We start from the raw sequence: 55741 nt of genomic DNA, 5'->3' as shown, positions 1-55741 counted from the left end.
TTCCGGTAAGATCAAGTCAATCACTGACTTCGGTATCTTCATCGGTCTGGATGGTGGCATTGACGGTCTGGTTCACTTGTCTGACATTTCTTGGAACGTTCCTGGCGAAGAAGCCGTGCGTAGCTATAAGAAAGGCGATGAAGTTGAAGCCGTTGTATTGGCAGTTGATCCTGAGCGTGAGCGCATCTCCTTGGGCATCAAGCAAATGGAACAAGACCCGTTCTCCAACTTCGTTGCAGCCCACACTAAAGGCAGCGTAGTCAAAGGTACTGTGGTTGAAGTTACCCCGAAATCTGCCAAGATTGATCTGGGTGAAGGCATCGAAGGTATCCTGCGTGCTTCCGAACTGTCCCGCGACCGCGTGGAAGATGCACGTACCCTGTTGAAAGAAGGCGACAAAATTGAAGCCAAATTCATGGGCGTTGACCGCAAAACCCGTTCCATCAACCTGTCTATCAAGGCCAAGGATGATGACGATGAAGCACGTGTGATGCGTGAGTACACCGGACGTTCCGGCGGTGCTTCCACTTCACTGGGCGACATCTTTAAGGAACAAATGGGCGAATAATATCCGCCTTCAGGACGACAAACAGGCCAAGGATGGTCTATAGTTTTTGGTATTGCGGGTCATAAAGCCCGCGATACTTTCAAAAATCCGAAGCTGCAACAACGATTAATGAATGCCCCATCGCTTGTTCAGGAGTGGAAAGGATGACCAAATCTGAAATCATTGATATTCTGTCGCGCAAACAAAGCCACCTCAGTAGCCGGGATGTAGAATCGTCCGTCAAGCTATTGTTGGACAAGATGAGCGACACCCTGTCGGATGGCGGACGTATTGAAGTCCGTGGTTTCGGCAGTTTTTCGCTGCATCACCGTTCTGCGCGGAAGGGGCGTAATCCCAAAACAGGGGATCAGGTGGAATTGCCACCTAAACACGTCCCGCATTTTAAGCCGGGCAAGGAATTGCGCGAGCGGGTGAACGAATCACGGGAGCAATATCCGATTCAGGATTAGCTTTAGGTGTGTTTCGTTATCCAAATGAACTAAGGGGGGCGCGTTGCCTCCCTTTTTATGTCTGAAAGGTTATGCAAGAAATACTGTTCTTATTACTACCGCTGGCCTTTTACTCAGGTTGGCAGGCTGCACGTAAACGCTACAAAGAGCGCCAAGAAAAGCGTAAGCAAATTTCCGTGCATTTTGTGCGCGGTATTAACTACTTGCTGAGCGAACAGCCGGATAAGGCGTTGGACGTATTCCTTAATTACCCAGAAATTGACGAATACACTGCCGATACATTTTTGCTGTTGGGCAACTTATTTCGTAACCGGGGGGAAGTCACCCGTGCGTTGCGGGTACACCAAAACCTGGTGGCACGTCCTGATTTAAGTAAAACCCAACGTACTTCTGCGATGCTGGCCTTGGGCGAAGACTTTTTCTCCGCCGGAATGTTGGATCGGGCAGAAAGTGTGTTCAGCGAATTACTCAAAGATGATCCTAAAAGTTCGGATGCTTGCGAGCCATTGCGCAACATTTACGAGCAATTGCATGAGTGGGACAAAGCTATCGAAATCAGCCAATGCGCCCAACAACGTGGAAAGACTGACCACAGCCGTTTGATTGCCCACTATTACTGTGAGCTGGCAACGCAGGAATTACAGAAAAACAATTTGTTCCGCGTGGAAGAAACCATCAAACAAGCCGCTAAAGTTCATCCCGGCTCTTCGCGCATACAGGTATTGAGAGGCGATTTGGCATTCGCACGCGGGCAACGCAAAGAGGCATTAGCGACGTACCAGAAGGCTATCCTTCAGGATACACGCCTGATGGGAATGCTATTTAGCCAATTAATCAATAACTTCCCCGAGAAAGATGAACTGGAAAGTCTATACCTGTTTACCCAGCAGGCTTTCGCAAAAACACAGGATGTGCGCTTGTTTGCCTACCTGCTGCAATTGGCGCGTAAGCTCGGTAAATTGACGGATATGCACACGCAAGTGGAAGAGCATTTGCTGAAAGGCAAACCGACGCTCAACACCTTGGCTTATTCCACTGAAGTGCTGTCTTCCTTGTGGAAAGACCAAGGGGCTTGTGAAATCACCCAGATACAAACCGCCTTGCAGCGCTTGGCGGCGAATCAGCCAGAGTTCCAGTGCAGCCATTGCGGGTATAAAATGCACGACTATTTATGGCGCTGCCCGGCCTGCCATCAGTGGGATACGGTCAGCAATGTTTAACTTTTTTCGGGATCGCGTATGTCTAGCCGTTTGATTATTGCCCTTGATTTTGGGACTGCCGAACAGGCACTTGCGTTTGTGGAACCGCTTGCCCCTGCACAATGCAAACTTAAGGTGGGCTTTGAGTTGTTTGTCGCTGCGGGGCCTGAATTTGTACGCCAACTGGTGCAGCGCGGGTTTGACGTATTCCTTGACCTGAAATTCCACGACATCCCCAATACCGTGGCATCGGCGTGTAAAGCGGCAGCAGGGCTGGGCGTGTGGATGATCAACGTCCATGCCGTGGGTGGGGCTAAAATGATGGCAGCAGCACGGGAAGCCTTGCAGGACGTTGCCAATCCCCCAAAATTGATTGCCGTTACCGTGCTGACCTCAATGGATAAGGCGCAATTGCAAAGTACAGGTGTGGCAGCAGAGCCAATGCAGCAGGTGCAACATCTGGCGCAATTGGCAGCAAGCAGTGGCTTGGATGGGGTCGTCTGTTCTGCGCAAGAAGCTGCGATGCTACGGGCAGCGTTGGGGCAAGATTTCCTGTTAGTAACGCCGGGTATCCGTCCTGCAGGCAGTGACCAAGGCGACCAATCGCGGGTAATGACGCCGGTTCAAGCGCGGGAAGCAGGTGTCAGTTACGTGGTGGTGGGCAGGCCGATTACCCAAGCACCTAATCCACTGGCAGTTATTGCACAGATCAACGCTAACTTAGGCTTTTAATAAACTTTGTGCTTCTTGTTGCATGGAGCCGCGTGAGAAAATCAGTTTCCAGCGGCTTCCACCCGCTTGCCGCCACAGCAGTGCAGCACGCACACCCGCTAGCAACAAAGCACGGATTTTCGCGGCATTATCGGGGTTGGAAAGGTGGCCTTGGTCGCCTTTGATCATGATGCGGGGGCCGAGTTTACTGATGGTGTTACTGTAGATTTCCCCCAAGCGAGCGATCATATTGGGGTGCGTCATGGCAAAGAAATCAAGCTGTTGCTGGGCGCTCTCAATGCTGCCTAACAATTTACCGAAAGTATCCTGATCGTTCGCTAGCTTCTTTTCCAAGTACAACAGGTTGACTGCGTAGCGGGTGGCTTCGATGTTTTTGGGTTTACCATCCGGGGCAAGGTTGCCAGAACCCAACTGGTGCATCAACACACGCAGCCCGGTTTTTAGGTTGCCTACACCGCCGTACAGGGCTTCGGGGGAACTGCTATCTTCGGTTAAGATGCTGTTGATGCAACTGTCCAGCAGTTCGTTGTCCACGTTTCCGCGCGTGGCGATCTGGAGAACACCTTCCACGCATTGGAATAGGGCAGCAAGGGCGATAGTACGGTTTCGGGTATTGGCTTCCACAGGGGTATCTTTACTCGGATAATCATTTTAAATACACAGCCTTGGATATAAGGGCAGGCTGCGACAATTCAAGTCAGCGGGCAAATTCAGGACAATCCGTTGCCATGCTGTCAATGATACCGCCACCGAGGCAGGTTTCTCCCTGATAAAACACAATCGACTGACCGGGGGTAATGGCGCGTTGGGCTTGCGGGAAACACACTTCACAATCCCCGCCATCGCGTATGATTACCTGACAACTTTCTTCCACCTGACGGTAGCGCACTTTGGCTTTGCATTCAAATGCTTGTGCGGGTGCAGCGCCTGCAACCCAATGCAATTGCGAAGCCAATAGGAAATGTTTCATCAACAATTCGTGCTGATGGCCTTGGGTGACAATCAGACGGTTGTTGGGCATATCCTTATCAACCACGAACCACGGTGACTCTGCTGCATCTTTACGCCCGCCGATGCCTAAGCCTTGACGCTGACCGAGGGTGTAATACATCAGGCCATAATGCTGCCCAATCACCTCGCCTTGCGGGGTAACGATGTCACCGGGCTGGGCAGGCAGGAAACGTTGCAGGAAGTCGCGAAACTTACGTTCGCCGATGAAACAAATACCCGTGCTGTCTTTTTTGCGTGCGGTGGTAAAACCCGCTTCATCTGCGATTTCACGCACTCGGCTTTTTTCCAACTCGCCAACCGGAAACAGGCTGCGTTGCAATTGGTGTTGTTGCAGGGTGTAAAGGAAATAGGTTTGGTCTTTGTTAGCGTCCACGCCTTTGAGCATCCGTACCGTGCCATCGGGGTCGCGGGCAATGCGGGCGTAATGCCCCGTGGCGATGTAGTCAGCGCCCAGTTCCAGTGCGAAATCGAGGAAGGCTTTGAACTTGATTTCCTTATTGCACATGATGTCCGGGTTGGGGGTGCGCCCGGCACGATATTCGTCGAGGAAATAAGTAAACACCCGATCCCAATATTCGGAAGCGAAATTCATGGTATGCAACTTGATGCCCAACTGGTCGGAAACCGCTTGGGCATCGGCAAGGTCAACGGCGGCGGAACAGTAGTTTTCCGTGTCGTCTTCCTCCCAGTTTTTCATGAATAGCCCTTCCACGCGATAGCCTTGCTGAAGCAAGAGAAGGGCGGCAACTGAGGAATCTACCCCGCCGGACATACCGACAATGACACGTGGTTTGTTCATGTCAGTCATTGGACAGGAAATATTGCAAACTGTCGAGGGAATGGCGCACTCCGGCGTCATACATATCCAACGAACGCCCCACCAATTCACTGCGCCAAACATGCGGCTGCTGGTTGTGGATTTGTTCACGGGTCAGCCAGTGTACCGCGATAATGTCTGAGTCGATCTGGTAGCCGGGGACAGGTTCTAGGAGCGTGCCGGTAAACGTGAAGCGCAGGTACACACGGTCAGGGTCTTCGCGCTGCATGTGGAAAATTCCCAGCAGGGCAGTTGGCTCGAAACGCCAGCCAGTTTCTTCCAAGGTTTCGCGGCGCACGGCGTCCAGCAAACTTTCCCCGTGCTCCATGTGCCCGGCGGGCTGGTTGATGGTCAATTGCCCATAATGCATTTCTTCCACCATGAGAAAACGTCCATCACGTTCAATGACACTGGCGACGGTGACGCGGGGTTTCCAAACCATTGTGATTATCCTCTGGGACGAAACGGGGTATTCTACCCAATATTTGTGTGGTTGGGGTAGAATCCCGTTTTGCCCTCTTACCCGGTCAACGACATGCAGCCAGATAACGTGACGCCTTTGCAGTGGTTTTTCGCCTGCCCCCAATTTATTGAGCCATTGCTCGCCAACGAGCTGAGCCATTGCGGTGCGCAACAGGTGAAAATCGGTCATGCCGGTGTGCAAGCGATAGGTGATTTGGCTTTCGGCTACCGGGCGATGTTGTGGAGCCGTTTGGCTTCCCGCGCTACTTTGCAATTGGCGGAAGGTTTCGGCAAAGACCAAGAAGAATTACGCACCCTCATTAATACCATCCCTTGGCAAGAACACCTCCGCGCTGATGGTACACTAAAAGTACGTTTCTTTGGCCTCAACGATGACATCCGCAACACCCAGTTCGGTGCGCAATGGGTGAAAGACCAGATTGCGGATTACTTTACGGCGCGTGACGGTATCCGCCCCAGCGTCAGCAATGAGCCGGATATTGTGGTGGTGGTTAACCTGCACAAAGGCAATGCCAGCATCGGCATCGAACTCAACCAGCAAAGCCTGCATCAACGTGGCTACCGGCAAGCGGATAGCCACGCACCGATCCGCGAAAATTTGGCGGCAGCAGTGTTGATCCGTAGCGGATGGCCTGAAATGGTCGCCAGTAACGCGCAAAGTATTGCCCTGTTCGACCCGCTGTGCGGCGCAGGCACATTGTTGATCGAAGGTGCATTGATGGCGCTGGACATTGCCCCCGGCCTGTTGCGCGAACATACGGTTGCAGAACGTTGGTTAGGTCACGATACCGGATTGTGGGATACCCTACTGGAAGAAGCCAAACAACGCCAAGCCACCGGATTAGCCAACGAAACGCGTTTCGCTTTTTGGGGTAACGACCCTAACCCTGCGGAAATGATCGCAGCGCGTGCAGACTGGCGTTCTATTGACTTGCCTGCCGCACGTTGGACGCAATGCGACCTCAACACCATGCCGGAAGCTTCCCCGGCTGCAACAGGCTTAGTCATCAGCAGCCCGCCGTATGCAGAAGGCGACACTTCAGTTGCCCTACGCCCGCTTTACAATGCACTGGGAAATTGGATGGCGAGTTTACCCAGCGGCTATCGCGGTGCACTATTTGCCGATGCACAAGCCCCCGTGCCACTGACTAACCTGTTCTACAGCAAAGAATACCGCCTGCTGAATGGCGAAACCGAATGCAAACTCTATACGTTCGAGCATCTGCGCCAAAAAGAATGCCCCACTGTACTGATTTCTGACGATCTCGCCAACCGTATCAGCAAAAACCTGCGTAAGTTAAAGCCATTTATCAAGTCGGGGCAGAGTAATGCCTATCGCGTATACGACGCTGACATCCCCGAATACTCGATTGCCGTTGACCGTTACGCTGACTGGTTGCACGTACAGGAATACGCGCCACCCAGAACAATTGACGAGAAAAACGCCAAACTGCGGTTGGAACAGGCGTTAATGACCTTGCCGGAAGTGCTGGACGTTGATCCTCGCCACATCGTCCTGAAACAGCGCAAACAGCAGAAAGGCAAAAGCCAGTATGAAAAACAGGGCAGGGCGGAACAAGCGCTGACTATCACCGAAAACGGCGTGCATTTTAAGGTTAACCTGACGGATTACCTCGATACTGGGTTATTCCTTGATCACCGCCCAATGCGCTATTGGCTGCAACAGCATTCACGCGAGAAAAAAGTGCTGAACCTGTTTTGCTACACGGGCACTGCCAGCGTCCATGCAGCCGTTGGCGGTGCGAGCAGGGTGGATAGCGTGGATATGTCCGCCACCTATCTGGAGTGGGCGCAAGCCAATTTCGCCCTCAACGGTTTCCGTCATGACCCTTACCGGCGCTACCGTTTCATCCAAGCCAATGTGCTGGATTGGCTGTACGACTGCGACGAATTTTACGACCTGATCTTCCTTGATCCACCCACGTTCAGCAATTCCAAGCGGATGCAGGACACCTTTGATGTGCAACGTGACCATGTGGGGTTGATTGATGATGCCATGCGGGTACTCGCTGCAGATGGGACGCTAGTATTTTCCAACAACTTCCGCAAGTTCAAACTTGACCCAGCCGTAACGGAAAAATATCAGGTGCAGGACTACCGGATACAGTCCTTACCGCCCGATTTTGAGCGTGATCCAAAGATTCACGGCTGTTGGTTGATCAAACACAAGTAAGGAAATCAACCTATTGGGGATTTTTCTGCTTCTTTCTCAGATAACGGGGAAGAAGTGGGAGGTTTGTACAAATACAATTTATTTTTAATAACGTATTTAAGTAAATAAAAATATTTACTTTATTAACAATAAGTTATACTAAAAATAGTTAGACGTGTTTATACGTTCTTAGTTAATCATTCAGGGAACACTACCCATGAGCAATGTCGTCAAACTGCGTGACGTAGGAAGCTACAACACGATTGAAGTCGAAGAAGTCCCATCCGAATTTCCGGTTCCCCATGCTGGCTGCTATTACGGCATTGCTGGACGTTTTGCCCAAGAAGCCTGCGAAAAGTCTGAAGCCGATCCGATTGGTGTGCTGACCCATTTGTTGACATGGGCAGGCGCTTATTTCGGCAATAAAGCCGTATTGCGTTTGGGGGATGTGGAAGCACCGCCGCGTTTATTCAGCGTAACCGCGAGTTCTGCCGGTGGCGGGAAGGGGACAGCCGCCGCTCCGGTCAGGAAACTGATGTTGGAATACGTGAATGTGCAACTGCGTAAAATCGGCTTGCCGCCAGCATCGTACCGCGATGGCCCGATGTCCAGCGGGGAAGGGCTAGCGTGGGCTGTCCGTGATCCCGCCGATACGGAAGATGAGGATGGCAACGCCACAGACAAGGGTGTCAGCGATAAGCGCCTGATGATTCTGGAAGAGGAGTTTGCCGCCGTCTTGCAAGCTGCACGCCGTGAAGGCAATACCGTTTCCGCCGCGATCCGCCGTTTTTGGGATTCGGGTAACTTTTCCCCGATGACCAAAAGTAACCGCGTTACCGTCACCGATGCACACGTTTGCTTTGTTGCCCACATTACCTACGAGGAGCTGATAAAACGGCTGGAGCAAAGCGAATACGCCAGCGCATTAGCGAGCCGCATCTTATGGGTATGCGTGCGCCGTCCTAAGATCGTGGCGATTCCCGAAAGCATTCCAGTGGCGAAAATGTTGCATTACGCCGATGCCATTGCCAAAGCCATCCAGTTTTCTGCCGAAACCAATGAACTGAGCCTCACCGCAGAATCCTTGGAACTGTGGGGAACACTGGCGATTTCCTTGGCGAAGGCCAATTCCCCGATGTCTGAGCGTGCACGTGTCCAAGTGTTACGGATAGCCTGCGTGTTTGCCTTGCTGGACTGTACCGATCAAGTTACGCCGCAACATTTACGTGCAGCAGCACACGTCTGGGATTATTGCCTCGGCAGCGTTGCTTACATCTTTGAAGGTGAACAGAACGAAGAGGCCAACAAGATTCTGGTTGCACTGCGTAAACACGGTGGGATGACCACAACGCAGATCAGGGTGAATGTGTTCCAGCAAAACATTAAGTCAGCAGCGATGAATACCTTACTCAAGTCACTGGAAACACAGGGAAGGATCAAGCGTACTGTACGCCAACGTGCTGATGGGAGAAATGGTAAGCCTGCGACGGTGTTTGAACTTGTTAATATCTAAAATACGTTTACATATGTAGCATATAAATCATACTATCTATATGATTAACAAGTAATTAATACTAATTACGTTTATACGTTATTAAAAATAAATTTGAATCGTTCAAAAATTTACCTTTGACAGAGCATTGCCCATATTGTTGGCTATACTTTGGATAGTGTGTATTTGAGTGTTACCCCCTACATTGAGGTGTATTTTATGGACGACATATCCCTTTCATTGAGGGGTTTCGAGAATCCCCCTAAGCTACTGCGCAAACAACTGGTGAAAATGTTGGTCGCTATGACATTGGCTACCTTACCGGGCATTGCGTCGGCGATTATTCCACCACCGTCCGTCTGTGCAATCAGATTGCCTGCCAAACAAGTTGTGGATGAGTATTTTGCTGAGAATGCTAAGCTGAAGCAGCTTGCCGAGGCGGATTCCAGCAGTGAAGTACTGCAACGCGATTTGAGCGTGAGTTACATCAAGATCGGCGACATGCACAAGCTCAAAGGGGAGCCTGACAATGCGTTACAAGCCTACAAGAGCTCCGTGACAATCAGCGAAAAGCTTTTAGATGCAGCACCAACGCAGCCTGAACGTTTACGTGATTTGCCCATGGGTTATGAACGGATTGGTGATTTCTACCTAGAACAGAAGGATACCCGCGAAGCACTGGTATGGTATGAGCGTTCGTTTGGTATCACTGAGCGCTTGCAAGCATTGTTGCCGGAAGATGTTGGTGTGCAAAGGGAATTATCCGTGAGCTACAACAAAATGGGCAATTTGTATGCTACTCTCGGTGAATTAAAACCTGCGATAGACATTTACCTCAAAGCATTACCCATTAGCGAGAAGCTATTGGAACGCAACCCTAACAATATCGGCCTATTGCGTGATTTATCAGTAAATTACAATATGTTGGGAGATTTGTATTCAGGTATTGGTGACGTTCAAAATGAACAAAAGTGGCATCAAAGTGCACTGGCATTTAACCAAAACCTGCTAGGGCTTGATCAAGAGCGGAAAGCCGAGTACTTGGTAAGGTCATTGAAAATATTGCAAAAACTACAGGCGAGAGTCCCTCTTTCGGCAACCCAAGCTAACCTGCTTAAATCCATTGATGCGCAATTCCCAAATGGCATACCGCCAGCGCTTTGTGCGATAAGGTAGGAAGTCTCCAACTCCCCTCTACCAATGGAAGAGGGGAGTAAGGGCTTATTTCTGCGGCAACTGCACGCGGATGTTTAATTCGCGTAATTGCTTGGCGCTGACTTCCGCTGGGGCGTCGGTCAGTGGGCAAGCGGCAGTCTGGGTTTTCGGGAATGCCATTACGTCGCGGATTGACTGGCTACCCGTCATCAGCATGATCAAGCGGTCAAGGCCGAAGGCTAAACCACCGTGCGGTGGGCAACCGTATTTCAGCGCATTCAGCAAGAAGCCGAATTTCTCTTGGGCTTCTTCGTCGGAAATCCCCAACAGTTTGAACACAGATTTCTGCATTTCCATGTTGTGGATACGCACTGAACCGCCGCCGAGTTCCGTACCATTCAGTACCATGTCGTAAGCGATGGAAATGGCTTCTCCCGGATTCGCCAGCAGTTCTTCCGGCGTGCCCTTAGGCGCAGTGAATGGGTGATGCAGGGCAACCCAGCGTTTGTCTTTTTCGTCCCACTCGAACATCGGGAAGTCAACCACCCATAATGCTGCCCATTCGCTTTGCGCCAAACCACGGTCGTGACCGAGCTTCACACGCAATGCGCCGATGGCATCGTTGACCACACGGGATTTGTCCGCACCGAAGAAAATCAGGTCGCCGGTTTGTGCGCCGGTGCGTTCCATGATTCCAGTGACGGTTTCATCCGGCAGGAATTTCAGGATAGGGGATTGCAAGCCTTCGCGTCCGGCAGCAGCGTCATTGACCTTGATGTAGGCCAAACCTTTCGCGCCATAACGCCCAACAAAAGCGGTGTAATCGTCAATTTCTTTGCGTGACAGTTCATTCCCGTTTGGCAAGCGCAGGGCTACCACACGGCTATCCGGGTCTTTCGCTGGAGCAGAGAATACCTTGAATTCGACGTTTGCCATCAAATCGCTAACTTCGACGAATTCCAGCGGAATGCGCATGTCTGGCTTGTCAGAACCGAAGCGGTGCATAGCTTCAGCGTAAGGCATACGTGGGAACGGGTTTGGCAGTTCAACCCCCAGCGTTTCCTTAAAATTCGCCCGCATCATTTCTTCCATCAAGCTCATGATGGCATTGTCATCCATGAAGGAGGTTTCAATATCCAACTGGGTGAATTCAGGCTGGCGGTCGGCACGTAAGTCTTCGTCACGGAAGCAACGCGCAAACTGGTAGTAACGATCCATGCCGGACATCATCAGCAACTGTTTGAACAATTGCGGAGACTGGGGCAGGGCGAAGAACGAACCCGGATGCGTGCGGCTAGGCACGAGGTAATCGCGTGCACCTTCTGGGGTGGCTTTGGTCAGCATCGGGGTTTCGATGTCGAGAAAGCCATTGTCTTCGAGGAAACGGCGCAGGAAACCTGTGACTTTCGCACGGGTTTGCAGACGCTTTTGCATTTCTGGGCGGCGCAAGTCGATATAGCGGTAAGTCAGGCGCGTTTCTTCGCCAACGTTGTCTTCATCCAACTGGAACGGCGGGGTTTCAGCCGCGTTCAATACATTCAGTTCAAGGCCAAGGATTTCGATTTGCCCACTGCGCAGGTTGGCATTTTCGGTTCCGGCTGGACGGCGGCGAACTTTGCCGACGACTTGCAGCACGTATTCATTACGGGCGCGTTCTGCGGTTTTAAAGACTTCGGCGCGGTCTGGGTCAAACACGACCTGCACCAAACCTTCCCGGTCACGCAAGTCGATAAAAATGACACCACCGTGGTCACGGCGACGGTTTACCCATCCACACAAAGTAACTTGCTGATCCAGCAGGGCTTCATCCACCTGCCCGCAATAATGGCTACGCATCGTATATTCCTGAAAATCCAATGTGATTTGTGATTATAAAGGCGGGAATGTTAAGCCTTGGCAGGCTTGTGTGCAAGCTGGAATCAGCTATAGGGCAGGGCGGCGGAAGGCTTTTTTAGGCCGTTTCCGCCGCTGACAGAATTACAATGTGGAGAATACCGCACCAACAGAATACATATTGGCTTTGAGGTCGCCGCCTACGTGTTCGTATTCACCACGGACGCCCCAGTTATCGTCGATTTTGTAAGTAGCACCCGCACCTAGCAAAATGTCAGTACCATTTAGCGTACTGTCACCTTTCCAAGCGATTGCCCCAGCTTTACCGAATGCCTTGATGTTATCCGCTACGGGCATGGAATAGAGGCCGGAAGCGCTCAGACCTGTTACCTTGACATCATTGGCTTTGACCATGCTGTGGTAAGCACCTTCAACAGCAATGTCGGAAGTGACATTATACCCACCATACATTTTCCAGTTGGAACCTTTGCAGCCCGATGTGCTACCACAATCAGCATCAGTTTTTCCCAAGCTCACACCACCGTAAACTGTGCCGCCACCTTCTGAAGTATCGGAAGAACCGAACAGGTCATCTGCCATAACCGCAGATGTTGAGAATGCTGCTAGTGCTGCGAGCAGAAATTGCTTTTTCATAGCCCGTTACCCTCATTTATTGTTGTAATTAAACCACTAAGCCAATTTTATTCCTGTGTATTCACATCAGCAATGGGTAGGCGTGGATTTCCGATAAGTGGCGTAGGGTATGACATTGCCCGGTGTAAAAACCGGGCAAACAGGGCAGGGGAGTCATGGTTGGCAGGCAGGGCAGGCTCCAGTGCCGCAAGCCGGAGAAGGCGCTGCATCAGTGCTGGCGACATTCTTCTTGCTGCCATTTTTAAAGTCGGTTTCGTACCAACCAGCGCCACTCAAACGGAAGGCCGCCGCCGTCACTTGCTTGCTTAATGCGGGTTGGTTGCAAGCAGGGCATTCGGTTAACGGCGCATCCGCCATTTTTTGTAAGGCTTCCAGTTCATGACCACACGAACCACATTGATAAGCGTAAATAGGCATAGAAAACCATCTCCTGAAAACAAGGAAAACTGAGTATTAGGACATGATAATAAGGATGTGATTGCCTGAATTCAATGAATCACGTTACATTGTCGCTTTTTATGGAAATGGGAGACGGCAGAAACGATGCGCAATGTATTGATTACGGGTTGCTCCAGCGGGATTGGCTATTGTGTGGCGAAAGGGCTGCGGGCACGTGGCTACCAAGTGTTTGCGTCTGCCCGCAAGCAAGAAGATGTAGAACGGCTGGAAAGCGAAGGGTTCAAGACCCTACAGCTTGACCTTGCCGACCCTGAAAGCGTGCAGGATGCCGTCTATGAGTTAATGTTACGCACTAACAGTGAGTTATACGCAGTTTTTCACAACGGGGCTTACGGGCAAGCAGGGGCGCTGGAAGACCTATCCCGCGAAGCAATGGAAAAGCAGTTTGCTGCCAACGTGTTTGGTTGGCATCAATTGACCGTCATGTTGATGCCAATTTTGCGTCAGCGCAATGAAGGGCGGATCATCTACAACAGTTCTTTACTGGGTTTCGTCGCTTTGCCGTTTCGTGGGGCTTACAATGCCAGCAAGTATGCGGTTGAAGGGATGGCGGACACCTTGCGGTTGGAATTGCAGGATACTGACATTAAAGTGTGCCTGATCGAACCAGGGCCGATTGAAAGCCGTTTCCGCGCCAATGCCCTGCAAGCACTCAAGGAACAGGTCAAGATTGACCAAAGCCCGCATCGCCAGAAATACCAAGGAGCAATACAACGCTTGGAAAAAGTAGGGCCTGCCGTCCCGTTTACGCTTCCGCCAGAAGCTGTGCTGGAAAAAGTGATCCAAGCATTGGAAAGCCCGCATCCTAAAGCGCGTTACCGGGTAACTGCTCCCAGTCACTTTCTGTGGGTGTTGAAGCGCTTGCTGCCAACCCTGTGGTTGGATAAAGTGTTACTGAAAGTATCAGGCAAAGAAAATCAATAGGTTGTAACGAATGAATGATGAATTCTTAGAATATCTGTTTTTCACCCCGAGCATTGCCGACAAGTTTATCGAAGTGCTGAAAGGGCACAATCTGGACTATACCCAGCAAACCGAACCCGTGCAAAACGCCATTGTCCTGCAAATCTCGGAAGGGGTAGATGAGGAACTATGGGACGAGTTGGATGAACTTTACGACGAACTCAGTATGGAAGACCAAGCCTTGCTGGAGCAGGGGTTTGAGGATGACGATTCCAAAAGCACCGCAGGTATCTACCTACAATTGCTCGGCGGCAAACAGACCATCGCACAAGTCAACCCCGATGTCATGAACCGTATGCTGAGTGTTATCAGTATGGATGAACTCAATGATTTCGTGGACATTATCGTGCGTAGTGTAGAGACGCCAGACGATTCACCAATCTGCAAACGCTAATCCGCCCAGAATTCTGTTTTGCACTGGCGGCATAGATAGCGTTTCTTCTGGGTAAACCATTTGATTAGGCGTGAGCGGCGTGTCCTGATAACCGCCGCTTTACTAGCGCATACGGGGCAGCAGAGTGCGGCAGCACTTGCCCTTTGTTGTAGGGCGTACCCCTGATGCAAATATGTGACAAAATAGCCTGCTGATTCCATGACAAACCACCTTCCGACATTGTTGTTCAATAACGTCCTTGTTCCTAAAGCAGAGTATAGATGCTCAAATACGAAATTGTTTGTTATTTACACAAATGTTTCTACTACCACTATAATTACATTTCACTTATATTATGTCAAATTGACATAATATGCATTATGCGAAATCAAGCAACGGCGCAAGCGCCGGGAATGGGGGCTACTCTATTGGCTTTGGAATCTCGAAACATGGATAACCGAAACTATCCTACCCCTTGGGATGGCTGGACATTCTGGGAAAACTTTCTAATCGACCCCCAAGGCAACCGCTACAGCCCCGAAATGGTCAGAGCCTCCCTTTTTGCCGCCCAACTTGCCCACGAACTGACAGGCTCACCCCTCCAGATACTCAGCCTACGGAACGAGCTAAAGAAACGCCTAAATACCCCTGCACCTGAAATAACCATTAAATGGAACGGTCAAGAAACGACCATAAAACCGCCTTTCTGGATGGCTAACTTTTCAGCATAATGCGCAAGTTTTGAACGCTTGCGGAGACCGGAAACAGCCATGGAAAGCGCCTAATAATTGCGCGGTTTCATACTGAAAGTCTCACCTATGAGACAAAGTGCCCATGTTATAAGGTACGGGCACGACACCCCCCGGCAGCTTTCCCCCCCCTTCCCTTCGCGCTGGGGCGCTACGGTTAGGGGGTACGCTTTGGGGAGTGTCAGCAGGCCGGAAACATGGCCTTGTACTTGATTACTGTAACCGCTTTCAAGATGCGGGCTTTGCCCGCGCCCAGTCTTCGCCAGACGGTCAGAGGGTGGGGCGCTATGCTTCCCACTACCCTATGGTGTTTGTTGTTGTCGTGCGTGTTGGGGTTCTGGTGCGCTTCCCGTTGGTCGCGTGTGATAGTGTGCCAACAAGTACCGTTTGACGGATTCTTGCGAATCCGACAAGCGATACTTGACGCGGTGAAGGCTTGGGGGACTGCCGCGCTACGCTTGCCCGGTTTTCAGGGCGGAAAGGCTTGGCTTTGTTCGGCTTTGGTTCCCGCGCTTCGTTTTGCTGTTGTGCTGCCCTTGGTGTTTGGTTCTTGAGGGGTTGCAGTGGTGAACGTGTTGGGGCGAACTCCGAAGACTTGCGGGGGGACTGTGACCGAAGGGCTACGCCCTTGCGCCATCCCAAACTTGCAGCCCTTGCGGGCTTAAGAGGTTGACCTTTGTAGCGTGTAGTATCATGTATCACTACTACATACTACTACACGCTACAGGTTGCTACAGATCACCGCCGACCATTACGGAAAGAGGCCGAGAACATGGCATCAAGGACAGCAGGCCGAGCCACTGGCGGGCGATCATCGGCAACAGCATCAGCGTACACCTCAGCGGACGACACACCAGCCCGCAACATTGCCCGATCTGCCAAGCGATCAGCAACGGACGTATGACCGAACAACATGATACACACGTCACGGACTTTGTAAGGCTGTTTCAGCGCCGACGCAATGACCCATAAGAACTGCCCAATAACAAACCAGCAATAGCGCCGTTTAACTTCCATCCACATGATTTTGCACCTCTTGATTAGTGTAACAACATTCAAACGCGGGTATATCCCCGTGATAGCATGACCTCTTCAATTTCTGCCAAGGCAACGGCGCGTGTTTTGCCCCACCCCTTGCACTCTTCCACCCACTTATCCACGGCGGCAGGCATACGACCACGACCAGACCATAGAACACCCTCATAGTCATAGCGAAGGGGGAAACACTTCCCGCCATGCTCAGCAACAAACGGGAAACCGGAAGGAGTGAACCATTTAAGCCCCGGAACCTCTGCTTTGATTTCTGTAACATCATTCAACATCACGGAGTTGATTGTTGTAACGGGATTCAAGACAAGGATGGGAGCAGGAGCGGGAGCCATTGAACGGAAAAACTCAGCAACGTTACCGGCCCGATACGCATCAACCAACTGTTCCACCGTAGCAACGAGCGCCAAGGGAACGCGGACAGGCTTGGAGGGTTCCGCCTTTTGTGGTCACCCTGCCCCGCTACGTTTGCCGCCGTGACCCATCGGAAGGCCGGAAAACTCAAGCTGGACGGCTTTGACTGGCTTGGGGGCTTTGGGCTTTGGGGATGATTCACACCCGGATTGCAACCCTACCAGATCAGCAACGCCGCCAAAGGTGGAGGCCGGGAGTTTTTGCTTTTTCATGTTGTTTACCTCTTGAATTACGTTACAAGATTCATCTTACAGTAACTTGTCTTACAGTAACTTGAATCCTGTTACAACAATCAAGAGACGAACGGCAAAAACCGGATTGTAGGACAATCTAAAGAAAAAACAGGGATTTTTAAGGCAGATCAGCCCCAGCGCCGAGCTGTCGCCCGGTTTTATTGTCAACATCCGGGAAGGATGGGAGAAAGTACAACCACCAAACCAAGGCAACAGAACCCGCCACCAATAAGCCAGCAACGAAGGAAACCCCAGCAACAAGATAAACGGCTTGCAGGAAATCGGCAGAGAAAGACACATTAGCGATACATTGACCCATAATAAACACCTCAAGGTTTAGCAGCGAAGGGGTTAGCCATTTGATTAGCACCCTCAAGCCCAGCAGTAACCGTAAGTTCTGCCGGATTCTGCAAAGGTTGCGGCGCTTCCTTGGGAACTTGGGAAGGCTTGCAAAAAGCGGCGGCAACTTCCCGCCCCGAGTAATAAATACTTGCTGCACAACGGTCATAAACGACAACAGCCAGACCAAAGCGGGCAGCGTTGTTTTCCTTCACGTCCACGTAATTACCTGATGGACTGGTAAAACGTATTTCATACGTTTGTTGCCCAAACCAATTACCCCAGCCGCGAAACTCAATGTCAGACCATTGAAGGAACGCTAAACGAGGAGGGAGCGGAGCAGATAACCCACCAAGACTATTATGGACAGCCAAACCAGAATTTTTATAACCGTTTGCAGGATTAGGAGCAGCAGCCAACGGAGCGGAGGGAGGAACCAACGGCGAAGAAACCGGAACAGAGCTTGCAGACTGGCTTTTAACAAAGTCAGGAGCGGGAACAACAGCGAGAACAACGAAGAGAAGAAGAAGGAGAAGGAGCAAGCCCAAAACCTTACCGTTTTTAAGAAGGCTACTCCCTGCCGTGGTATCGGTAGCTTTACCCGTGGCAGTAGATTTGTAAAGTTTAAAAACATACGGCTTTATACTCTTACGGGTGACAGAATAAAAATCTGATGGCCTACCATTGGTATCTACAGGGTGAAACCCCTCAATATAGCGACCTTTAAAAAACGAACCTAAAACAGCCAAGTTTTTATGCTTATAACCGCCCTCAGCAGCACCCCTTACAACAGGGTGTACTTTTTGAATATGGGGAGTAGTTACAACAAAATCCAAATTCTTGTGGCGATGTTTTTCAAAAGCCAATGCCAAAGTTTCAAAGGTTCCAGCTTGGGTTGCAGCATCCAGACCATTAGGAAAATTAAACTTATTTAAAGCGCTTTCCCGCATCGAACGCGGGTATATCTCTTGGATTTCGTCCAGCAGCAAAAACGCACCATTAGGAACCCAGTGAAACCACTTGCGCACCATATCCATAGTTTCACTTGACGACGTATCAAGCCAAGTGAGCCGGAACGATTCAGGAACCTTTAAGCCCTGCCCTTCCAAAACATCCCTTATATTATCCTCAGAATCCAACCCGCGAACGTTGGTTATAACGTGGCGACCTTCTAAAACGGCGGGTACAAAGTCATCCTGAACCGCACCAGATGTTTTATAAGAGCCGGGGAAACCGTGGTGAATTTTAATTGACATAGTTAAGACATAAAGGACGCAAAGCCAACAATAGAAGACATGGCAGCTATTGCCCATCTAGTAACGTAGGCAGTTACAATTAAGTGAATAAAATCCGGGATACGGAACCATAAAAGCATTGAAATTATTTGACTGTCGAAATTGGTAAAAAGGCTATCAATGTATTGCGTAACCTGTAAATCTAAAAGAATTTGCTTGGCTACGCCCCACATAAAAACAGCGGTGCTTAATTTTAATGTCCAGTAACCGACAATAATACCCGACATTAAATGCCCTAGTAATTGCTGAAACTTGGCAATTAAACCGCCGAAATTAAAAAACCAATCAAGCCAGTCAACTAGAGAGGCGATAGAAGACAGTAAGATTTCCATTTATTTCTTACCTCCTAAAATAATTAAACCAGCAATTAAAAAGCCCAAGCCATAAACGAACAACGGGATAATGCTTAACTGTTCTTCGTAATCAGCAAAACATATATTAAATGTATGGCTTTGATACAAAGGCAGATTACGCCAGCACGGAAGATGGGCAGAGCCAGAAACAGCGGGAGGATGCAAGATATTAGTAAGGTCAGCTTTCATCTGGACTCTTAGCGCGTCCATTTGGTCTTGAAGTTCCTTAACCTTTAAGTTATTAGCATTGTCATAAGCTGTATTATCGTAAGGGGTAACAGTTTTTGCAAACTTGCCAGTATCCGCACCGGGAGTCATCTTATTATTGATAGAATCAAGCCGGGATTCAATGCCGCCAGTATCAACGTTCACATCCCCGCCACCACCACCACCCGCGTTTTTAACACCATCTGAATTCAGGATTTGCCCCAAAAGCGTATTAGTTTGCCCTAGCTGGCCTGTAATGGAACCTTTTAAACCATCCACAGAGGTTTTAACACCATCAACGGATTCTTTCACCCCGCTGGTATTGGACTGAATACCGCTTAATAACCCGGTTTGTTCATCCTGTTTACCGGAAGTGGAACAGCCAGCGCCCGTTTCAGGGTTGCATTTTGCGGTTGGGTCATCTGGTGGGGTTTCCTTACAATGGCAATAAGGGGTTCCTACCAAATCGCCATCGGTTGAATTGCACTGGTTAATGTCAGCACCAGCAGCACCGCAGCCAGATTCACAAGCGGCCATAATTGGCGGGCAAGGATCAGGCTTTACGGCCTCACAGGTCAGACCGTCATAGGATAGGGAGCCATTGGAGCAGGTACACGTAAAATCGGACGGATCACCGGGAGACGTTGGAGCAGAACCAGTGGGGCATTCAACAGTATTCGAGCCAAGGCAGGCTTGCTTAAATTCATCCCCTTGGGGTATCCAATTGCCTTGTTCATCCCGACCAGACAAAGAACAATTAGGATCAGAACTAGGCGCATCAGTGCGCACCATCTGAACATGAAAGCCCTTAACGCCGCATTCACCTTCAGGGGCATCATAATAACCAGTACCCAGCGCCCAGCATTTTACCCCTGTATCCTCAGTGACGGAGCAATTCCAGCGGCTTGCATCATCAAGGGCAGCAGCACGACGAGCGCCCACGGCGGTCATTGCATCAGCGCAATCGTAAACAGTTTTTATGTGGCCTGTAACAAGGCTAGAAGAAGCAACGGCAAGGCTAGAATCGAACACCCACAGAAACGCCAACAAGCCAAGCAAGCGAGAGAAGAACACCAAAACAGAGCGTAAGCATAACATTTTCCTTTGCGTCCTTGAATGTTGTAACAGCTTTCAAGTTCCCGCCGCCATTCCGCAGGCTCCACCGCGCCGGGAACTTGAAAGCCGTCACCCCGTAGAGCGACGGCAAACCCGAAGGTTTAAACCTTGTGGATCAATTTCATGATCAAGGAAATGACGATCAGGGCAGCAACAGCAGCCAGAACATACCCTCCAACGGTCAAGGCGTTAGTTTGGGCAGTGGTGACACTGGACTGGATGTCAGTCATGTAGTCAGCGTTTGCGGCAGTAACCAGACCAGTAGCACCAGCAAAAACGCCAAAAACTTTAGCGCCGTATTTTTTCATGACATTCATGGGTTTCATGAGTTATCTCCTTAATTGATTAAACAAACATTATCTGGCTTTTCGTAATTGCGCAGCGACAAGGCCAAAGCCAAGACCTATCACCCAAAACAGGAGAACCGAGCCAAACATATAAGCGAGTAAGGACGGGTCAACCGTGTTTAAACCTAGTGGATCAGGAGCAACGGGACACGTTGATAATGTCCCGTAAGCATTATTTTCAGGCATGGTGCAGTAAACGTTACCCTGCCCAACATGGTAGGAGCCAGAAGCGGCAGAACATGCAGCTTCTGGCGTACCCTTGCATTCGGTGGATGCAAAGCCGCTAGCAAGATTAGGCGTGTAATAAAAGAAAAGGTAGCCATCTTGCGCAGCCATGATTAGCCACCAACCAAAGGCGATTTAACGCCAGACGCGGAGCCGGAAGAAGAGCCGGAAGGCTTAGTATGGTTATAAACTTGCGGGTGATTGCCTTGCAATGCCCAGAAAATAACGCCCCTGCCCTTTTCGGGAACCATATAGCCGACAGGTACAGAGATAATCTTACCAATCAAAGAATTATATTCTTGAAATAAGTCTTCGTCTTTGAGCGACAAATTAACCATTTCCGAGCGTATGGAATCATCGCGGGAAACGATGTTACACATAAGCTGCAATTGCACCTTTGCCGGAAATTCTTCACCCGTCTTTGTGTTGACAGTGGAATCCTTGAAATTGACGCGGATCAGCAAACCAGTAAAAACCAGTTGTGGAGCGGTAAAATTAAAAACTGACATATCCATGATATTGAACCTCTATTTAAGCTGCATGTAAATAATGAACGTGGCGTAATTCTTCCCACGATGTAACCGGAGTTGCTTCAAGCACTTTCTGGCGAAGTTGAACGACATTACCGCGTGATATGTCGGCATCAGAAAGGCCAGCATTGTGCAAATGCTTTAAATTCCGATACCACGTAGCTTTATTGGTAATGTCCCGCGATTTTTGCCAGCCTTCGGATTTAATCAAGCACCAGAGACTAAAAGCCGCCTTAGCTTGGGTTTCCTTGGGTGTGCCGTTTGGCTTAACATCAACGACTTTTAAAAGCCGTGCATATATATCATTTTCAGACATGATCTCTGCACCTCCAATCATTCGTGCAAAATAAGATTGCCACTCTTGTTTAAGAGTATCTGGCTTTACTTCGTGCCATTTGCACCCCGAACGCTCACGCCAGTATTGAGCGCCGAGTTTTAGTTCAAGCCGTAAAAGGCTATTTGCCAATTCCAACTTTTCCAAACTGTAAATAACGGTAGGTGTATCAATCTTTGATTTAGCCACCTGTACCATTTTATTGACCAGTTCCGCGCCTTTTGCGTAGGCTTTGCCGGAACGTAACCGCGACTTATGCGACCAGTAGACAGAATCCCCGGCTTGCTGGCTCACCCGGTAGCGCCCGCCCTCACAATCCCGCAGGATGGTTAAGGCTTGCCGGACAGCAGGGAGAGAACCTAGATACAGGTTTTCGGTAACATCAACGCGGGTTACTGACCAATCCACCACGGCGCAACCATTGGGCAGGTCAATGCCTGTATGTTGCGAGATAAACGAGATCATGCGGATAGCGCACCCGGTAAGATCAAGCGCCGCAGCAGCGCCGCAAGAAAACACATTGTCACCGTCACCCAGAACGCGGGCGGGTGAACCTTGAATGCGGATACTTGAGGCTGTGACCTGAAAGGCCAATTGATGGGAATCACTGCGAACGCTATCCCATGCGGCGGTTTCCCACTCTATGCCGCCATGCATATCAATCAACATTAGGGGTTCACCTGTTTCGCTCACCCCTACGGTAGACTTTCCGGCAGCAACACGCAGAACGCGGGCTTGCCGATCCTGCCACTTGCGCACGTCCTCAAAATCAAGGTTATCAGTGGGCAGCTTGAGGGATAGCCAGTCAATGAGCATAAAGCCCCCTTAGAACTGCATAATACAATTCAGTACGGGCGAATAGCGGTTTGCAAGTCATGCCTTGGGATGGGGGAAGGTTACGGAACGTAATCACGACGCCCGCCCTTGCCGTTCTAACTCACGGCTGACACTGGCAACGATTGCCGAGTAATCCGGTTTTTGTGCCAGCGCCAAATACTTGACGCGGGATTCTTCCAACTGGCGAAACTCGGCCTCTTGCCGTGCCTGATCCAGTTGCATTTGCCGCAGCATGTTTTGCTGTTGTTGTTGCTGGATTTGACCAACCATAAGCGCGTTCAGGTCAAGGGTATTTTCTTGTTGGGATACCTTGCCGGGTGTTTGCATCAGCAATCCATAGGAAACAACACCAATGATAATGCCCAGTAACAGGCCGATCAGAAAAGGGCTGAAACTATCCATTAGAAAGCCCCCGCAGTTTGTCTACGTGGAAATTTCCATATTGCGGAAGAGTTTGGAGCCAACCACGGAAGATCAGACCACCACGGGGCAGACTGTTGCGAAACTTTCCGGGATTCGACAATCTGGTTATCCGGGCGGTCTGAGAGGACGGAGGCCGGGACTTCTTCGAGGTAGGAGGGGAAACGGGAAAAAGCGGCTGATACTCCCTTTAAAGCCGACCAGCCGTAAAAGTTTGCCAATTCACGGGAAACGAAACCCCGCAATTGTTCTACACCCTCTGCGCCGTGGTGGGGCTGCCATGCTTCGCGGTAATAGCGTTCACGGGCGGTAGCGCTTGGGTAGGTCAAAAGGATTTTGCGTGCTAGATGCGTTAGCAGTATGCTTTGATTAGGGTTAGTTCTTACAGCTTGCATATTGTCCCCCGACAATGTGGATTAACCTTACCCCGGTAATGCCCGGAAGGGTTGGGGAGGTAGCTAGCCTCCCCGTGCCGGGGGATTTAGGCTACATCAGTAGACCTAATGCAAACTATAGACTACGGACGTAGACCATTCAAGGGGTAAGCCATGAAAACAGAACAATTGCTAGACGCGGCAAGGGAAAAATTAGGGTTATCCAGTGATTACGCCCTAGCGAAAGCCATAGGCGTAGGAAAGGGAAGAATAGGGCATTACCGGACAGGGCTTAGGAAGCCGGACGAACAGGCATGTTTTCAGCTTGCGGAGATTCTCGAAATTGAACCCGCAGCAGTAATAGCGGCGGTAAGGCTGGAAGGGGAACGGGAACCGGGAAAAGTCGAATTCTGGAAACGGCAGGCAGCACGGTACGCAACCAGCGCCGGGGTAGTGGCTACCCTACTGGCTGGAAACGCTCAGGCGCAAAATCTGGGATATGCTGCACCGCACGGAAATTTCACCCCCTATGCATTATGCGAAATTAAGAAAGGAGAGAAGAGTGCGTAGATGGCATTCCCCCATCCTTTCATCTGTCGTTAGTAAGCTGGGTTTAGGGCTGGTTGTTTGACCAGTTCGCCAAGGATTTCTTCCAAGAACTGTTTGATGCGGGCGCGATGCTCACCCGTAAATTGCAGGCCAATGCCGGGACTCGTTCCGCGATGCCCCATGCCGGTGGAAATCCAGATGACACGCCCGGGGATCAGTAGTTTCTTGCCTTCTTCCACTAAGCGTAGTTGCAGGATAACTTCATCGTGCAGGCCAAAGCGCTGGGTGGTAGGCACAAAGATACCCCCGTCTTTGATAAACGGCATGTAGCTGGCATGTAAAGCAGATTTGTCAGCAATTGCTACTGAAATGCTGTTCGTGCTTCTCTCCGTGCCATTGTGCGCGAGTGGCTGTACGTCCATCACCCTCCTTTAACTAACCTTCCCCTGTGGAACATCATCATACTATCAATGCGTTGCCTTCCATAACATTAACATGGATTCAACGAACAGGCGCGGATTAAGTGGGTGGGTCGCGAGCTTTTTGAGTTCAAGTAATTTCTCATGTATTGCCCATAATTTTTGTTCACCGACCCCACCTTTGCGTATGGTCTGCAACTCTACCGGGAAAGATGCAGGCTGCTGCGGTAACTGTTCCTGTTTCGCTAAAGCGTGCAGGCAATCCAACTGCCAATTGAGCAGCAGGGTTTTGTCATACTTTTCCCAGTGCGCCGAAATTTCAGTGATATTGCCCTCCCCTTGCGCCAACTGGCCTAAATGGTGCAACCATTGCCTGTGTTGTGCGAGAGTGTCGGTCGAATCCAATTCCAGCGCTTCCAACGGTCTGCCGTGTGCTGCTGCCAGTAATGTTTCCGCAGGGTGTTGCAAGGTTTGTTGTTGCAACCACGCGAGCGCCATCTCTGGTGCTGGTAATGGCAGGCGCATTTCTTGGCAACGGCTACGGATGGTGGGCAATAGCGCGGCAGGATGTGCCGTCAGCAACAAGATATGGGTATTCGGCGCGGGTTCTTCCAGTGATTTAAGCAAGCTGTTGGCGGCATTGATATTCATGCGCTCTGCCGGGACAATCGTAACGACCCTGTTGGGGCTGTAACTGCGGCTCAGGCCAAGAAAGTAATTCAACTCACGGATTTGCTCGATCAGGATTGCCTGCCGCTCTTCCTGCAAGCTCACAGCAGCGAAATCGGGGTGCGCCTGTGCGCCAAACACTTGGCAGCTACGGCATTGCCCACACGCCATTCCATCGCCACTAGGATTCAAACACAGCAGGCTTTTAGCCAAAGTTTGCAGGAAGTCCGTGTTACCGCAGCCATCTTCGCCCGTAAACAACAAGGCGTGGGGCAAGTGCTTGTCTTGCCGCGCCCGCTGCACGGATTCCCACAAGCTAGCTTGCCACGGGTAAATCATGCAACCTCTTCCGTCGTCAGAATACGCTCAAGAAGCTGCTCCAATTGCGCCCTAACCTGCTCCAACGTTTGCCCTGCATCTATCTGCGGGTAGCGGGCGGGTGCAGCCTCAGCACGTGCTTGATAACCATTGCGAATACGTGCGAAAAAGTCGGCATGTTCTTGCTCGAAACGGTCAGCCTGCCCCCGCGCTTGGGCACGTGCCATACCCGTTGCCACATCAAGGTCAAACAGGATGACGTAATCGGGGCATAAATCACCTTGCACCCACGTTTCCAACTCAGCAATGCGCTGCAAGGAAATGCCGCGCCCGTAGCCCTGATAGGCATAAGTAGCATCAGTGAAGCGGTCGCAGATGACCCATGTGCCCTGCCCCAACGCTGGCAGGATTTTTTTCTGCAAGTGTTCATTGCGGGCGGCAAACATCAACAGCAATTCGGTATCGGAATTCATCCCCGGTAACTCCGGCGACAGCAACACCCCACGGATAGCTTCGGCAACTTCGGTTCCGCCCGGTTCGCGCGTCACCAGCACGGTTTTGCCTTTAGCCCGCAGGTAATCGGCAATCCACTGGGCATTAGTACTTTTACCCGCACCTTCGCCGCCTTCCAGTGTGATGAATTTTCCGCGTTCCATTGTGCCTACTCCTTGGCTTTATCCCGATTCAAAATGTATTGCTGCACCGCGCGATTGTGTTCGTCCAACGTTGCCGAAAAATGCGAAGCAGCGCCCGGTGCTGTCGCCACGAAATAGAGCACATCACTGCTGGCGGGATGCATTACCGCATCAATCGCAGCCTTACTCGGCGTGGCAATTGGCGTCGGCGGCAAACCAGTGCGGGTGTAAGTGTTATACGGCGTATCCGTTGTCAGATCGGTTTTGCGGATGTTGCCGTCGTATTTGTCGCCAATGCCGTAAATCACCGTCGGGTCGGTTTGCAACATCATGCCCTTCGCCAGCCGGTTAAGAAATACGCGGGCAATCAGCGGGCGCTCTTCCGGTAAGCCCGTTTCTTTTTCCACGATGGACGCCAAGATCAGCGCATCATACGGAGTTTTGATGTAGGGGGTAGGTTCGCGCCCATCCCAAGCCTTTTGCAAATAAGTCTGCATCGCTTTGTAACTACGTTGCAGGAACTCAAGGTCGGTACTCTTACGCGGGAAATTGTAGGTATCGGGGAAGAACCAGCCTTCCGGTGACATGCCTGCCTGTGCACCGAGTTTCGGCATGATATTGGCGTAATCGGCATCCGCTAGGGTCTGTACCAAGGTTGGATGACTGCGGACGCTAGCCATGATGTCTTTGAAAGTTTTGCCGTCAATGATACCAAGCTGGTATTGCAAGGTTTGCCCGGAAACCAGCTTTTTCAGCACATCATCCGGTTTCATGCCCGCTTCCAGCTTGTATTCGCCCGCCTTGAGCTTATCGGACATTTCGGTGATACGCGCATGGACAAGAAACAGCAAACTCTGTTGCACAACGCCTTGCGCTTGCAACTGCCCTGCGACCTGACGCGCATTGCTGCCCGCTTTGACCTCGAAAATTTCGTTAGCGGCAGTGACTGTGACCGGCGTTTCCAGAAAAGTAGTGTATTGGTACCAGAACAGAAAACCCGCTGTCACAACGCCCGTTGCCAACAGAAAACCCAGTAGTTTGGAAACCAGTTTCATGTAATTGTCTTAACCCTTGTTTGCAGTACCTGAACCAGTGGCGGTATGTTGTAAGTTTTTCCTTGAAACTCGCGCACAGGCCATAGGCCAATCAGTGAGTTGGTCATGAACAGCGCGGTTGCTGTTCTGATCGCTTCCAGTTTCAGGGGGCGAATGTGGCACTCAATGCCCAATTCCGCAAGAGTTTGAATAATAAATCGCCGCATGACACCGGCGATCCCACACTGGGACAGGTCGGGCGTGCAGACGCTGCCATCAGCTTGCACCACAAACAGGTTACTCATTGTACCTTCGATGACGTTTCCAGCGTAATCACGCACCAAGCCTTCCTGAAAATCTGCGCCAAACTCGGCACGTGCCAAGACCTGCTCCAAACGGTTCAAGTGCTTGAAACCCGCTAAGCGCGGTTGATGCGCCAACGCGGTTTCGCACAACGTTAAGCAGATACCTTGAGTGGCGTAACCCGGCGGGTAAGTTGCCGCATCGCTCAGTTGTATAATACGGGTACATTCCCCAGCAGATTGCGGGTTGTAGCCGCGCACTCCCCTGCCGCGCGTAATAATTAGCTTAAGGATGCCGTTTTCTTTGAGTGTGCAGGCAGCATGAATTTCCATGATAAATTGCGTCATATCGGGCGGCGTGATGGACAATGCCTGTAAACCTTGCTGGAGGCGCTTCAGGTGCCAATCAAGCAATATTGGCAGGCAATCATTGATGCAAAGGGTTTCCCATACGCCATCACCGTACAACAAGCCCCGGTCAGTGACAGGTAGATGGTCGGTAATGATCCCGTTAACCCAAATCATGGCCTAACGCCCTGAGCAGGCCACGCGCTTTGTGGCGGGTTTCCTTGAGTTCGTTGTCTGCGATGGAATCCATCACGATGCCAGCACCCGTGCGGAATTTGAGGTGCTTGCCCGCCAACGTCATGGTGCGGATAAGGATATTCAAATCCATATCGCCGTTGTGGTTCAGGTAGCCGACTGAGCCGGTGTAAGCCCCCCTGCCCGTCTGTTCCAGTTCCGCGATGATTTCCATGCAGCGTACTTTGGGGCAGCCGGTAATTGTGCCACCGGGAAAGACCGCACGGATCACTTGCCCCGGTGTTATCCCGGCTTGCAGTTTACCGCGCACGTTGGAAACGATGTGGTGAACGTGTTGGTAGCTTTCCACCACCATCAATTCGTCCACCTTGACCGTACCATAGTCGCAAATACGCCCTAGATCATTGCGTTCAAGGTCGATCAGCATAATGTGTTCGGCACGTTCTTTGGGATGGGCAATCAGCTCTTCCAGCAGTGCTTGGTCGCGGGCAGGATCGTCACCGCGTGGGCGTGTCCCGGCAATCGGGCGGGTATCCACCCAGCCATCTTGTACCCTGACTAAACGTTCTGGTGATGAACTGATGACGGCAAATTCACCGAAATCGGCAAGGCAGGCAAACGGCGCTGGATTGGTACGGCGCAATTGCCGGTAGAGGTCAGCGCTGTGTACGGATGGCAAATCCCCTTGCCATGCTCGCGACAGGTTGACTTGGAATACGTCACCGGCGGCGATGTAATCGCGGATACGGTCAACGCCAGCGGTGAATTGGGCGGGAGGGTCTTCGGATAGGGAAACCCCTCCTAGCCTCCCCTTATCAGGGGAGGGACAAGAGACGTTTCTCTCCATATCCTCAAGCACTACCGCAAATTCCGCTTCAAATCCCGTTTCCGCCAGTACCACCGTTTCGTTCTGGTGATGATCAACAATAACTGCCACGGGAATCCGTACTGCCAAGGCAATCGGCAAACCATCACCCTCTACGGGAAGTTGCAACGTCGGCTCCAATTGCCCCGCCAACTCATAAGCAAGGTATAAGAACCACCCGCCCCGGAATGGCAGTTCCTGTCCGAGGCGGCTAGGAGGGGTTTCTTTCCAAGTCGCATCTAACCGCCCACAAAAACTTTCCTCATCCAAATCATCCAGACGCAAGGTTTCCTGCGGGAACGCAAACAGCAGGCTGTAACGGGCATGGGGGGAGGTAACGACGCTTTCCAGCAGGAAAGGATAACGGGCGGGGTCTTGTTCATGCAGGGCGAGCAAATCATGCCCGCCCTTAAAGGTTTGCTTATGCAATCAAAGTTTCTTGAAAATCAACGTCCCGTTTGTGCCGCCGAAGCCGAAAGAGTTGCTCATGGCAACATCCACGCGGGTTTCGCGGGCAACGTTAGGAACATAGTCCAGATCACATTCAGGGTCTTGGTTTTGCATATTGATGGTCGGTGGCAGTATCTGGTCACGGATAGCCAGCACGCTGAATACCGCTTCAATACCGCCCGCTGCACCCAGCAAGTGCCCGGTCATGGATTTGGTGGAACTGACCGCCACTTTGTAAGCATGGTCGCCCAGCGCACGCTTGACCGCCATGGTTTCAGCCTTATCACCCGCCGGAGTGGAAGTACCGTGCGCATTGACGTAATCAATGTCAGAGGCATTCAAGCCCGCGTCTTTCATGGCATTGACCATGCAACGTGCCGCACCTTCGCCACCTTCGGACGGGGTGGTCATGTGGTAAGCATCGCTGCTCATGCCATAACCAACCAATTCGCAGTAAATGCGTGCACCACGTTTTTTGGCGAATTCGTACTCTTCCAGCACCAGTACGCCTGCCCCGTCACCGAGTACGAAACCGTCACGGTCAACGTCCCACGGGCGGCTCGCCGCTTCTGGGTCATCATTACGGGTAGAAAGCGCACGGGCGGCAGCAAAACCACCAATACCCAACGGGGTTGACCCCATTTCCGCACCACCAGCAATCATGACATCGGCATCGCCGTAAGAAATCATGCGGGCAGCATCGCCGATACTGTGGGTAGCCGTCGCACACGCAGATACGATGGACATATTTGGCCCTTTGAGGCCGTACATGATGGAAAGGTTGCCCGCCACCATGTTGATAATGCTTGCAGGGACAAAGAACGGGGAAATCTTACGTGCCCCACCGCTCAGGAACGTGGCGTAGTTACGTTCAATGGTATCCAGACCACCGATACCGGAACCCATCAATACACCAATGCGTTCGGCATTGTCTTCGGTCACTTCCAGCCCAGAGTCGCGAATCGCTTCGACACCCGCACCGATCCCATAATGGATAAATTTATCCATTTTTTTCTGGTCTTTCGGTTTGATGTAATCGTCAGCATTGAAACCTTTGACATTACCGGCGATTTTCACGCTGAACGTACTGGTGTCAAACAGGTCAGGACTGATGCGGTTGATACCGCTGCGGCCTGCTTTAATGTTGTCCCATGCTGCTTCCAGCTTGGAACCGACAGGCGAAACAATCCCCAAACCTGTCACTACTACACGTCGCTTAGACAAATGAATGCCCCCATCGTTGATTCTTAAGGAAAAACCGCAACCTTACACAGGCTGCGGCTTATAAGGCAGGAATTAACCTTGTTGCACCTTGTTGATGTAATCAATCGCAGCTTGGACGGTGGTGATCTTTTCAGCGTCTTCGTCAGGGATTTCAGCACCAAACTCTTCTTCCAGTGCCATAACCAGTTCGACGGTATCCAGTGAATCCGCGCCCAGATCGTCAATGAAGGAAGATGTATTGGTTACTTCGTCTTCGCTGACGCCCAGTTGTTCAACTACGATGGCTTTGACGCGCGCTTCAATATCGCTCATGGTTTCTTGTTCCTCGTTAATAAAAAATGCTCAGTAGCGGTAGACTATTGTATTTAAAACCTGTGCATCATGCCAGCAGGTTTAGGCCATATACATGCCGCCGTTAACATGAATTGTTTCACCCGTGATGTACGCGCCCAGTGGCGATGCCAAAAATAGCACTGCCCCAGCAATTTCAGCTGGTTGCCCGAGCCGTGCCAACGGGATATTTTGCAGCAAATGGCTGCGTTGTTCTTCTGACAGCTCGCGGGTCATGTCAGTATCAATAAAGCCCGGCGCTACCACGTTGACAGTAACATTGCGTGAGCCAATTTCCCGCGCCAGTGATTTGGAAAAACCGACCAAACCGGCTTTTGCCGCTGCGTAGTTGGTCTGCCCCGGATTGCCGGATGCCCCTACCACGGATGAAATGGAAATGATGCGGCCTTTCTTGGCTTTGGTCATACCGCGCAGGCAGGCTTTGCTCATGCGGTAAACGGAAGTCAGGTTGGTGGAAATGATGTCATCCCACTCTTCATCTTTCATGCGCATCAACAAGTTATCGCGGGTAATACCTGCGTTGTTGACCAGCACGCTGATGCCCCCGAAGCCTTCAGTCACTGCTTTAACCACACCATCAATAGAGGCTTTATCAGCGACATTCAGCACCATGCCTTTGCCGTTGATGCCTGCTGCGGACAGGTAGGCAGAAATCGCTTCTGCACCTTTTTCGCTGGTAGCGGTGCCAATCACGGTAGCGCCCGCTTTACCCAACATTTCGGCAATGCTGCGCCCAATACCACGGCTTGCGCCGCTGACCAAGGCAACTTCACCCTGCAAACTGATCAGTGAATCCATCAGGCTCCCGCCTCCTCACAAAGTTTTAATGCTTCTTCTAACGTTGCGTTGTCGTGGACGCAAACTGCCCCCATTTTGCGGTCGATACGGCGGTTCAAACCTGCCAATACCTTGCCCGGCCCAAATTCAACCACAGCCGTCGCTGCGTATCCGTCTTTCAACTGCTGAATGGTGTCAACCCAGCGTACCGGACGGTACAGTTGCTGTTCCAAGGCGCTACTCATGTCAGCGGCGTTGGTACGGGCGGCTGCATCCACATTATGCAAGACTGGCATGTGCGCCGCATCAAATTTCACACTTGCCAAGCGGATTGCCAGTTGTTCTGCTGCTGGTTTCATCAATGCGCAGTGGGAAGGTACACTGACCGACAACTTAATGGCCTTTTTTGCCCCCATTGCTGTCGCCGTTTGGATCGCACGGTCAACCGCAGCCGCATTACCCGCGATGACTACTTGCCCCGGTGAATTGAAATTCACTGCTTCAACCACATCGCCTTGGGCAGCTTGTGCGCAGGCTTCCACGACTTGCGCATCATCCAGCCCTAAAATTGCTGCCATTGCGCCAGCACCGCCATCCAGCGCATTTTGCATAAGGCGGGCGCGTTCGGCAACCAAGGCCACCGCATCCGAGAAATCCAGCACGCCAGCGGCAACCAGCGCGGAATATTCACCCAAACTATGCCCTGCGACGGCAACAGGCTGGCATCCACCCTGTTTTTGCCATACACGCCACACGGAAACACCGGCTGCCAACATCAGCGGCTGAGTGTTTTCTGTACTATTGAGTACCACTTCCGGGCCTTCTTGCGCCAGTCGCCATAAATCGCGCCCCAATACATCAGAAGCAACTTGAAATGTGTCGCGTACTTCATTGAATTGTGAACCCAATGCAGCCAGCATACCCAGCGATTGGGAACCTTGCCCCGGAAAAATACCTGCTATTGCCATGAATGCCCCACTCCAGCGAAAAACGGGCGTCATTTGCGCCCCGAAATAGAAAATTTGCCTATCCTAATCAAAACCAAGGCCGATGGAAACTAACAAAAGCGTAAATTCCCTACTTGATCGTCGTAAATACGCATCCTTTAGGGAAAAAGAGCTTGTCATCTGGCGTGTGGCAAGGATAATACGCGCTTTAGTTTTCCCGGCATTTTTAAAGACCCCTATGGCAAAAGAAGATTACATTGAAATGGAAGGTACGGTGCTTGAAACCCTACCCAATACCACGTTCCGCGTCACTCTGGATAATGGTCACGTTGTAAACGCCCATATTTCAGGTCGTATGCGCAAAAATTACATCCGCATCCTGACGGGTGACCGCGTAACTGTGCAACTCACCCCTTACGATCTGACCAAAGGCCGCATCAGTTACCGCAACAAGTAAAATGCGCCCCGCAGGGCGCATCATCAGTGTCACGTCTACACGGAAAGTCAGGCTGGTAGCGCCGCCGCCTCCGTGCCGTGCATCTCGATTACCAAGCCGTCACCATCCGCCGAAACATCTACCCTGCCCCCTTGGCTGAGTTCACCAAACAGGATCGCCTCGGCCAGTTGCTTCTTGATATGCTCCTGAATGACCCGCTCCATTGGACGTGCCCCCATCAGGCGGTCGTAACCTTTTTCCGCTAACCAGTGGCGAGCCAGCTCGTCCACAATCAACACAACCTTCTTCGGCTCCAGTTGTGCTTCCAGCTTGATGATAAACTTATCCACCACAGACGCCACCACATCCGGCGTCAGCGTGTTGAATTGGATCATCCCATCCAAACGGTTGCGGAATTCCGGGGTAAAGGTGCGGTTGATCGCCTCGCTGGCATCCAGCGTATGGTCTTGCGTGGTGAAACCGAGTGACTTACGGCTGATATTTTCCGCCCCGGCATTGCTGGTCATGATCAGGATGATGTTGCGGAAGTCGATCTTGCGCCCGTTGGCATCCGTCAATGTGCCGTGATCCATCACCTGCAACAACAGGTTGAACACATCCGGGTGGGCTTTTTCCATCTCATCCATCAATAGGACAGCGTGCGGGTGCTTACTGACGGCATCGGTCAACAACCCGCCTTCGTCATAACCGACATAACCCGGCGGCGCACCGATCAGGCGTGAAACCGTGTGCCGTTCCATGTACTCAGACATATCGAACCGCAGCAGTTCAATTCCCAAACGCAGGGCAAGCTGCTTGGAAACTTCGGTTTTACCCACCCCAGTCGGCCCGGAAAACAGGAAGGAACCAATCGGCTTGGTATCATCCCGTAACCCAGAACGCGCCATTTTGATGGCAGTGGTCAGTTGATCCACAGCTTTATCTTGCCCAAAAATGACCATTTTCAGGTCACGGTCGAGCGTGCGCAGAATCTGCATGTCGGAAGAAGAAACCGATTTGGGCGGAATCCGCGCAATCTTGGCAACAATTTCTTCAATGTCATGCACGGTAATGGTTTTCTTGCGGGAAGCCGCCGGTTGCAACTGACGGTTTGCCCCCGCTTCGTCAATCACGTCGATGGCCTTGTCCGGCAAATGGCGGTCATTGATGTATTTGGCTGCCAATTCCGCCGCTGCTTTGAGCGCCGGGAAGGTGTAACGCACGTTGTGATGGATTTCAAACCGCGCTTTCAAGCCTTTGAGGATGTCGATGGTTTCATCGACACTCGGCTCGTTGATGTCAATTTTCTGGAAACGCCGCGCCAACGCCCGGTCTTTTTCAAAAATGCTGTGGTATTCCTGAAAAGTGGTGGAGCCGATGCACTTGATCTCGCCAGTTGACAGCACAGGCTTGATCAGGTTGGAAGCATCCATTGTGCCGCCCGATGTTGCCCCCGCACCGATGATGGTGTGGATTTCATCAATGAACAGTACCGCATGTGGCTCATTTTTGACTTGCTTGAGCACAGCTTTAAGGCGTTTCTCGAAATCACCCCGGTATTTTGTGCCTGCCAGCAATGACCCCATGTCCAGCGAGTAAATCACAGCATTAGCAAGGATTTCAGGCACTTCGCCATCCACGATACGTTTAGCCAAACCTTCGGCAATTGCCGTTTTGCCCACACCTGCTTCGCCCACTAACAAGGGGTTATTTTTGCGGCGGCGGCAAAGCACTTGCACGGTACGTTCGATTTCAAGGTCACGCCCGATCAGGGGGTCGATCTTGCCTTCCAATGCCAAATTGTTGAGGTTACTGGCGTACTTTTCCAGCGGTTTGCCACCCTCATTTTCTGCATCATTGTCTGGCTGGTTGGCTTGGGATTGCTGGGCATCGTCATCACGCCCATGACCTGCCGGTGGATCAGGCATCCGGTCTTTGCGGATACCGTGGGAAATGAAATTGATGATGTCCAGCCGGGTAACGCGGTGGCGTGACAAGTAATAGACCGCGTGGGAATCTGGTTCGCCGAAAATAGCTACCAGTACCGCATCACCCGTCACTTCGCCTTTGCGGGAAGACTGGGCGCTGTAAACAGCACGGTGGATGACGCGCTGGAACCCCAAGGTGGGTTGCACATCACGCCGGTCGCTTTCAGGAATCAGCGGGGTATTTTCATTGATAAACTGTTCCAACTCCCGGCGCAGGAATGGGATGTCGACGTTACAGGCGCGTAAAGCTTCCGCTGCACTGGGGTTATCCAGCATGGCAAGCAATAGGTGTTCCACCGTCACGAATTCGTGGTGCATGTCACGGGCATCACGGAACAGGGTGTTAATCGAGTATTCTACTTCAGCGCTCAACATAAACTCATGCCTCTTCCATAGTACACAGCAAAGGATGTTGGTGTTCCCGCGCAAACCTGTTGACTTGGGCCACCTTGGTTTCCGCTATGTCACGAGTATAGACACCACACACGCCTTTGCCTTTGGTATGCACGTTCAGCATGACCCGCGTGGCATTCTCCCGATTCATACCAAAAAAGGCTTGCAGCACTTCCACTACAAAGTCCATTGGCGTGAAATCATCGTTTAACAGTATAACTTTAAAGCGCGGTGGTTCTTTCACCTCTGGGCGGGATTCCTGCACCGCTACGCCAGATTCGTGGCTATCATTCGGATTGTGTTTATGTTTCTGAGCCATTCGTTCAACTTGCCCCAAGCGTTACACATCAAACATTGAATACAAGTAATGTTATAAACGGTTTAACCGCTCACTGTCACTATCCCTGCGTTAGATGGGTGCATCTTTTTCCAAATGCAAGCCCCATCCAAAAAAACAGGCGGCACAAAGGCCGCCTGAGGTAACACGATCGAGGCCGAAGCCCGATGGGATTACATGTGCGCGATCATGTTGTCGCCGAATGCGGAACAACTGATTTCAGTCGCACCAGCCATCAGGCGAGCAAAGTCATACGTGACCCGCTTGGAAGCAATCGCACCGGACATACTGGAAACGATCAAATCAGCCGCTTCCACCCAGCCCATGTGACGCAGCATCATTTCCGCTGACAGGATCAGGGAACCGGGGTTCACCTTGTCTTGGCCTGCGTATTTAGGTGCAGTGCCGTGGGTCGCTTCAAACATCGCAATGGAATCGGACAGGTTTGCACCCGGCGCAATGCCAATGCCGCCCACTTGCGCTGCCAGCGCATCAGAAACGTAGTCGCCGTTCAAATTCAGCGTGGCGATAACGGAATATTCCGCCGGACGCAGCAGGATTTGCTGGAGGAATGCATCCGCAATCACGTCCTTAACGATAATGGTTTTGCCGGTTTTAGGGTTCTTGAAAGAGCACCATGGGCCGCCATCCAATTCCACCGCGCCGAATTCTTCTTTCGCCAGCTCGTAACCCCACGTTTTGAACGCGCCTTCAGTAAACTTCATGATGTTACCTTTATGTACCAAGGTAACAGAGCTACGGTCATTGTCGATGGAGTACTGGATCGCTTTACGCACCAGACGTTTCGTGCCGTCCAAGGAAACTGGCTTGATGCCAATGCCAGAGGTTTCTGGGAAGCGGATTTTGGTGACACCCATTTCATTGAGCAGGAAATCAACAACTTTTTTCGCTTCAGGGGAACCCGCCGCCCATTCAACACCCGCATAGATGTCTTCGGAGTTTTCACGGAAGATCACCATATCGGTTTTTTCCGGCTCTTTTACAGGGCTAGGAACGCCTTCGTAGTAACGGATTGGGCGCAGGCAAACGTACAAATCCAAGTCTTGGCGCAGTTTGACGTTCAGGGAACGGATACCGCCGCCGACTGGCGTGGTCAGAGGGCCTTTGATGGAAACCACGAAATCCTTAACGGCAGCAACGGTTTCGTCCGGCAGCCATACGTCTTCACCGTAAACGCGGGTAGCTTTTTCGCCTGCGTACACTTCCATCCAAGAAATTTTGCGTTCACCGCCGTAAGCCTTGGCTACGGCAGCATCAATCACCTTGATCATGACTGGGCTAATGTCGACGCCAATGCCATCACCTTCGATGTAAGGAATAATAGGGTTGTTCGGCACATTCAACGAGTAATCGGCGTTCGTTGTGATTTTCTCGCCTTGTGCGGGAACCTTGATATGCTGGTACATGGGTAGTCTCCAAATTTAGTAAGCCCTCTCGGCACGCCGGGCGATTATAAGCGAAGCGGAAACTGATGCCCAGTTAACCCAGCCTCAAGCCAACAAAAAAGCCAGCGGTAGCACTCACGCCTTTGCTGGTAATGTGGGATAGGCGCTCCACCAAAAAGTTACCAGAAGATTTGGCAACGTCGGCGGCAGCACTGGCTGCGTTTTGCAAGTTGCCATCTGAAACGTGGGTCATGCCGTTGTATTCAGTAACAAACAGCAATACCAACGCCGCACCTCCCAGAAACAGTGCTAAGCGCAACATCTTTTTGGCGAAGTACCCGACCGCCAAACCGATGACGAAAGGCGCACCTACATTACCCAACAAAAAGCTGGAGGATAGAAAATCAGGGGCTTGGGATGGATTGAGAGCGTAGTCGTTCATATTGCTTCCTTCAGGTTCTGATAATGCGTGCCGTCGACTAGTGACAGTCTGCGGTGAGGATTATAGATACATTTTTTCACATTGCATCAGAAAAATCGTTCACAAATTAATCAGACATACGTTACAATGGTCACGAAAACCCCACGCTTTCACGGTTTATCTAATGTTTTTTTGACATTAGTTATGATTATTTCGCCTTCATTTGTTCATCTTCTGTTCATTATTTTGCTAGAATACACGTCCTTGATGTAACCCCAAAAAAATGCATGGTTCTTTCAACCAGCTTGTGGGTGGCTTGGCTCACCTAACCACGGCATTTACGGTTACATTAGTAGTGGGGCGCAGCGAAGTAGAGTGTCAAGGATTGACTAGGCATGGCAGTTGCGCCCATTTGTTTTATTTTTGAACAAGGCGCGAGGTTTACCCCCACCATGATGCAGCAAGTTATTGCCAGTATGTCCGTTGTGACACTCCCTTCCATGACCGTAGCGGGGATTGCATAAATGGCTATTTCTACTCCTGTCGCTGGCGACCCAAAACGCATCCGCATTGCCACCATGCTCAGTACCAAGCCATTGTTTATGGGAATGAGCGCAGTTGATATTGGTTGGTTATTCCACTTGATAGCTGCTGTATGGATGGGGTACTACGCTTTCCACGGGGAAAACCCGCTGTCATTCACTGGCCTTAACGCCCCTCCATACAAAATCGGCGTTGTTGCCCTCGCCGAAGGCGCACGTGCCATCCTCAGCATGGCGAATGTCTGGGAAGAGGAAATCAACTGGGTAGCTTCGACCGTACTGGTCTTGATCCTCATGACTGCGGGTGGTGCTGACATGAACCGCGTTTCCCAAGCCGTTCCGGGCTTTCAATACAACTCCAATATCGCGTTTGTCCAAGCACGCCAATATGACATGAGCCAATGCAGCTTTTACAGCTCTGTCTTAGGCCGTTCGTTGAACCAACAAGAGAAGAACGAATGCCTTGCCATGAACAAAGCGGGGACGCTGGATGGTAAGTGGGCCAAAAACTGCGGGTGCGGTGGATGAGGCAAGAGTTGACAGAGGGGCAGCGGGTATTGATGGGAGAGCTGCTGCCTGTCCAGACATTCGCGCCGCCACCGCAAGACCCGGTGCAAGTGCATGTCCATGTTGGGAGCGGTGCTGGAAGTGCCGCTTCAGGCATTTCATGGCTTGGGCTGATCGGCGCTGCAACTGTCGGAATATTGGCATATTCCCTCTATCAAGGCCAACCTGTATCCGTCACGGTTGGGCGTATTGAAACATCATTGGCTGCGGCAGCTACACCACAATGGTGGGATAGCGTGAAGAATTGGTGGGAAGGCAAAACGACTGCTGCTACTCTCCCAACCACCAAACCCGCGAGCACGGCCACGGAGGCCAAAACTAGTGTCCCTTGACTTCGTTAAAACATTACCACAGCGACAACCCGCACTAAAAACTGTCATTGACTGGTGCGCGAAACACAAAATCGGCGTCCTCCCCGAAGCTTGGCGTACCGCCAAACCCAATCCTGCTGACTTGGTTGACATGGCAAAACCGACCTTGGTTGGTATCCCTGCCCTCTTTGTCTTGTATTTAATTTGGGAAATCCCTGGCTTTGCGACTGGCCTTGCGATCATTGTCGCTATCGCCATTCTGGATGCCACCCGCCCACTGCGCGGCGGACATTGGTTAGCCAAACCCGAAGTGGCGAAAGCCGAAGAAATCAAGCACCGCTTTCTGGTTGAAGAAGGCATGGATCCCGATAAATGGTGGGGCAAAAAAGTTCAAGATGCCTTAAATGCCCACGGCGTTAAAGCCAATGTCGTGGTCTTAGACACGTCGGGTGCGACCTTGGACATGTACGAATTGGAAGTGCAGCAAGGTTTCGACATCAACAATATCGCCACCTTGGGGGATAACTTTGCGCGTTCCCTGAAACTGCCCAAAGGCGACCACATCACCGTGGATGCCAACATCGGTAATGGGCGGGCGGCGTTGTATATCCCCAAAACCAAGTACCGCGCAATCCGTACTTTGGATATGTTGCAGACTGCCCAGAAGTCAGGTTATCCCCTGCCCGGCCTTGTTGGAGAAGATTTGGTCGGCAATCCGGTGGTAGTGGACATTACCCATGCCCCCCATTTGCTGGTGGGCGGCGAAGTCGGTATGGAACGTGCCGGACAGATGCTCAATATCTTGCTTAGCACGGCTTACAGCCTGCCACCGGATAAGTTGCGCATCACCCTGATTGACCCGAAAGTACTGGAATTGGCGGTTTGCAACAGCTTGCCGCATGTCACCGAACCCGTCATTATCGAGATGCATAAGGCATACCGCCGCTTGTTGCATATCCGTGAAATGATGAACCAGCGTTGCCAACTGTTTGCCGAGGCTGGTGTGAACAACATCGCAGCCTACAACCGCCGTTTCCCCGAACAGCCAATGCCTTACCAACTGATTGCTTTCAGTGAACTCACCATTGGTTTGAAATGCGGCGTCCCCGTATCTGCTGATGACGACCGTGAGGTAGGCGAGGCGATCAAGGCGTTATTGCTGGAAATGATTGGTGCTGCCCCTACCCAAGAGGCCGGTATCCACTTCCTGTTTGGTATCCAGTGTTATGACCCTAAAACCTGCGGTGAAGCACTGCGCCACGGTATCCCTTCCAGTATCGGAATGCGGGTGCGTGCCCATGAGTTCAGTGAATTGCTGATTGGGCAAAAAGGCTGCGAAACCTTGGGCGAGCAAGGCGAATGCTACGTCTTCATGGCGGGTGATGCCTCCCCCAAACGCGCTTTGGCAGCCGCTATCTCTGGCGAAGATATTGAACAAGCTGTACTTGCTATCCGGGAGAAATGGCTGGATGAATAGCATCCATTACCACGTAGGCGCTCCTGCTGTCATGAGCGTCATCCATCGGCATTGGTTTGGTTTCGCGCTGGGTCTGCTTGTATCCCTATGGGCTGCGGGCACGGCATTCCAAGGCCATGCCCCGTCGGGTACGCTCAAAAAACTGATACTGGAAGGTGAAGCAGGCACGCGCGGTTACAACAGCTACAACCGTGGCTCAATGCGTTGCGCCAAAAGTAACCGGGTCTCGCTGAACCTCACAGGCATGACCATTGGGCAAATCCAGTATTACCAATCGCTACCATCCTGTTCCGCGCAAAAGCTGTTGGCAGTCGGGCATTACCAGATTGTGCCGGAAACCTTGGATCGGGCGGTCAAAGAACTCGACCTTTCAGCCTCCACGCCCTTCACCCCCAAGGTACAAGACACCATTTTTGCCCTGTATCTGGCAAAAGAAAAGCAGCCTGCCATCCATCGTTGGGTACGTAATGGGGAAGACCTTTATTCCGCCAGCTATGCCGTGGCACGGGAATGGGCTATTTTCCAAGCCCCCACCGGACGTGGCGTGTATGACGGTAAAGGCACGAATAAGGCACGGATCAGCACCGCACGGGTTAAACATGCATTGGAAAAAGCTAGGGAAGATTTTCTCAAGCTGACGGATACGGGCTTAGACCCTGATTCTGCCTATGCTAAAGCCTTGGGTGTCCTCATGTAAGAAACAGTAAGGGCATGTAAAAACACGCCCTTACCTGTTGCAACCTTACTTCGCTGCAACACGCATGTCGATAATGTGCTTCCAGTGCGCGGGGCCGGTGTTGTGCACCGATTCGCCGTTACTGTCGACCGCTACCGTTACCGGCATATCCTTGACCTCGAATTCGTAGATTGCCTCCATCCCCAATTCTGGGAACGCCAACACTTTCGCGCCGGTAATCGCTTTCGATACCAGATAGGCCGCGCCGCCGACTGCCATCAGGTAAACCGCGCCGAATTCTTTGATCGCTTCAATCGCAACCGGGCCGCGTTCGGATTTACCGATCATGCCCAGCAAGCCCGTTTGTTGCAGAATTTGGCGGGTGAATTTATCCATGCGCGTAGCCGTTGTTGGGCCTGCTGGCCCCATGACTTCCTCACGTACTGGATCGACCGGGCCGACGTAGTAAATGAATCGGCCTTTCAGGTCTACAGGCAGTTGTTCGCCCTTATTGAGCATGTCGATCATGCGCTTGTGTGCCGCATCGCGCCCGGTCAGCATCTTGCCGGACAGCAATACGGTTTCGCCCGGTTTCAAGTTGCGTACTTGTTCGGGGGTGATGGTGTCGAGATTGACGCGGGTCGCTGTAGCACCACCTGCCAACGAAATTTCAGGCCACAGCGCAATATCTGGCGGGGTTTGCAAGGCAGCGCCGGAACCGTCCAGCACGAAATGGGTGTGGCGCGTGGCAGCACAGTTGGGGATCATGCACACGGGCAAAGAAGCCGCATGGGTGGGGAAATCCTTGATTTTGACATCCAGCACCGTGGTCAAACCGCCCAAACCTTGTGCGCCGATGCCCAGATTATTCACCTTTTCGTACAATTCAAGGCGCAGTTCTTCCACGCGGTTTTGTGCGCCACGGGCAATCAGTTCTTGGATGTCGATAGGTTCCATCAGCACTTCTTTTGCCAGCACAGCAGCCTTTTCGGCAGTACCACCAATACCAATACCGAGCATTCCCGGTGGACACCAGCCCGCGCCCATCGTTGGCACAGTTTTCAGCACCCAATCCACAATGCTGTCGGAAGGGTTGAGCATGACCATTTTGGACTTGTTTTCGGAACCGCCGCCCTTAGCTGCAACGTCGAAAGACACTTTGTCGCCGGGAACGATTTCGTAATGGATCACCGCTGGGGTATTGTCCTTGGTATTTTTACGCGCACCAGCAGGGTCGGCAAGGATAGAAGCACGCAAGACGTTATCCGGGTTCATATAGGCACGACGCACGCCTTCGTTGATCATGTCGGTCAGGCTCAAGTCGCCTTCCCATTGCACATTCATGCCGACTTTGACAAAAACCGTCACGATGCCGGTATCTTGGCAAATCGGGCGGTGGCCTTCGGCACACATACGCGAATTGACGAGAATTTGGGCAATAGAATCTTTTGCCGCTGGGGATTCTTCACGTTCCCACGCTTTATGCATGGCCTCGATAAAATCGACCGGATGGTAATAGGAAATGAATTGCAACGCATCCGCTACGCTGTCAATCACATCTTGTTGTTTGATGATGGTCATGGCTCTACTCCTAGGGTGGTTAATTCTACTGCGTGCGGAGTCTATTTTTGTTGTGCTGCACAAGCGTATGCGAAACTGGACGCCGACAGCAAGTTTTGTGTGTAAGTGTGTTGTGGTCGGTAAAAAATAGCATCTACTTGACCGTGCTCGACGATTTCACCGCGATACATCACGGCTACCCGGTCGCACAATCCGCCCGCTAACGGCAGGTCGTGCGTCACCAGTACCACCGCCATGTCGCGTTGGCTGCGGATGTCCCGTAACAGAGCCATGATTTCCGACTGCACGGTAACATCCAACGCCGTGGTCGGTTCGTCGGCAATCAGCAATTCCGGCTCGCACAGCAATGCCATCGCAATCATGACCCGCTGGCGCATCCCGCCAGACAATTCGTGCGGGTAACTGTTGAAACGCCGCGCAGCATCGGAAATGCGCACCTGTTCCAGCATCGCAATCGCTTTGTCCCGCGCTGGTTTTGCACCCATGCGCTGATGCACTTCCAGCACTTCGGTCAATTGCCGCCCGATAGTCAGCAGCGGGTTTAACGCAGTCATCGGGTCTTGGAAAATCATTGCCATGCGCTTGCCCCGGTACTGGTTCAAGACGCGGGCAGGCTGGTTGAGTAATTCTACCCCATTGAACAAAACACTACCGCTAGCGCGGGCATTGCGCGGCAACAAACCCATTACTGCGTGGAATAGCTGGCTCTTCCCTGCCCCAGATTCGCCCACGACTGCGAGGGTTTCGCCGGGATGCAGTTGCAGGCTTACGTTACGCACAGCTTCCACATCACCCTCATCAGGGCTGCGGAAACGGATATTCAGGGATTGGATAGATAGCAATGACATCAAGGAATTAGGGCATTCAATAGGCTATAATGCGGGCTATCATACTCCAAAGCGAGCCAAAACATGAATGCACCTACCAACAATAGCGCCAGCGACCCCATCTATAAACAACAAGCCACCTTGAAACGCTTGTCGGATGCAGATGAGAACGATGTCAAAGAAATCGCCATTGCCCAGCTTGAATTGCTGTCCAACTACTACGAGTTGTCGCTGTCACAAGCCTCCCGCAGTTTCCGTTGGGCGTTAATCGCCAGCATGGTCGGGCTGGTATTCTTCATGGCAGCGATTTCCTTCTTGCTGAACGGCAATGGTTCCCCCGAACTCGCCATTGTCAGCACCATCGGCGGCGCTGTCACCGAATTCATTGCCGGGGTCAATTTCTTCCTTTACGGCAAAACCCTAGAGCAACTCAACCTGTTCCAAGGCAAGTTGGAAGCCACCCAACGTTTCCTGCTTGCTAACAGCTTGTGCGAAAACCTTGGCGGCAACCTGCGAGACAAAACCCGCGCCCGCTTGATTGGCAAGCTCGTGGGGGTGGATGACCACAGTTACCTCAACGACGCCAGCGCCAACAACCACGGTAACAATCCTGCGGGGGATGCAGTGAATGGCAACCCGCAAGTGGACATGAGCGGTGATCCGTTACCGATGGAAGAAGGTGCTGCGGCAGCGGCAACACCTCAGTAAAACTGCCATCAGCTAAGCTCAGGCAACTGTAATTTTCACCCCAGCCCCCGCTGCCAAATCCACAAAACCGGGGAACGATGTATTCACATTCGCGCAGTCATTGATCGTGATCGGCGCTTTGGCACATAACGCCGCCATTGCAAATGACATGGCAATGCGGTGGTCGCCGTGGCTTTCAATCGTGCCACCGCTGAAATTACCGGGATTGATGATAATGCCGTCCGGGGTCGGTTGCGCATCGACACCGCAAGCAATCAGGCCGTCTGCCATCACTTGGATACGGTCGCTTTCTTTCACGCGCAACTCTTCCGCACCTGTCAATACGGTTTGGCCTGTCGCAAACGCGGCTGCGATGAACAGTGACGGAAATTCATCAATTGCCAGCGGAACCAGCGCTTCGGGAATCTGGATGCCTTTGAGCGGCGCGGAACGCACGCGGATGTCGGCGACAGGTTCCCCACCCACTTCGCGCTCGTTGAGGATGTCGAGGTTTGCCCCCATTAGGCGCAAGATGTCGATCACGCCAGTGCGGGTCGGGTTCATGCCGACATGCTCAATCGTCAGGTCGGAACCTTGCGCAATGCTTGCCCCGACCATGAAGAACGCGGCAGAGGAAATGTCAGACGGCACGTCAATGTCCGTCGCAGTGAGCTTGCCACCGCCTTGTAAGCTGATGTGGTTGCCGTCGGTTTTTACTGCATAGCCGAAGCCGCGCAACATGCGTTCGGTATGGTCGCGGGTCGGCGCGGGTTCGGTGACGGAGGTTTCGCCTTGCGCATACAAACCTGCCAGCAACAGTGAGGACTTCACCTGTGCGCTGGCTACTGGCATGTCGTAATGGATGCCTTGCAGTTTGCGAGCACCATGCACCAGCAGCGGCGGCGTACCTTTTTCGGTGGCGTCGATTTCCGCGCCCATGCTAGCCAACGGCACAGTCACGCGCTTCATCGGACGTTTGGACAGTGAAGCATCGCCGGTCATCCGCACATCAAACGCTTGCCCGCTCATCAAGCCCGACATCAGGCGCATGGACGTGCCGGAATTGCCCATGTCCAAATCGCCCGCTGGCACTTTGAGGCCGTGCAGCCCTACCCCGTGGATGGTTACTTTGCCATCATCGGTGGGGCCATCAATGTCGACACCCATCGCACGGAACGCTTTCAGGGTACACAGGCAATCTTCGCCTTGCAGGAAGCCGCTGACGTGGGTTGTGCCTTCCGCCAATGAACCGAGCATGATGGAACGGTGCGAAATGGATTTGTCGCCGGGGACACGCACGCTGCCATGCAAGCTGCCGCCGGGTTGGACGATAAAAGTCAGGTTGGTGCTGGAATGGCTCATGCGGGTTTTCCTGTAATCTTGGCTTTATTGGGCGGAGGCAGGATAAATCCAGCCAGAAATTAAACCACCCGTCGAATTTTTGACACTATTTGCTGCAACATCCACCAGCCGGTAACGTCCACCCACCTCAAACAAGCGGATTTGACGCGCATAATGGCTGGGATTTTCCCACGGCTGGTTGTTGTAGTTTTGTTCTGCGACAGCGACTAAACCGCGTTGCTGATCAACATTCACCACCACGGCAACGTGCCCGTGCCGCCATTTTGGGTCGGTTGGATTCGGGTAATAGATCAGCAAGTCACCGCGTTTCGGCGGGCGGTGGGCAGTACCATTGATTGAACGTGCCAAGGGGAATTTGGCCTTGGTATGGATATTTTCGCCTTCCGTCAGATACAGAATATCGAAGGCGCTGTCGACATCACCGAAGGTAATGCCTTGGTTAGTCATCCACCAGCGCCGCGCATATTCCACGCATTGGTAGGTCAAACCGACGTAGTGCAACTGTGGGTCAGCAGGTGGCTTTTCGTGCAGTGATACTGCTTTGGTGCGCAAATCCATGAAGGAAAATTCAGACCGCGCACACGTCGATTGGCAATTGGAATAGGCTTGCACCCCATCCGCCACGCCCAGTAGTTTTCCCGCCGGAGTGACGCAGTGGCTGGAACACGACTGCTGCGCCTGCTGATAAGCTTGCTTTTGCGCGTCTGCCGGTAACGGCGCAGGTTTCGCGGACAAACCGTAACCATCAGTATTGGGCAATGCCGCTGCCAGCGCCGCCGGATAAGCGGCTGACGCTGCCGTCTTCGGCGTGGATATTTCGCCAACAGACGCGCAACCACTTGCCAGCAAAACCGCGCTGAACGCAAAAGCACGCAGCGCAAAAGACATGTTAATAACCATTAGGCCACCTTACCGTTTTCCAAATAAGCGATGTAATTGTCGCGGGCTTGCTTGGCTTTTTCCATGCGGCTGTGCAGGGCTTCCCCGTCTTGTTCGTCGATCATGGTAGCGAATTCGCCCAAATTTTTCTGGAAATCGCCAATCACACCCAAAATGGCTTCTTTATTCGTCAGGCAAATGTCGCGCCACATCACCGGGTCGCTGGAGGCAATGCGGGTAAAATCGCGGAAGCCCCCGGCGGCGTAGCGCAAAATGTCTTCGCGCTGCGGCATGTTCAGCAAAGTATCCACCAAGGAAAACGCCAGTAAATGCGGCAAATGGCTGGTAGCAGCAAGCACCCGGTCGTGTAGATCAACTGGCATTTGCTCAACCAACGCGCCCGTTACTTGCCACATTGCGTCGACACTTGCCAGCGCTGCCGCATCGGTCTGTGGCAAAGGCGTTAGGATCACGCGGCGGTTGTGGTAAAGGTCGGGAATCGCCGCTTCCACCCCGCTTTTTTCGCGCCCCGCAATCGGGTGTCCGGGGACGAAACGGGTATAGCCTGCGCCGAACACCTGTTCCACTTCCGCTACGATGCTGCCTTTGGTGCTGCCTGCATCAGTCAGGATCACGTCGGCAGGTAAGGCGGGTTTGATTTGCTGCAAGAGCTTACCCATTGCGCCCATCGGTACGGCGAGCAACACCATGTCGGCGTCTTTTACCGCTTCTTGCGGGTCGAGGGTAAAGCTATCAATCACGCCGAGGTCAACGGCAGTTTGCAGGTGGGCGGCGTTGCGGCTGCAACCGACGATGGTTTGGCAATAATTGGCTTGGCGCAGAGCTAAAGCCAGCGAACCGCCGATCAAACCGACGCCAAAGATGACAAGTTTCTTTATCACGCTGCAAGAACCTTCTTTAACGCATTGATACAGCGTTGATTTTGTGCCTGCGTACCGATAGTGATGCGCAGGTGTTGCGGCAAACCGTAGCCTGCAATCGGGCGCACAATCACGCCTTCACGCAGCAAGGCATCATACAACGGCGCTGCGGGGCGTTTCATATCAACGGTAATGAAGTTACCCACGGTCGGGATGTATTCCCAACCATTTTCCGCACATGCCGCAAACCACTGCTGCAAACCAGCGGCATTAGTCGCCACACTGCGCTGGAGGAAAGCATCGTCGCCCAACGCAGCTTGTGCTGCTGCCAGCGCCAATGAATTCACATTAAACGGCTGACGTACCCGGTTGAGAATATCGGCAATTTCAGGGCTGGAAACCGCATACCCAACCCGCAAGCCCGCCAAACCGTAAATCTTGGAAAAAGTACGCGTCACGATCAGGTTAGGGAATTCCGCCAACCACGCCAGCGCATCCGGGAAATCCGGGTCGGTAACGTATTCGGTGTAGGCTTCGTCGAGTACCACGATGACATCGGCAGGAACGCCTTGCAGGAAAGCGTGTAACTCGGCCTTACCCAGCCACGTACCCGTCGGGTTGTTGGGATTGGCAATGAACACCACACGGGTTTTCGCGTCAATCTTCGCACTCAAGTTCGCCAGATTGTGACCGTAATGCATGGTCGGATGGTCAGGCGGATTGGCCTTAGCAACGCGCAATTCCGCCCCAACGGCTTGCGCCACAATCGGGTAAACCGCAAACGCATGTTCGGCGAAAACGGCAGCATTTTGCTTGTCGAGGAAAGCTCGGGCAACCAGCTCCAACACGTCGTTGGAACCATTGCCCAAGGTGATCTGCGGACTTTGCAGGCCAAATTTTTCGGCAATCGCTGCCTTCAACTGATAACCGCTGCCATCCGGGTAGAGTTCCAGCGTTTTCAGGGCGACAGCTAACGCGGCTTGTGCCTGCGGGCTTGCCCCCAACGGGTTTTCGTTGGACGCCAGTTTGAGGATGTTGGTAATCCCCAATTCGCGTTCCAATTCCTCTATCGGCTTGCCGGGCTGGTACGGTTGCAGCGCCTGCACACCGGAAACTGCCAAGGCGCGGTAATCAATGGTTGCTTGCATAATAAATATGGCCTGAGAAAAGTCAGGCAGGCATTCAACCATACACCACCCGGTTTGCCAAGAGTGCACGCTCAGCCACACCCGGATTGCTAGCAGGTACTCAGTGCCGTTTGGCTTTTTTGGGCTTGGATTTAGCGCTGGCAAGCAGCTTTGAACTGGTCAATTTCTGATGCCCCTTCAAGTCTCTGAATACCACCACATCGTAGCGTTTGCCGTTGGTCAGGGTAATATTCATGCGGAAATTGGTTCCTGCCACCACTTGAGACGCAGCACTGTTCACAGACTTTAACTTGGCCTTTAAGCTACCCGCAGCGAAATTCGCAGCCGCCTTCACGTCGACATCTGCCACAGAAATCGCACTGTAACCCCCGGTAATCACGGGTTTCGCCGGAGCTGGGCATTCGTTACGGAACAGTGCCCACTCTTCACAGCGCACACCATTTGGGAGGGTGCAATAACTTACTTGCCCTTGTGGGGTGTTGACTGTCTCCAGTTTTCCACCTTGCTTCGTGCAATTGACGGATGCAGGGTTGGGCATAGCACTTGCCGACTGAATGCCAAAACCAATAATCAACCCCAACCCGGATAACCCTAATAATGCTTTTTTAATGATAGACATATACGACCTTTCTAATCCATTTGACAAAAACGTTCCCACGCCCAAACACTGTTGGACTCGTTCAGTTTGACGTAGTGAATATCGTGAAGGTTCAATGATGTGACTTAGCGGCTTTACAACATCCGCTTCAGAAACTCCCCAGTAAACGACCCCTCGGTTTCCGCCACCTGCTCCGGCGTACCCACCGCAATAATATGCCCGCCACGACTCCCACCTTCCGGCCCCAAATCCACCACCCAATCCGCCGTCTTGATCACGTCGAGATTATGCTCAATCACCACCACGGTATTGCCGCCGTCACGCAAGCGGTGCAGCACTTGCAGCAACTGGTCAACGTCGTGGAAATGCAGCCCTGTGGTCGGCTCGTCCAAAATATAAATCGTCTTACCCGTGCCGCGTTTGGACAGCTCTTTTGCCAACTTAACGCGCTGCGCTTCGCCGCCCGATAACGTAGTCGCATTTTGCCCCAGCGTGATGTACGACAGCCCCACATCCATCAGCGTTTGCAGTTTGGTGTGGATCGACGGCACGGCGGCGAAGAATTCGCAGGCATCTTCCACCGTCATCGCCAGCACTTCGCTGATGTTCTTGCCCTTGTAGCGGATGTCGAGGGTTTCGCGGTTGTAACGCTTGCCATCGCACACTTCGCAGGTCACGTACACGTCCGGCAAAAAGTGCATCTCGACCTTGATCAAGCCGTCGCCGGAACAGGCTTCGCAGCGTCCGCCCTTGACGTTGAAGGAAAACCGCCCCGGCAAATAGCCGCGTGAACGTGCCTCTTGCGTCGCCGCAAACATATCGCGAATTGCGGTAAACACGCCCGTGTAGGTGGCGGGGTTGGAACGCGGGGTGCGCCCAATCGGGCTTTGGTCGATGTCGATGATTTTGTCGATTTGCTCCACGCCCAGCACTTCGCGCACCGGAGCAACTTCCACGCTGCTATCGTGCAGATGCCGCGCCAGAAACGGGTACAGCGTGCGGTTGATCAGCGTCGATTTGCCCGACCCCGACACGCCGGTGATGCAGGTCAGCAGCCCCAGCGGAATTTCCAGCGTCACGTCATTGAGGTTATTGCCGGTCGCGCCGATCAGCTTGATGGTGCGTTCGGGGTTGAACGGGGTGCGTTGGGCGGGCATGGTGATTTTGCGCCGCCCGGACATGAATTGCCCCGTCACCGAATCCGGCGTGGCAAACACCTCTTCGGGTGTGCCTTGCGCAATAATGTAACCGCCATGCACACCCGCACCGGGGCCAATATCCAGCACATGATCGGCGGAACGGATCGCGTCTTCGTCATGCTCGACCACGATCACGGTATTGCCAAGGTCGCGCAGGCGGAACAGCGTTTTCAGCAAGCGGGCGTTGTCGCGCTGATGCAAGCCGATGGATGGCTCATCCAGCACGTACATCACCCCGACCAGCCCCGCGCCAATCTGCGAGGCGAGGCGGATGCGTTGCGCTTCGCCGCCGGAGAGCGTTTCCGCGCTGCGACTCAGGGTCAAATAATCCAGCCCAACGTTGACCAGAAATTCCAAGCGTAAGGCAATTTCGCGCAAAATCTTGTCGGCAATTTGCCCCTGTGTCCCCGGCAAATTCAGGCTGCGGAAAAACGCATGGCTTTCGCCAATCGGCAAATGGGTGATCGCAGGCAAATTGCGCCCCGCGATGAATACGTTCCGCGCCTGTTCGTTCAAGCGGGTGCCGCCGCAATCGGGGCAAGCACGGCTGGCGAGGTATTTCGCCAATTCTTCGCGCACCGCACTCGAATCGGTTTCGCGGTAACGGCGTTTGAGGTTGTTCAATACGCCTTCAAAGGTGTGCGAACGGGTGTAAATTTGCCCTTTTTGCCCGACGTAGGTGAATTCCACCTCCTCCAAACCGCTGCCGTGCAAGATCAGTTTGTGGATAGACGCGGGCAATGCGTCCCACGGCTGTTCCACGTCAAAGCTGAAATGGTCGGCAAGCGAGGTGAGCATTTGAAAGTAGTAGGCGTTGCGCCGATCCCAGCCGCGCACCGCGCCACCCGCAAGGCTCATCGACGGATTTGCCACCACCCGTTGCGGGTCGAAAAACTGTTCCACGCCCAAGCCGTCGCAGGTCTGGCACGCGCCAGCGGGTGCGTTGAACGAGAACAAGCGCGGTTCGAGTTCGGTCAGCGACCAGCCGCAATGCGGGCAGGCGTAGTTGGCGGAAAAAATCATGTCTTCGCCGTCGCCATCCATCCACGCCACTGTTGCCAGCCCGTTGGCGAGTTTCAGCGCGGTTTCAAACGATTCGGCGAGGCGCAACTGCATATCGTCACGCACTTTGAAACGGTCAATCACCACTTCGATGGTGTGTTTCTTGCGCAATTCCAGCGTCGGCGGCACGTCCAGTTCGTAGACCACACCATTCACCCGTGCCCGCAAATAGCCTTGCGCCCGCAACGAATCAAACAGTTGCACATGCTCGCCCTTGCGTTCGCGCACCACCGGGGCAAGCAACATCAGCTTGCTGCCTTCGGGCAAACTCAACACCTGATCGACCATCTGGCTGACGGTTTGCACTTGCAAATCAACGTGATGTGTCGGGCAACGCGGCACACCTGCCCGCGCATACAGCAGGCGCAGGTAGTCGTAAATCTCGGTGATCGTGCCGACGGTGGAACGCGGGTTGTGCGAGGTGGTTTTCTGCTCGATGGAAATCGCCGGGGAAAGCCCTTCGATGTGGTCAATGTCCGGCTTTTCCATCATCGACAGGAACTGGCGGGCGTAGGCGGACAGCGACTCGACGTAACGCCGCTGCCCTTCCGCAAAAATCGTGTCGAACGCCAGCGACGACTTGCCCGACCCCGACAAGCCCGTGATCACGATCAGCTTGTCACGCGGCAGGTCAAGGTCGATGTTTTTCAGGTTGTGGGTACGTGCGCCGCGAATGCGGATGAATTTTTCCATGAGTGCAAGCTCGTGCCGAACAAAAAACGAAGTTTAGCAGGTTTTGGCAGAAAGGGAGATTTCCCTACTCACTGAGATTGGTTCTCGCAAAACTGTCACACAGATGGCAACGCCACCCTGACCACAGCAAAACTATCGCTGGCAACGGTATCCGCCAATAGCTCGTCTGCAACAACAAATGCCCAATCTTGCTCTGCCAATAAACGGAAACTGGCGAACTGCAAGGCATCTAAAGCTCGCAACCGATACGTTCCAGCCTTCTGGCGTAGCAATCCGTCAGCTTCAGCCACGACAACTTCATTGAGCGGATGGATATTGAATCGTGACCATTCGACATCAAAACCCGCCAGAGCTTCTTGTAACTGAGCTTCATCCACGTCCCCGCGCCGCAATTTACGGTACAACGCACTGATGAACTCAACACGCGCAAGATCAGAAACCCAAATCTGATGGGCCGAATCCTCTATCAGGTCAATGACTTGCTGTGAACCTGCCTCAATATGGAAGTATTTAACTAAGGCTGAAGTATCGAAAAACAGGTTCACAAGCGATCTTCCCGATCTTCGCGTACAGCGTCGGATAAGCTGGTTTTCAGCCTAGATAATGCTTGCCGTGCGTGTGCAGCACCGTTACCACGTCGGTTTGTTACGGTCTTTTTGGCTTTTTTCAGTGCCATCAACATGGGCTGCAAGGCTAACAGTTCCCTAACATCCAGCAGAGCAACCTCTTGCAGCACTTGGCTTCTCAGTGCGTTCATATTTCACCGTCCAATCAATCAAGATAAGCTAACTTAGCGCAAATCCATGAAAATGGCACTTACTACAAGTAGCAGCAACTTCTGTATATCAGAGATCGGCACTTAGGATAACATCGTCAGCAAACGTTTGGCAGAATCCAAGCCCGCGTTTACCAACCACCCTTTGGAAACCACCGCAATGCCACTACCCGCCCCAACCACCAGCATTCCATTCAGTGACCTGACCAGCTTGCTCCCGTTGCGTGACCACCGTGCTTACGCCACGCAATTGCAGGCGTTGGCGCAACAATTACCTTACCCCATCAGCCGCTGGCCTGCTTTCGGTGAATACGCCGAGGATTGGTTGTCGGTGGAAATCAGCGAATTTAAGCAGCAGTTGTTTTACTGCGAACGTGGCGGATACACCCTGCAAGCCAGCGGCGAAAACCTGATTGACCTAAGCTATCAGATATTCAGGGCAATCATTCCCGCCATGACCCCAACCGCGCAGCAAACCGCCGCCACCCTTGACCGCATCAAGGACCAACGCCAGTTAATCTGGTTACGTATGAGTTCCGAAATCTACCGGATGTTCCAAATCAACCCACAATTTGGAATGCGCACCGCCTACGCAAATGTGGCGTGGATGTGCGAAGAGCTGGTACGCGCCGGAGCTTTCCCAACGCCCCAAGCAGCATTCAACAACCGGGAAGCCATCTTGCACGGATTGACCCTGAGCGGTTTACCACACGCTTATGCGGTAAATGTGTATGAGCAATTAGCGCCACCATGCCCGCAAGTAACCTGACAGATGCGGCTTTTGCAAGGTTGCCGAGGAAAGCAGGCGCGTCAATCATTTCCGATAAAGCACTTCAGGCTCATGCGCCTTCCCCGATGAGGTGTGGAATGACTGCGCAAATTCAATCACCTCTTCCAAGGATTCATCCGGGTGGGCGGTTGTAATCAGGCTGTACGAGTCATCCCAATAATCTGTCACCAACAACCAATCCAAGGCGTCTTCCCAAGATCGGGCATCCGCACCAACGGCACAAAAAAGCTCAATTTTGCTTTGCAGCAGTTCGTGCAACAACGCAGCGTCACGCTCAGGTTGGTAAGCGGAGGTTGAAACTAGAATGACTTTGCCGGGGTACTGCATGATTGGTTATCTCGTGGCGATGCGCTAGCTGCGAGGATAGCAGTTCGGACTTACACCAGTGAAATTTGATAGACTGACACCATTTTAAACAGGCCGCATCACGAGGCACAAATGCCAACCCCCAGCCACCGCCCAAATACCTTCAAGGCAAATCGCGTTTTCACCGACCGTGATGAAGCGCGTGATTTGTTTGCCCAACAATGCGCCGCCCAGCAACACCAAAACGAATACCGTGTGTTGAACTTTTACGGCGTAGGTGGACAAGGCAAATCGGCATTGTGCGGACAATTTGAAAAGCATCTCGACAGCCTGCCTAACAACGAAGACCACCAACTCGCATGGGCAAAAATCAATTTTGAAGACAGCAACAAACGTAACCCCATCGCTGCATTGATGGCACTGCGTCTGCAATTGGCGGCTAACGGTAAGCTCTGGTTTCCTGCGTTTGATACCGCGTTTGCGCGTTACTTTGCCATCACACAGGCAGGGCGCAATTTGGAAACCAGCTACCCCGAACTGTTCAAACAACCACATGACTTGTTACAAGGTTTGGCAGCAACAGCGGAGGCTTTGAGTGGCTTACCACTATTGGGGAAAGCACTCGAACGCCTGCACAAAGCTGATGAAAAACGTATTTTGCAACGCTGGATGGAAACACGCGGCACAGAACTATTGGCTGGACTCGAAGGATTCTCCGCCTACAAATTGGAAGACGAGTTACCCAGCTTTTTTGGTGCTGATGTCGATGACTGGCTGCATAACGAAACCAATGCTCCCCAACGGCGAGTTGTGTTCCTGTACGACACTTACGAAGCCTTGTGGCGTGACCAGCCCAGCAAAACTGACCTGTTGGTTGACAAATGGGTACGTAAGTTGGTCAATGAAACGCCTGCCGTCTTGCACGTCATATTGGGGCGCGAAACACTGGCATGGGCACAGCAAGACCCCGAAGAATGGCAAGGCATCATCACGCCCTGCCCATTGGATCACCTGACAGATACCGATGCTGACAACTTCCTGCAAAGCATTCCCGTGGTCGAAAATGACATACGGGCGCAGATTATGGCGGGTGCTAAAGGCATTCCGTTCTACCTCAACTTGCAGGTTGACCAATACGAAAGCTGCAAACGGCGCAACCTCACCCCACAAGCGGATGAATACGGCGGCAAAGAGCCGGAAATGCTGGCGCGTTTCATCAGTCATTTACCCGATATGACGCGCCGCGCTTTACGGCTTGCCTCTTACCCTCGCTGGCTGGATGAAATCTTATTCCTCAACTTGTGTGAAAAATTTCTGGGCGGCGCAGCCGTCATCAGCTTGCATGAATTGACCGCTTATTCTTTCTGGACGAAACAAGAAAATCGGTATTTCCTACACGCGGTCATGCGTGATTACCTGCAAGCAGAAAGCCTTGAACACGAAGCCACCCTTTACCGCAACATCCACCAACACTTGTTCGACCACTATGACAACAAATTGCAAGCCCTCACATCCGCCAGCAAATTAACGGAAGGACACAGCGAAGCTCTCATCGAAGGTGCGTACCATCTGGAAGCCGTTGACTGCCCCAAAATCCCCTACTGGGTAGGCAAATACCGCGAAAAATTTCATCTGGCTGGGCAATGGATAACGCTAGAACCGCTGCTGGCACTTTCACTCCAGATTTCGCGAGAAATCGGCGACAAAAAAAGTGAAGGCGCAGTGCTCAACAATATCTCGCAAATCTATGATGCACGCGGCGACTACGACACCGCTCTCGACTTCCTCAAAAAGTCGCTCGCCATTACACAGGAAATCGGCGACAAATCCGGCGAAGGCGCTACCCTCGGCAATATGGCGACTACCGCATATGCACGCGGCGACTACGACACCACTCTCGACTTCCTCAAAAAGTCGCTCGCCATTCAACAAAAAATCGGCGATAAATCCGGCGAGGGCACGACTCTCAACAATATGGCGACTACTGCCCATGCTCGCGGCTACTACGACACCGCTCTCGACTTCCTCAAAAAGTCACTCGCCATTACACAGGAAATCGGCGACAAATCCGGCGAAGGCACGACCCTCAACAATATCTCGCAAATCTATTCTGCACGCGGCGACTACGACACCGC

General features: G+C 52.3%; 64 protein-coding genes (1 of these 64 running past the window's edge). 20 read left to right on the top strand and 44 right to left on the bottom strand.

Going from position 1 to position 55741, the window contains the following annotated elements:
* The 4 genes from rpsA to pyrF form a co-directional block, all read left to right on the top strand.
* On the top strand, positions 1-568 hold the 3' end of the coding sequence (gene rpsA, locus PHE17_RS07450) for a 30S ribosomal protein S1 (protein ID WP_301015198.1). 1100 nt of this gene lie to the left of the window's left edge; the window shows 568 of its 1668 coding nt (coding positions 1101-1668); its start codon lies off the left edge, out of view; its stop codon occupies positions 566-568.
* 143 nt (positions 569-711) lie between these two features.
* On the top strand, positions 712-1017 hold the full coding sequence (locus PHE17_RS07445) for an integration host factor subunit beta (RefSeq protein ID WP_301015197.1): 306 nt from the start codon (positions 712-714) through the stop codon (positions 1015-1017).
* Between the two features lie 71 nt (positions 1018-1088).
* Entirely contained in the window at positions 1089-2237 is a 1149-nt protein-coding gene (locus PHE17_RS07440) for a tetratricopeptide repeat protein (RefSeq protein ID WP_301015196.1), read from the top strand.
* A gap of 18 nt (positions 2238-2255) precedes the next feature.
* Positions 2256-2948, top strand: coding sequence for an orotidine-5'-phosphate decarboxylase (pyrF, locus tag PHE17_RS07435; protein ID WP_301015195.1), 693 nt, complete (start codon positions 2256-2258; stop codon positions 2946-2948).
* Here pyrF and hflD read toward each other — a convergent pair.
* The 3 genes from hflD to PHE17_RS07420 form a co-directional block, all read right to left on the bottom strand.
* Complete coding sequence (hflD, locus tag PHE17_RS07430) at positions 2937-3572, bottom strand: high frequency lysogenization protein HflD (RefSeq protein ID WP_301015194.1); 636 nt, start codon at positions 3570-3572, stop codon at positions 2937-2939. The genes pyrF and hflD overlap by 12 nt on opposite strands.
* Before the next feature lie 73 nt (positions 3573-3645).
* On the bottom strand, positions 3646-4758 hold the full coding sequence (gene mnmA / locus PHE17_RS07425; protein ID WP_301015193.1) for a tRNA 2-thiouridine(34) synthase MnmA: 1113 nt from the start codon (positions 4756-4758) through the stop codon (positions 3646-3648).
* 1 nt (position 4759) lies between these two features.
* Positions 4760-5218 carry an NUDIX hydrolase gene (locus PHE17_RS07420; RefSeq protein ID WP_301015192.1) on the bottom strand — a complete coding sequence of 153 codons (459 nt, stop codon included), beginning with the start codon at positions 5216-5218 and terminating at the stop codon, positions 4760-4762.
* Between the two features lie 93 nt (positions 5219-5311).
* Between PHE17_RS07420 and rlmKL the strand changes: the two genes are divergently transcribed.
* The 3 genes from rlmKL (at position 5312) to PHE17_RS07405 (ending at position 10100) form a co-directional block, all read left to right on the top strand.
* The gene (gene rlmKL, locus PHE17_RS07415) at positions 5312-7453 is read left to right on the top strand and encodes a bifunctional 23S rRNA (guanine(2069)-N(7))-methyltransferase RlmK/23S rRNA (guanine(2445)-N(2))-methyltransferase RlmL (RefSeq protein WP_301015191.1); all 2142 of its coding nucleotides are present in this window, start codon (positions 5312-5314) and stop codon (positions 7451-7453) included.
* 196 nt (positions 7454-7649) lie between these two features.
* Positions 7650-8945, top strand: coding sequence for a hypothetical protein (locus PHE17_RS07410; protein ID WP_301015190.1), 1296 nt, complete (start codon positions 7650-7652; stop codon positions 8943-8945).
* A gap of 198 nt (positions 8946-9143) precedes the next feature.
* Positions 9144-10100, top strand: a complete 957-nt coding sequence (locus PHE17_RS07405; protein ID WP_301015189.1) for a tetratricopeptide repeat protein — start codon at positions 9144-9146, stop codon at positions 10098-10100.
* Positions 10101-10145: 45 nt separating this feature from the next.
* Here PHE17_RS07405 and aspS read toward each other — a convergent pair whose 3' ends face one another.
* From aspS to PHE17_RS07390, 3 genes are all read right to left on the bottom strand, one after another.
* Positions 10146-11915 carry an aspartate--tRNA ligase gene (aspS, locus tag PHE17_RS07400; protein ID WP_301015188.1) on the bottom strand — a complete coding sequence of 590 codons (1770 nt, stop codon included), beginning with the start codon at positions 11913-11915 and terminating at the stop codon, positions 10146-10148.
* A gap of 141 nt (positions 11916-12056) precedes the next feature.
* Entirely contained in the window at positions 12057-12566 is a 510-nt protein-coding gene (locus PHE17_RS07395) for an outer membrane beta-barrel protein (protein WP_301015187.1), read from the bottom strand.
* Between the two features lie 153 nt (positions 12567-12719).
* A complete protein-coding gene (locus tag PHE17_RS07390) occupies positions 12720-12983 on the bottom strand; it encodes an FmdB family zinc ribbon protein (RefSeq protein ID WP_301015186.1) in 264 nt (87 codons plus the stop codon).
* 126 nt (positions 12984-13109) lie between these two features.
* Between PHE17_RS07390 and PHE17_RS07385 the strand changes: the two genes are divergently transcribed.
* From PHE17_RS07385 to PHE17_RS07375, 3 genes are all read left to right on the top strand, one after another.
* Positions 13110-13949 (top strand): SDR family oxidoreductase, encoded by an 840-nt coding sequence (locus PHE17_RS07385; RefSeq protein ID WP_301015185.1) that lies wholly within the window; start codon positions 13110-13112, stop codon positions 13947-13949.
* 10 nt (positions 13950-13959) lie between these two features.
* Complete coding sequence (locus PHE17_RS07380) at positions 13960-14382, top strand: hypothetical protein (RefSeq protein ID WP_301015184.1); 423 nt, start codon at positions 13960-13962, stop codon at positions 14380-14382.
* Between the two features lie 428 nt (positions 14383-14810).
* Positions 14811-15092 carry a DUF3653 domain-containing protein gene (locus PHE17_RS07375; RefSeq protein ID WP_301015183.1) on the top strand — a complete coding sequence of 94 codons (282 nt, stop codon included), beginning with the start codon at positions 14811-14813 and terminating at the stop codon, positions 15090-15092.
* A gap of 756 nt (positions 15093-15848) precedes the next feature.
* Here PHE17_RS07375 and PHE17_RS07370 read toward each other — a convergent pair.
* The 13 genes from PHE17_RS07370 to PHE17_RS07310 all read right to left on the bottom strand — a co-directional run bounded on the left by PHE17_RS07370 (position 15849) and on the right by PHE17_RS07310 (position 23136).
* Entirely contained in the window at positions 15849-16133 is a 285-nt protein-coding gene (locus PHE17_RS07370; protein WP_301015182.1) for a hypothetical protein, read from the bottom strand.
* Between the two features lie 32 nt (positions 16134-16165).
* Entirely contained in the window at positions 16166-16549 is a 384-nt protein-coding gene (locus PHE17_RS07365; RefSeq protein ID WP_301015181.1) for a hypothetical protein, read from the bottom strand.
* A gap of 57 nt (positions 16550-16606) precedes the next feature.
* Positions 16607-16783 carry a hypothetical protein gene (locus PHE17_RS07360; protein WP_301015180.1) on the bottom strand — a complete coding sequence of 59 codons (177 nt, stop codon included), beginning with the start codon at positions 16781-16783 and terminating at the stop codon, positions 16607-16609.
* Positions 16784-16922: 139 nt separating this feature from the next.
* Positions 16923-17123 carry a hypothetical protein gene (locus PHE17_RS07355; protein WP_301015179.1) on the bottom strand — a complete coding sequence of 67 codons (201 nt, stop codon included), beginning with the start codon at positions 17121-17123 and terminating at the stop codon, positions 16923-16925.
* A gap of 10 nt (positions 17124-17133) precedes the next feature.
* The gene (locus tag PHE17_RS07350) at positions 17134-18399 is read right to left on the bottom strand and encodes a zonular occludens toxin domain-containing protein (RefSeq protein WP_301015178.1); all 1266 of its coding nucleotides are present in this window, start codon (positions 18397-18399) and stop codon (positions 17134-17136) included.
* Between the two features lie 2 nt (positions 18400-18401).
* On the bottom strand, positions 18402-18770 hold the full coding sequence (locus PHE17_RS07345; RefSeq protein WP_301015177.1) for a DUF2523 family protein: 369 nt from the start codon (positions 18768-18770) through the stop codon (positions 18402-18404).
* Positions 18771-20096, bottom strand: coding sequence for a hypothetical protein (locus PHE17_RS07340; protein ID WP_301015176.1), 1326 nt, complete (start codon positions 20094-20096; stop codon positions 18771-18773).
* 119 nt (positions 20097-20215) lie between these two features.
* On the bottom strand, positions 20216-20440 hold the full coding sequence (locus PHE17_RS07335) for a major capsid protein (protein WP_301015175.1): 225 nt from the start codon (positions 20438-20440) through the stop codon (positions 20216-20218).
* Between the two features lie 30 nt (positions 20441-20470).
* Positions 20471-20797 (bottom strand): hypothetical protein, encoded by a 327-nt coding sequence (locus PHE17_RS07330; RefSeq protein ID WP_301015174.1) that lies wholly within the window; start codon positions 20795-20797, stop codon positions 20471-20473.
* 2 nt (positions 20798-20799) lie between these two features.
* The gene (locus PHE17_RS07325; protein WP_301015173.1) at positions 20800-21201 is read right to left on the bottom strand and encodes a hypothetical protein; all 402 of its coding nucleotides are present in this window, start codon (positions 21199-21201) and stop codon (positions 20800-20802) included.
* A 16-nt stretch (positions 21202-21217) separates the two neighbouring features.
* Entirely contained in the window at positions 21218-22366 is a 1149-nt protein-coding gene (locus PHE17_RS07320; RefSeq protein WP_363320087.1) for a phage/plasmid replication protein, II/X family, read from the bottom strand.
* A gap of 93 nt (positions 22367-22459) precedes the next feature.
* Positions 22460-22789, bottom strand: coding sequence for a hypothetical protein (locus tag PHE17_RS07315; protein WP_301015171.1), 330 nt, complete (start codon positions 22787-22789; stop codon positions 22460-22462).
* Positions 22789-23136, bottom strand: a complete 348-nt coding sequence (locus tag PHE17_RS07310) for a hypothetical protein (RefSeq protein ID WP_301015170.1) — start codon at positions 23134-23136, stop codon at positions 22789-22791. Before PHE17_RS07310 ends, PHE17_RS07315 begins: the two co-directional genes overlap by 1 nt.
* Before the next feature lie 219 nt (positions 23137-23355).
* On the opposite strand from PHE17_RS07310, the gene PHE17_RS07305 reads away from it, so the two are divergent.
* Positions 23356-23751 carry a helix-turn-helix transcriptional regulator gene (locus PHE17_RS07305; RefSeq protein ID WP_301015169.1) on the top strand — a complete coding sequence of 132 codons (396 nt, stop codon included), beginning with the start codon at positions 23356-23358 and terminating at the stop codon, positions 23749-23751.
* A gap of 29 nt (positions 23752-23780) precedes the next feature.
* Here PHE17_RS07305 and PHE17_RS07300 read toward each other — a convergent pair whose 3' ends face one another.
* The 10 genes from PHE17_RS07300 to fabD form a co-directional block, all read right to left on the bottom strand.
* Positions 23781-24152, bottom strand: a complete 372-nt coding sequence (locus PHE17_RS07300; RefSeq protein WP_301015168.1) for a PilZ domain-containing protein — start codon at positions 24150-24152, stop codon at positions 23781-23783.
* A 45-nt stretch (positions 24153-24197) separates the two neighbouring features.
* Positions 24198-25157: a DNA polymerase III subunit delta' gene (holB, locus tag PHE17_RS07295; protein WP_301015167.1), complete on the bottom strand. Its 960-nt coding sequence runs from the start codon at positions 25155-25157 to the stop codon at positions 24198-24200.
* Positions 25154-25792: a dTMP kinase gene (gene tmk, locus PHE17_RS07290; protein ID WP_301015166.1), complete on the bottom strand. Its 639-nt coding sequence runs from the start codon at positions 25790-25792 to the stop codon at positions 25154-25156. Before tmk ends, holB begins: the two co-directional genes overlap by 4 nt.
* A 5-nt stretch (positions 25793-25797) precedes the next feature.
* A complete protein-coding gene (gene mltG / locus PHE17_RS07285) occupies positions 25798-26826 on the bottom strand; it encodes an endolytic transglycosylase MltG (protein ID WP_301015165.1) in 1029 nt (342 codons plus the stop codon).
* Positions 26823-27632: an aminodeoxychorismate lyase gene (gene pabC, locus PHE17_RS07280; protein ID WP_301015164.1), complete on the bottom strand. Its 810-nt coding sequence runs from the start codon at positions 27630-27632 to the stop codon at positions 26823-26825. Before pabC ends, mltG begins: the two co-directional genes overlap by 4 nt.
* A complete protein-coding gene (locus tag PHE17_RS07275) occupies positions 27619-28944 on the bottom strand; it encodes an aminodeoxychorismate synthase component I (protein WP_301015163.1) in 1326 nt (441 codons plus the stop codon). Before PHE17_RS07275 ends, pabC begins: the two co-directional genes overlap by 14 nt.
* Complete coding sequence (fabF, locus tag PHE17_RS07270; RefSeq protein ID WP_301015162.1) at positions 28945-30189, bottom strand: beta-ketoacyl-ACP synthase II; 1245 nt, start codon at positions 30187-30189, stop codon at positions 28945-28947.
* A gap of 72 nt (positions 30190-30261) precedes the next feature.
* Positions 30262-30501: an acyl carrier protein gene (gene acpP, locus PHE17_RS07265; RefSeq protein ID WP_301015161.1), complete on the bottom strand. Its 240-nt coding sequence runs from the start codon at positions 30499-30501 to the stop codon at positions 30262-30264.
* A gap of 81 nt (positions 30502-30582) precedes the next feature.
* Positions 30583-31338, bottom strand: coding sequence for a 3-oxoacyl-ACP reductase FabG (gene fabG, locus PHE17_RS07260; RefSeq protein ID WP_301015160.1), 756 nt, complete (start codon positions 31336-31338; stop codon positions 30583-30585).
* The gene (fabD, locus tag PHE17_RS07255; protein ID WP_301015212.1) at positions 31338-32285 is read right to left on the bottom strand and encodes an ACP S-malonyltransferase; all 948 of its coding nucleotides are present in this window, start codon (positions 32283-32285) and stop codon (positions 31338-31340) included. The genes fabG and fabD overlap by 1 nt, the downstream gene beginning before the upstream one ends.
* Before the next feature lie 217 nt (positions 32286-32502).
* Here fabD and infA point away from each other — a divergent pair, with 217 nt between their 5' ends.
* A complete protein-coding gene (gene infA / locus PHE17_RS07250) occupies positions 32503-32721 on the top strand; it encodes a translation initiation factor IF-1 (protein WP_301015159.1) in 219 nt (72 codons plus the stop codon).
* Positions 32722-32768: 47 nt separating this feature from the next.
* Here infA and clpA read toward each other — a convergent pair whose 3' ends face one another.
* The 4 genes from clpA to PHE17_RS07230 all read right to left on the bottom strand — a co-directional run bounded on the left by clpA (position 32769) and on the right by PHE17_RS07230 (position 37266).
* Positions 32769-35063 carry an ATP-dependent Clp protease ATP-binding subunit ClpA gene (clpA, locus tag PHE17_RS07245; protein WP_301015158.1) on the bottom strand — a complete coding sequence of 765 codons (2295 nt, stop codon included), beginning with the start codon at positions 35061-35063 and terminating at the stop codon, positions 32769-32771.
* A gap of 4 nt (positions 35064-35067) precedes the next feature.
* Positions 35068-35400, bottom strand: a complete 333-nt coding sequence (gene clpS, locus PHE17_RS07240; RefSeq protein ID WP_301015157.1) for an ATP-dependent Clp protease adapter ClpS — start codon at positions 35398-35400, stop codon at positions 35068-35070.
* A 191-nt stretch (positions 35401-35591) separates the two neighbouring features.
* Entirely contained in the window at positions 35592-36845 is a 1254-nt protein-coding gene (gene icd / locus PHE17_RS07235) for an NADP-dependent isocitrate dehydrogenase (protein ID WP_301015156.1), read from the bottom strand.
* A 73-nt stretch (positions 36846-36918) separates the two neighbouring features.
* Positions 36919-37266, bottom strand: a complete 348-nt coding sequence (locus PHE17_RS07230; RefSeq protein WP_301015155.1) for an FUN14 domain-containing protein — start codon at positions 37264-37266, stop codon at positions 36919-36921.
* Between the two features lie 374 nt (positions 37267-37640).
* On the opposite strand from PHE17_RS07230, the gene PHE17_RS07225 reads away from it, so the two are divergent.
* From PHE17_RS07225 to PHE17_RS07205, 5 genes are read left to right on the top strand one after another with little or no spacing between them, the layout of a single operon-like run.
* On the top strand, positions 37641-37769 hold the full coding sequence (locus PHE17_RS07225) for a hypothetical protein (protein ID WP_301015154.1): 129 nt from the start codon (positions 37641-37643) through the stop codon (positions 37767-37769).
* On the top strand, positions 37770-38315 hold the full coding sequence (locus PHE17_RS07220; RefSeq protein WP_301015153.1) for a hypothetical protein: 546 nt from the start codon (positions 37770-37772) through the stop codon (positions 38313-38315). It begins immediately after the preceding gene.
* Positions 38312-38686, top strand: a complete 375-nt coding sequence (locus PHE17_RS07215; RefSeq protein WP_301015152.1) for a hypothetical protein — start codon at positions 38312-38314, stop codon at positions 38684-38686. Before PHE17_RS07220 ends, PHE17_RS07215 begins: the two co-directional genes overlap by 4 nt.
* On the top strand, positions 38676-40142 hold the full coding sequence (locus PHE17_RS07210; protein WP_301015151.1) for an FtsK/SpoIIIE domain-containing protein: 1467 nt from the start codon (positions 38676-38678) through the stop codon (positions 40140-40142). The genes PHE17_RS07215 and PHE17_RS07210 overlap by 11 nt, the downstream gene beginning before the upstream one ends.
* Positions 40135-40839 carry a hypothetical protein gene (locus PHE17_RS07205; protein ID WP_301015150.1) on the top strand — a complete coding sequence of 235 codons (705 nt, stop codon included), beginning with the start codon at positions 40135-40137 and terminating at the stop codon, positions 40837-40839. The genes PHE17_RS07210 and PHE17_RS07205 overlap by 8 nt, the downstream gene beginning before the upstream one ends.
* Positions 40840-40884: 45 nt before the next feature.
* On the opposite strand, the gene PHE17_RS07200 is transcribed toward PHE17_RS07205, so the two are convergent.
* Positions 40885-42399 carry a fumarate hydratase gene (locus tag PHE17_RS07200; RefSeq protein WP_301015149.1) on the bottom strand — a complete coding sequence of 505 codons (1515 nt, stop codon included), beginning with the start codon at positions 42397-42399 and terminating at the stop codon, positions 40885-40887.
* Positions 42400-42440: 41 nt separating this feature from the next.
* Positions 42441-43247, bottom strand: coding sequence for an ABC transporter ATP-binding protein (locus PHE17_RS07195; protein ID WP_301015148.1), 807 nt, complete (start codon positions 43245-43247; stop codon positions 42441-42443).
* A gap of 63 nt (positions 43248-43310) precedes the next feature.
* On the opposite strand from PHE17_RS07195, the gene PHE17_RS07190 reads away from it, so the two are divergent.
* On the top strand, positions 43311-43934 hold the full coding sequence (locus PHE17_RS07190; protein WP_301015147.1) for a hypothetical protein: 624 nt from the start codon (positions 43311-43313) through the stop codon (positions 43932-43934).
* A gap of 18 nt (positions 43935-43952) precedes the next feature.
* Here PHE17_RS07190 and aroA read toward each other — a convergent pair whose 3' ends face one another.
* From aroA to PHE17_RS07150, 8 genes are all read right to left on the bottom strand, one after another.
* Positions 43953-45275 (bottom strand): 3-phosphoshikimate 1-carboxyvinyltransferase, encoded by a 1323-nt coding sequence (aroA, locus tag PHE17_RS07185; protein ID WP_301015146.1) that lies wholly within the window; start codon positions 45273-45275, stop codon positions 43953-43955.
* 24 nt (positions 45276-45299) lie between these two features.
* The gene (locus PHE17_RS07180; RefSeq protein ID WP_301015145.1) at positions 45300-46163 is read right to left on the bottom strand and encodes a CHAP domain-containing protein; all 864 of its coding nucleotides are present in this window, start codon (positions 46161-46163) and stop codon (positions 45300-45302) included.
* An 11-nt stretch (positions 46164-46174) separates the two neighbouring features.
* Positions 46175-47056 carry a prephenate dehydrogenase/arogenate dehydrogenase family protein gene (locus PHE17_RS07175; protein WP_301015144.1) on the bottom strand — a complete coding sequence of 294 codons (882 nt, stop codon included), beginning with the start codon at positions 47054-47056 and terminating at the stop codon, positions 46175-46177.
* The gene (gene hisC, locus PHE17_RS07170) at positions 47053-48183 is read right to left on the bottom strand and encodes a histidinol-phosphate transaminase (protein ID WP_301015143.1); all 1131 of its coding nucleotides are present in this window, start codon (positions 48181-48183) and stop codon (positions 47053-47055) included. Before hisC ends, PHE17_RS07175 begins: the two co-directional genes overlap by 4 nt.
* Positions 48184-48283: 100 nt before the next feature.
* The gene (locus PHE17_RS07165; protein ID WP_301015142.1) at positions 48284-48802 is read right to left on the bottom strand and encodes a DUF333 domain-containing protein; all 519 of its coding nucleotides are present in this window, start codon (positions 48800-48802) and stop codon (positions 48284-48286) included.
* A 113-nt stretch (positions 48803-48915) separates the two neighbouring features.
* Positions 48916-51735, bottom strand: coding sequence for an excinuclease ABC subunit UvrA (gene uvrA, locus PHE17_RS07160; RefSeq protein ID WP_301015141.1), 2820 nt, complete (start codon positions 51733-51735; stop codon positions 48916-48918).
* Between the two features lie 95 nt (positions 51736-51830).
* On the bottom strand, positions 51831-52280 hold the full coding sequence (locus tag PHE17_RS07155; RefSeq protein WP_301015140.1) for a type II toxin-antitoxin system VapC family toxin: 450 nt from the start codon (positions 52278-52280) through the stop codon (positions 51831-51833).
* Positions 52277-52492, bottom strand: a complete 216-nt coding sequence (locus PHE17_RS07150; RefSeq protein WP_301015139.1) for a hypothetical protein — start codon at positions 52490-52492, stop codon at positions 52277-52279. The genes PHE17_RS07155 and PHE17_RS07150 overlap by 4 nt, the downstream gene beginning before the upstream one ends.
* 178 nt (positions 52493-52670) lie before the next feature.
* Between PHE17_RS07150 and PHE17_RS07145 the strand changes: the two genes are divergently transcribed.
* Complete coding sequence (locus PHE17_RS07145; RefSeq protein WP_301015138.1) at positions 52671-53279, top strand: hypothetical protein; 609 nt, start codon at positions 52671-52673, stop codon at positions 53277-53279.
* Positions 53280-53324: 45 nt separating this feature from the next.
* On the opposite strand, the gene PHE17_RS07140 is transcribed toward PHE17_RS07145, so the two are convergent.
* Positions 53325-53627, bottom strand: coding sequence for a hypothetical protein (locus PHE17_RS07140; RefSeq protein WP_301015137.1), 303 nt, complete (start codon positions 53625-53627; stop codon positions 53325-53327).
* A gap of 111 nt (positions 53628-53738) precedes the next feature.
* Here PHE17_RS07140 and PHE17_RS07135 point away from each other — a divergent pair.
* Positions 53739-55741: tetratricopeptide repeat protein (locus PHE17_RS07135; RefSeq protein ID WP_301015136.1), on the top strand; the 2003-nt coding region annotated here is incomplete at its 3' end.

This window comes from Thiothrix sp. (assembly GCF_028714775.1).
Lineage (GTDB): Bacteria > Pseudomonadota > Gammaproteobacteria > Thiotrichales > Thiotrichaceae > Thiothrix.
Note: the sequence above shows the minus strand (reverse complement) of the source record. Positions and strands in the feature narration are given on the sequence as shown.

What these genes read in the sequence shown, in the direction of transcription:
- PHE17_RS07445 (WP_301015197.1), top strand. Translation starts at nt 712, where the DNA reads ATGACCAAATCTGAAATCATTGATATTCTGTCGCGCAAACAAAGCCAC.
- PHE17_RS07440 (WP_301015196.1), top strand. Translation starts at nt 1,089, where the DNA reads ATGCAAGAAATACTGTTCTTATTACTACCGCTGGCCTTTTACTCAGGT.
- pyrF (WP_301015195.1), top strand. Translation starts at nt 2,256, where the DNA reads ATGTCTAGCCGTTTGATTATTGCCCTTGATTTTGGGACTGCCGAACAG.
- mnmA (WP_301015193.1), bottom strand. Translation starts at nt 4,758, where the DNA reads ATGAACAAACCACGTGTCATTGTCGGTATGTCCGGCGGGGTAGATTCC.
- PHE17_RS07420 (WP_301015192.1), bottom strand. Translation starts at nt 5,218, where the DNA reads ATGGTTTGGAAACCCCGCGTCACCGTCGCCAGTGTCATTGAACGTGAT.
- rlmKL (WP_301015191.1), top strand. Translation starts at nt 5,312, where the DNA reads ATGCAGCCAGATAACGTGACGCCTTTGCAGTGGTTTTTCGCCTGCCCC.
- PHE17_RS07410 (WP_301015190.1), top strand. Translation starts at nt 7,650, where the DNA reads ATGAGCAATGTCGTCAAACTGCGTGACGTAGGAAGCTACAACACGATT.
- PHE17_RS07405 (WP_301015189.1), top strand. Translation starts at nt 9,144, where the DNA reads ATGGACGACATATCCCTTTCATTGAGGGGTTTCGAGAATCCCCCTAAG.
- aspS (WP_301015188.1), bottom strand. Translation starts at nt 11,915, where the DNA reads ATGCGTAGCCATTATTGCGGGCAGGTGGATGAAGCCCTGCTGGATCAG.
- PHE17_RS07395 (WP_301015187.1), bottom strand. Translation starts at nt 12,566, where the DNA reads ATGAAAAAGCAATTTCTGCTCGCAGCACTAGCAGCATTCTCAACATCT.
- PHE17_RS07390 (WP_301015186.1), bottom strand. Translation starts at nt 12,983, where the DNA reads ATGCCTATTTACGCTTATCAATGTGGTTCGTGTGGTCATGAACTGGAA.
- PHE17_RS07385 (WP_301015185.1), top strand. Translation starts at nt 13,110, where the DNA reads ATGCGCAATGTATTGATTACGGGTTGCTCCAGCGGGATTGGCTATTGT.
- PHE17_RS07380 (WP_301015184.1), top strand. Translation starts at nt 13,960, where the DNA reads ATGAATGATGAATTCTTAGAATATCTGTTTTTCACCCCGAGCATTGCC.
- PHE17_RS07375 (WP_301015183.1), top strand. Translation starts at nt 14,811, where the DNA reads ATGGATAACCGAAACTATCCTACCCCTTGGGATGGCTGGACATTCTGG.
- PHE17_RS07370 (WP_301015182.1), bottom strand. Translation starts at nt 16,133, where the DNA reads ATGTGGATGGAAGTTAAACGGCGCTATTGCTGGTTTGTTATTGGGCAG.
- PHE17_RS07360 (WP_301015180.1), bottom strand. Translation starts at nt 16,783, where the DNA reads ATGAAAAAGCAAAAACTCCCGGCCTCCACCTTTGGCGGCGTTGCTGAT.
- PHE17_RS07355 (WP_301015179.1), bottom strand. Translation starts at nt 17,123, where the DNA reads ATGGGTCAATGTATCGCTAATGTGTCTTTCTCTGCCGATTTCCTGCAA.
- PHE17_RS07350 (WP_301015178.1), bottom strand. Translation starts at nt 18,399, where the DNA reads ATGTCAATTAAAATTCACCACGGTTTCCCCGGCTCTTATAAAACATCT.
- PHE17_RS07345 (WP_301015177.1), bottom strand. Translation starts at nt 18,770, where the DNA reads ATGGAAATCTTACTGTCTTCTATCGCCTCTCTAGTTGACTGGCTTGAT.
- PHE17_RS07340 (WP_301015176.1), bottom strand. Translation starts at nt 20,096, where the DNA reads ATGTTATGCTTACGCTCTGTTTTGGTGTTCTTCTCTCGCTTGCTTGGC.
- PHE17_RS07335 (WP_301015175.1), bottom strand. Translation starts at nt 20,440, where the DNA reads ATGAAACCCATGAATGTCATGAAAAAATACGGCGCTAAAGTTTTTGGC.
- PHE17_RS07330 (WP_301015174.1), bottom strand. Translation starts at nt 20,797, where the DNA reads ATGGCTGCGCAAGATGGCTACCTTTTCTTTTATTACACGCCTAATCTT.
- PHE17_RS07325 (WP_301015173.1), bottom strand. Translation starts at nt 21,201, where the DNA reads ATGGATATGTCAGTTTTTAATTTTACCGCTCCACAACTGGTTTTTACT.
- PHE17_RS07320 (WP_363320087.1), bottom strand. Translation starts at nt 22,366, where the DNA reads ATGCTCATTGACTGGCTATCCCTCAAGCTGCCCACTGATAACCTTGAT.
- PHE17_RS07315 (WP_301015171.1), bottom strand. Translation starts at nt 22,789, where the DNA reads ATGGATAGTTTCAGCCCTTTTCTGATCGGCCTGTTACTGGGCATTATC.
- PHE17_RS07305 (WP_301015169.1), top strand. Translation starts at nt 23,356, where the DNA reads ATGAAAACAGAACAATTGCTAGACGCGGCAAGGGAAAAATTAGGGTTA.
- PHE17_RS07300 (WP_301015168.1), bottom strand. Translation starts at nt 24,152, where the DNA reads ATGGACGTACAGCCACTCGCGCACAATGGCACGGAGAGAAGCACGAAC.
- holB (WP_301015167.1), bottom strand. Translation starts at nt 25,157, where the DNA reads ATGATTTACCCGTGGCAAGCTAGCTTGTGGGAATCCGTGCAGCGGGCG.
- tmk (WP_301015166.1), bottom strand. Translation starts at nt 25,792, where the DNA reads ATGGAACGCGGAAAATTCATCACACTGGAAGGCGGCGAAGGTGCGGGT.
- mltG (WP_301015165.1), bottom strand. Translation starts at nt 26,826, where the DNA reads ATGAAACTGGTTTCCAAACTACTGGGTTTTCTGTTGGCAACGGGCGTT.
- pabC (WP_301015164.1), bottom strand. Translation starts at nt 27,632, where the DNA reads ATGATTTGGGTTAACGGGATCATTACCGACCATCTACCTGTCACTGAC.
- acpP (WP_301015161.1), bottom strand. Translation starts at nt 30,501, where the DNA reads ATGAGCGATATTGAAGCGCGCGTCAAAGCCATCGTAGTTGAACAACTG.
- fabG (WP_301015160.1), bottom strand. Translation starts at nt 31,338, where the DNA reads ATGGATTCACTGATCAGTTTGCAGGGTGAAGTTGCCTTGGTCAGCGGC.
- fabD (WP_301015212.1), bottom strand. Translation starts at nt 32,285, where the DNA reads ATGGCAATAGCAGGTATTTTTCCGGGGCAAGGTTCCCAATCGCTGGGT.
- infA (WP_301015159.1), top strand. Translation starts at nt 32,503, where the DNA reads ATGGCAAAAGAAGATTACATTGAAATGGAAGGTACGGTGCTTGAAACC.
- clpA (WP_301015158.1), bottom strand. Translation starts at nt 35,063, where the DNA reads ATGTTGAGCGCTGAAGTAGAATACTCGATTAACACCCTGTTCCGTGAT.
- clpS (WP_301015157.1), bottom strand. Translation starts at nt 35,400, where the DNA reads ATGGCTCAGAAACATAAACACAATCCGAATGATAGCCACGAATCTGGC.
- icd (WP_301015156.1), bottom strand. Translation starts at nt 36,845, where the DNA reads ATGTACCAGCATATCAAGGTTCCCGCACAAGGCGAGAAAATCACAACG.
- PHE17_RS07230 (WP_301015155.1), bottom strand. Translation starts at nt 37,266, where the DNA reads ATGAACGACTACGCTCTCAATCCATCCCAAGCCCCTGATTTTCTATCC.
- PHE17_RS07225 (WP_301015154.1), top strand. Translation starts at nt 37,641, where the DNA reads ATGGCAGTTGCGCCCATTTGTTTTATTTTTGAACAAGGCGCGAGGTTT.
- PHE17_RS07220 (WP_301015153.1), top strand. Translation starts at nt 37,770, where the DNA reads ATGGCTATTTCTACTCCTGTCGCTGGCGACCCAAAACGCATCCGCATT.
- PHE17_RS07215 (WP_301015152.1), top strand. Translation starts at nt 38,312, where the DNA reads ATGAGGCAAGAGTTGACAGAGGGGCAGCGGGTATTGATGGGAGAGCTG.
- PHE17_RS07205 (WP_301015150.1), top strand. Translation starts at nt 40,135, where the DNA reads ATGAATAGCATCCATTACCACGTAGGCGCTCCTGCTGTCATGAGCGTC.
- PHE17_RS07200 (WP_301015149.1), bottom strand. Translation starts at nt 42,399, where the DNA reads ATGACCATCATCAAACAACAAGATGTGATTGACAGCGTAGCGGATGCG.
- PHE17_RS07195 (WP_301015148.1), bottom strand. Translation starts at nt 43,247, where the DNA reads ATGTCATTGCTATCTATCCAATCCCTGAATATCCGTTTCCGCAGCCCT.
- PHE17_RS07190 (WP_301015147.1), top strand. Translation starts at nt 43,311, where the DNA reads ATGAATGCACCTACCAACAATAGCGCCAGCGACCCCATCTATAAACAA.
- aroA (WP_301015146.1), bottom strand. Translation starts at nt 45,275, where the DNA reads ATGAGCCATTCCAGCACCAACCTGACTTTTATCGTCCAACCCGGCGGC.
- PHE17_RS07180 (WP_301015145.1), bottom strand. Translation starts at nt 46,163, where the DNA reads ATGTCTTTTGCGCTGCGTGCTTTTGCGTTCAGCGCGGTTTTGCTGGCA.
- hisC (WP_301015143.1), bottom strand. Translation starts at nt 48,183, where the DNA reads ATGCAAGCAACCATTGATTACCGCGCCTTGGCAGTTTCCGGTGTGCAG.
- PHE17_RS07165 (WP_301015142.1), bottom strand. Translation starts at nt 48,802, where the DNA reads ATGTCTATCATTAAAAAAGCATTATTAGGGTTATCCGGGTTGGGGTTG.
- uvrA (WP_301015141.1), bottom strand. Translation starts at nt 51,735, where the DNA reads ATGGAAAAATTCATCCGCATTCGCGGCGCACGTACCCACAACCTGAAA.
- PHE17_RS07150 (WP_301015139.1), bottom strand. Translation starts at nt 52,492, where the DNA reads ATGAACGCACTGAGAAGCCAAGTGCTGCAAGAGGTTGCTCTGCTGGAT.
- PHE17_RS07145 (WP_301015138.1), top strand. Translation starts at nt 52,671, where the DNA reads ATGCCACTACCCGCCCCAACCACCAGCATTCCATTCAGTGACCTGACC.
- PHE17_RS07140 (WP_301015137.1), bottom strand. Translation starts at nt 53,627, where the DNA reads ATGCAGTACCCCGGCAAAGTCATTCTAGTTTCAACCTCCGCTTACCAA.